The organism is [Clostridium] ultunense DSM 10521, assembly GCF_000511955.1.
Taxonomy (GTDB): Bacteria; Bacillota; Clostridia; order Tissierellales; family Tepidimicrobiaceae; genus Schnuerera; species Schnuerera ultunensis.
The window spans coordinates 433,267-490,937 of sequence record NZ_AZSU01000001.1 but is presented as its reverse complement, the minus strand read 5'-3'; the positions used below and the strand labels follow the sequence as shown (position 1 = coordinate 490,937).

Annotated in this window: 47 protein-coding genes, 1 other RNA gene, 1 pseudogene and 1 riboswitch (1 of these 50 running past the window's edge); of the genes and pseudogenes, 2 read left to right on the top strand and 47 right to left on the bottom strand. The window is 33.5% G+C overall.

Annotated elements, in window-relative coordinates; translation table 11 throughout:
* From ilvD to CUL_RS0102465, 10 genes are all read right to left on the bottom strand, one after another.
* Nucleotides 1–340: the start of a dihydroxy-acid dehydratase gene (gene ilvD / locus CUL_RS0102510; RefSeq protein WP_025640397.1), read on the bottom strand. It extends 1,319 nt beyond the left edge of the window; only the first 340 of its 1,659 coding nucleotides appear in the window; the start codon lies at nt 338–340; its stop codon lies off the left edge, out of view.
* 17 nt (nt 341–357) lie between these two features.
* Complete coding sequence (locus tag CUL_RS0102505; RefSeq protein WP_025640396.1) at nt 358–1,872, bottom strand: tripartite tricarboxylate transporter permease; 1,515 nt, start codon at nt 1,870–1,872, stop codon at nt 358–360.
* 13 nt (nt 1,873–1,885) lie between these two features.
* The gene (locus tag CUL_RS17865; protein ID WP_025640395.1) at nt 1,886–2,365 is read right to left on the bottom strand and encodes a tripartite tricarboxylate transporter TctB family protein; all 480 of its coding nucleotides are present in this window, start codon (nt 2,363–2,365) and stop codon (nt 1,886–1,888) included.
* Nucleotides 2,366–2,408: 43 nt separating this feature from the next.
* The gene (locus CUL_RS0102495; protein ID WP_005587716.1) at nt 2,409–3,407 is read right to left on the bottom strand and encodes a tripartite tricarboxylate transporter substrate binding protein; all 999 of its coding nucleotides are present in this window, start codon (nt 3,405–3,407) and stop codon (nt 2,409–2,411) included.
* Nucleotides 3,408–3,639: 232 nt separating this feature from the next.
* Nucleotides 3,640–5,535: a sigma 54-interacting transcriptional regulator gene (locus CUL_RS0102490; protein WP_025640394.1), complete on the bottom strand. Its 1,896-nt coding sequence runs from the start codon at nt 5,533–5,535 to the stop codon at nt 3,640–3,642.
* 128 nt (nt 5,536–5,663) lie between these two features.
* A complete protein-coding gene (locus tag CUL_RS0102485) occupies nt 5,664–6,809 on the bottom strand; it encodes a pyridoxal-phosphate-dependent aminotransferase family protein (RefSeq protein ID WP_005587718.1) in 1,146 nt (381 codons plus the stop codon).
* Nucleotides 6,810–7,027: 218 nt separating this feature from the next.
* A complete protein-coding gene (locus CUL_RS0102480; RefSeq protein ID WP_097677619.1) occupies nt 7,028–8,392 on the bottom strand; it encodes an NCS1 family transporter in 1,365 nt (454 codons plus the stop codon).
* Nucleotides 8,393–8,412: 20 nt separating this feature from the next.
* On the bottom strand, nt 8,413–9,774 hold the full coding sequence (gene allB / locus CUL_RS0102475; RefSeq protein ID WP_025640392.1) for an allantoinase AllB: 1,362 nt from the start codon (nt 9,772–9,774) through the stop codon (nt 8,413–8,415).
* Nucleotides 9,775–9,812: 38 nt separating this feature from the next.
* Nucleotides 9,813–11,057, bottom strand: coding sequence for an allantoate deiminase (allC, locus tag CUL_RS0102470; RefSeq protein WP_005587720.1), 1,245 nt, complete (start codon nt 11,055–11,057; stop codon nt 9,813–9,815).
* Nucleotides 11,058–11,101: 44 nt separating this feature from the next.
* The gene (locus CUL_RS0102465) at nt 11,102–11,449 is read right to left on the bottom strand and encodes a cupin domain-containing protein (RefSeq protein ID WP_005587722.1); all 348 of its coding nucleotides are present in this window, start codon (nt 11,447–11,449) and stop codon (nt 11,102–11,104) included.
* Nucleotides 11,450–11,643: 194 nt separating this feature from the next.
* Here CUL_RS0102465 and allE point away from each other — a divergent pair, with 194 nt between their 5' ends.
* A complete protein-coding gene (gene allE, locus CUL_RS0102460; RefSeq protein ID WP_005587723.1) occupies nt 11,644–12,408 on the top strand; it encodes a (S)-ureidoglycine aminohydrolase in 765 nt (254 codons plus the stop codon).
* 44 nt (nt 12,409–12,452) lie between these two features.
* Here the strand turns inward: allE and CUL_RS0102455 are convergent, their stop codons facing one another.
* The 37 genes from CUL_RS0102455 to CUL_RS0102255 all read right to left on the bottom strand — a co-directional run bounded on the left by CUL_RS0102455 (nt 12,453) and on the right by CUL_RS0102255 (nt 57,085).
* Nucleotides 12,453–14,108 carry a PucR family transcriptional regulator gene (locus CUL_RS0102455; protein ID WP_025640391.1) on the bottom strand — a complete coding sequence of 552 codons (1,656 nt, stop codon included), beginning with the start codon at nt 14,106–14,108 and terminating at the stop codon, nt 12,453–12,455.
* 389 nt (nt 14,109–14,497) lie between these two features.
* The gene (locus CUL_RS0102450) at nt 14,498–15,862 is read right to left on the bottom strand and encodes a GntP family permease (RefSeq protein WP_025640390.1); all 1,365 of its coding nucleotides are present in this window, start codon (nt 15,860–15,862) and stop codon (nt 14,498–14,500) included.
* Nucleotides 15,863–16,415: 553 nt separating this feature from the next.
* Complete coding sequence (locus tag CUL_RS0102445; protein WP_005585150.1) at nt 16,416–16,763, bottom strand: cupin domain-containing protein; 348 nt, start codon at nt 16,761–16,763, stop codon at nt 16,416–16,418.
* A gap of 167 nt (nt 16,764–16,930) precedes the next feature.
* Nucleotides 16,931–17,992, bottom strand: coding sequence for a pyridoxal-phosphate-dependent aminotransferase family protein (locus CUL_RS0102440; RefSeq protein ID WP_025640389.1), 1,062 nt, complete (start codon nt 17,990–17,992; stop codon nt 16,931–16,933).
* A gap of 275 nt (nt 17,993–18,267) precedes the next feature.
* Nucleotides 18,268–19,053, bottom strand: a complete 786-nt coding sequence (locus CUL_RS0102435; protein ID WP_025640388.1) for an IclR family transcriptional regulator — start codon at nt 19,051–19,053, stop codon at nt 18,268–18,270.
* A 272-nt stretch (nt 19,054–19,325) separates the two neighbouring features.
* Nucleotides 19,326–19,829, bottom strand: coding sequence for a gamma carbonic anhydrase family protein (locus tag CUL_RS0102430; protein WP_005585153.1), 504 nt, complete (start codon nt 19,827–19,829; stop codon nt 19,326–19,328).
* A 178-nt stretch (nt 19,830–20,007) separates the two neighbouring features.
* Nucleotides 20,008–20,904 carry a DMT family transporter gene (locus tag CUL_RS0102425; RefSeq protein ID WP_025640387.1) on the bottom strand — a complete coding sequence of 299 codons (897 nt, stop codon included), beginning with the start codon at nt 20,902–20,904 and terminating at the stop codon, nt 20,008–20,010.
* Between the two features lie 140 nt (nt 20,905–21,044).
* Nucleotides 21,045–21,551 (bottom strand): nitroreductase family protein, encoded by a 507-nt coding sequence (locus CUL_RS0102420; protein WP_005585155.1) that lies wholly within the window; start codon nt 21,549–21,551, stop codon nt 21,045–21,047.
* 933 nt (nt 21,552–22,484) lie between these two features.
* Nucleotides 22,485–22,813, bottom strand: a transfer-messenger RNA (tmRNA) gene (gene ssrA / locus CUL_RS18235).
* Nucleotides 22,814–23,091: 278 nt separating this feature from the next.
* A complete protein-coding gene (gene smpB, locus CUL_RS0102410; RefSeq protein ID WP_005585160.1) occupies nt 23,092–23,556 on the bottom strand; it encodes an SsrA-binding protein SmpB in 465 nt (154 codons plus the stop codon).
* 126 nt (nt 23,557–23,682) lie between these two features.
* The gene (rnr, locus tag CUL_RS0102405) at nt 23,683–25,794 is read right to left on the bottom strand and encodes a ribonuclease R (RefSeq protein WP_025640386.1); all 2,112 of its coding nucleotides are present in this window, start codon (nt 25,792–25,794) and stop codon (nt 23,683–23,685) included.
* A 44-nt stretch (nt 25,795–25,838) separates the two neighbouring features.
* Nucleotides 25,839–27,023 carry a D-alanine--D-alanine ligase family protein gene (locus CUL_RS0102400; protein ID WP_005585163.1) on the bottom strand — a complete coding sequence of 395 codons (1,185 nt, stop codon included), beginning with the start codon at nt 27,021–27,023 and terminating at the stop codon, nt 25,839–25,841.
* Between the two features lie 18 nt (nt 27,024–27,041).
* A complete protein-coding gene (locus CUL_RS0102395) occupies nt 27,042–28,700 on the bottom strand; it encodes a UDP-N-acetylmuramoyl-tripeptide--D-alanyl-D-alanine ligase (protein WP_236616417.1) in 1,659 nt (552 codons plus the stop codon).
* Nucleotides 28,701–28,750: 50 nt separating this feature from the next.
* A complete protein-coding gene (locus CUL_RS0102390) occupies nt 28,751–29,512 on the bottom strand; it encodes an alpha/beta fold hydrolase (RefSeq protein WP_025640384.1) in 762 nt (253 codons plus the stop codon).
* Nucleotides 29,513–29,765: 253 nt separating this feature from the next.
* Nucleotides 29,766–31,778 carry a sodium-translocating pyrophosphatase gene (locus tag CUL_RS0102385; protein WP_005585166.1) on the bottom strand — a complete coding sequence of 671 codons (2,013 nt, stop codon included), beginning with the start codon at nt 31,776–31,778 and terminating at the stop codon, nt 29,766–29,768.
* A gap of 22 nt (nt 31,779–31,800) precedes the next feature.
* On the bottom strand, nt 31,801–32,028 hold the full coding sequence (gene secG, locus CUL_RS0102380) for a preprotein translocase subunit SecG (RefSeq protein ID WP_005585167.1): 228 nt from the start codon (nt 32,026–32,028) through the stop codon (nt 31,801–31,803).
* A 245-nt stretch (nt 32,029–32,273) separates the two neighbouring features.
* On the bottom strand, nt 32,274–33,566 hold the full coding sequence (gene eno, locus CUL_RS0102375) for a phosphopyruvate hydratase (protein ID WP_025640383.1): 1,293 nt from the start codon (nt 33,564–33,566) through the stop codon (nt 32,274–32,276).
* Between the two features lie 44 nt (nt 33,567–33,610).
* Nucleotides 33,611–35,146, bottom strand: coding sequence for a 2,3-bisphosphoglycerate-independent phosphoglycerate mutase (gene gpmI / locus CUL_RS0102370; RefSeq protein ID WP_025640382.1), 1,536 nt, complete (start codon nt 35,144–35,146; stop codon nt 33,611–33,613).
* Between the two features lie 15 nt (nt 35,147–35,161).
* The gene (gene tpiA / locus CUL_RS0102365; protein ID WP_025640381.1) at nt 35,162–35,908 is read right to left on the bottom strand and encodes a triose-phosphate isomerase; all 747 of its coding nucleotides are present in this window, start codon (nt 35,906–35,908) and stop codon (nt 35,162–35,164) included.
* A gap of 12 nt (nt 35,909–35,920) precedes the next feature.
* Nucleotides 35,921–37,114 carry a phosphoglycerate kinase gene (locus CUL_RS0102360; protein WP_025640380.1) on the bottom strand — a complete coding sequence of 398 codons (1,194 nt, stop codon included), beginning with the start codon at nt 37,112–37,114 and terminating at the stop codon, nt 35,921–35,923.
* A 127-nt stretch (nt 37,115–37,241) separates the two neighbouring features.
* The gene (gene gap, locus CUL_RS0102355) at nt 37,242–38,246 is read right to left on the bottom strand and encodes a type I glyceraldehyde-3-phosphate dehydrogenase (RefSeq protein ID WP_005585173.1); all 1,005 of its coding nucleotides are present in this window, start codon (nt 38,244–38,246) and stop codon (nt 37,242–37,244) included.
* Between the two features lie 37 nt (nt 38,247–38,283).
* Nucleotides 38,284–39,318, bottom strand: a complete 1,035-nt coding sequence (locus CUL_RS0102350; protein WP_025640379.1) for a sugar-binding transcriptional regulator — start codon at nt 39,316–39,318, stop codon at nt 38,284–38,286.
* A 278-nt stretch (nt 39,319–39,596) separates the two neighbouring features.
* Nucleotides 39,597–40,976, bottom strand: a complete 1,380-nt coding sequence (gene rpoN, locus CUL_RS0102345) for an RNA polymerase factor sigma-54 (RefSeq protein ID WP_005585175.1) — start codon at nt 40,974–40,976, stop codon at nt 39,597–39,599.
* A gap of 147 nt (nt 40,977–41,123) precedes the next feature.
* A complete protein-coding gene (locus tag CUL_RS0102335; protein WP_051403487.1) occupies nt 41,124–42,044 on the bottom strand; it encodes an ABC transporter permease in 921 nt (306 codons plus the stop codon).
* 28 nt (nt 42,045–42,072) lie between these two features.
* Nucleotides 42,073–43,185 (bottom strand): ABC transporter permease, encoded by a 1,113-nt coding sequence (locus tag CUL_RS0102330; protein WP_005585177.1) that lies wholly within the window; start codon nt 43,183–43,185, stop codon nt 42,073–42,075.
* Nucleotides 43,172–44,680: an ABC transporter ATP-binding protein gene (locus tag CUL_RS0102325; RefSeq protein ID WP_035142736.1), complete on the bottom strand. Its 1,509-nt coding sequence runs from the start codon at nt 44,678–44,680 to the stop codon at nt 43,172–43,174. The genes CUL_RS0102330 and CUL_RS0102325 overlap by 14 nt, the downstream gene beginning before the upstream one ends.
* 102 nt (nt 44,681–44,782) lie before the next feature.
* Entirely contained in the window at nt 44,783–45,880 is a 1,098-nt protein-coding gene (locus tag CUL_RS0102320; RefSeq protein ID WP_025640378.1) for a BMP family lipoprotein, read from the bottom strand.
* Between the two features lie 227 nt (nt 45,881–46,107).
* A complete protein-coding gene (grdD, locus tag CUL_RS0102315; protein WP_005585180.1) occupies nt 46,108–47,292 on the bottom strand; it encodes a glycine/sarcosine/betaine reductase complex component C subunit alpha in 1,185 nt (394 codons plus the stop codon).
* Between the two features lie 10 nt (nt 47,293–47,302).
* A complete protein-coding gene (grdC, locus tag CUL_RS0102310) occupies nt 47,303–48,847 on the bottom strand; it encodes a glycine/sarcosine/betaine reductase complex component C subunit beta (protein ID WP_005585181.1) in 1,545 nt (514 codons plus the stop codon).
* An 82-nt stretch (nt 48,848–48,929) separates the two neighbouring features.
* Nucleotides 48,930–50,240, bottom strand: coding sequence for a glycine reductase complex selenoprotein B (grdB, locus tag CUL_RS0102300; RefSeq protein WP_081722729.1), 1,311 nt, complete (start codon nt 50,238–50,240; stop codon nt 48,930–48,932).
* Between the two features lie 33 nt (nt 50,241–50,273).
* Nucleotides 50,274–50,753, bottom strand: a complete 480-nt coding sequence (gene grdA, locus CUL_RS0102295) for a glycine/sarcosine/betaine reductase complex selenoprotein A (protein WP_081722728.1) — start codon at nt 50,751–50,753, stop codon at nt 50,274–50,276.
* A 58-nt stretch (nt 50,754–50,811) separates the two neighbouring features.
* Nucleotides 50,812–52,098 carry a glycine/sarcosine/betaine reductase component B subunit gene (locus CUL_RS0102285; RefSeq protein WP_005585185.1) on the bottom strand — a complete coding sequence of 429 codons (1,287 nt, stop codon included), beginning with the start codon at nt 52,096–52,098 and terminating at the stop codon, nt 50,812–50,814.
* 68 nt (nt 52,099–52,166) lie between these two features.
* Nucleotides 52,167–52,484, bottom strand: coding sequence for a thioredoxin TrxA (trxA, locus tag CUL_RS0102280; RefSeq protein ID WP_005585188.1), 318 nt, complete (start codon nt 52,482–52,484; stop codon nt 52,167–52,169).
* Nucleotides 52,485–52,508: 24 nt separating this feature from the next.
* Nucleotides 52,509–53,447, bottom strand: coding sequence for a thioredoxin-disulfide reductase (trxB, locus tag CUL_RS0102275; protein WP_005585189.1), 939 nt, complete (start codon nt 53,445–53,447; stop codon nt 52,509–52,511).
* A gap of 399 nt (nt 53,448–53,846) precedes the next feature.
* A riboswitch (glycine riboswitch) is annotated at nt 53,847–53,961 on the bottom strand.
* A 103-nt stretch (nt 53,962–54,064) separates the two neighbouring features.
* Entirely contained in the window at nt 54,065–55,675 is a 1,611-nt protein-coding gene (locus CUL_RS0102265; RefSeq protein ID WP_025640374.1) for a Na/Pi cotransporter family protein, read from the bottom strand.
* 100 nt (nt 55,676–55,775) lie between these two features.
* On the bottom strand, nt 55,776–56,243 hold the full coding sequence (gene trmL, locus CUL_RS0102260; RefSeq protein WP_005585191.1) for a tRNA (uridine(34)/cytosine(34)/5-carboxymethylaminomethyluridine(34)-2'-O)-methyltransferase TrmL: 468 nt from the start codon (nt 56,241–56,243) through the stop codon (nt 55,776–55,778).
* A gap of 14 nt (nt 56,244–56,257) precedes the next feature.
* Nucleotides 56,258–57,085, bottom strand: a complete 828-nt coding sequence (locus CUL_RS0102255) for a Cof-type HAD-IIB family hydrolase (protein ID WP_005585192.1) — start codon at nt 57,083–57,085, stop codon at nt 56,258–56,260.
* Between the two features lie 151 nt (nt 57,086–57,236).
* Between CUL_RS0102255 and CUL_RS0102250 the strand changes: the two are divergent.
* Nucleotides 57,237–57,671, top strand: a pseudogene (locus tag CUL_RS0102250) (helix-turn-helix domain-containing protein); the annotation flags it as partial.

Here is a 57,671-nt window from a genome sequence, read left to right as displayed (position 1 = left end):
CATCAAATTGATTAGCTTCTACCATCAATTCTACAGATGCACATATTATATCTCTACTAGGTAAGATATAATGCATACCTTTACCTTGAGCTATTCCATCGCACGGTGCAATCGTATTAAACTCTACAGGCATACCTCCATTAGACCAAATTCCTTTTTTAACATGCTCACTTAACTGCCTAAGGTGTACATGGCCAGGGTTAGCTTCTGTCCATGAGTTTACTATGCCTATTAATGGCTTTTTGAAATCTTTATCATCATAACCCATGGCTTTATATATACTACGGGGATAAGCCCCCGAAAGACCATCTAGCATATTTAAACTTCTTTGTTCTACCATTTTTACCTCCCAAAAATTTAATTCACAGCTTCCTTTTTATTAGATTTTATTTTTTTCTTTATAAAAGAAAATAAAGGTGTTGATTGTAATACTGAAATTAAAGCAATTGCCAATAATACTGCTGAAATAGGATTTTTTATAAATACCATCCAGCTTCCTTGTCCTATTAACAATGATTGATGTAAGCTTGTATCTAACATTTGTCCAAGAATCATTCCCACTACCATAGGTGCTGTAGGCATATTAATTTTATTCATAAAATATCCCAGTATTCCAAAGGCAAACATTAAATATACATCAAATATACTGTTATTTATGGCAAAGGACCCTATTACACATAGAATAATTATTACAGGTGCTAGTATTTTATTGCTTATTTTTGTTACATTGATTGCTAGTCTAGTAAATATGAGCCCTAACCCAAACATAGCAATACTGCTAAATAGCAAAGCCCATATTAAAGTATAGGTAATACCTGCATGCTCAGTCATAAGTGTAGGACCGGGCATAATTCCATGTACCATAAGCCCACCCATAATTATTGCAGTAGCAGAACTGCCTGGAATTCCTAAAGTAAGAGTAGGTATTAAAGCTCCACCAACTACAGCATTGTTTGCTGATTCTGCAGCGGATAATCCTTCAATACTTCCTTTGCCAAATTTATCTTTATTCTTTGAAAACCTTTTTGCTTCATTATATGCAAACCAACAAGCCGTATCTCCACCAGTACCGGGTATTATACCTGTAACAATACCAATAATAGAGGATCTAATAGTGTTTGGAATTATCAATTTTAACTCATCTAATGTAGGTAACATTTTATCTGTGAAACTATTTATTGCCTTTTTAACCTTTTCATCTCTCTCGATTAATCTAATAGCTTGTGGTATAGAGAAAAGACCAATTAAAGCTACAGTATAAGGAATCCCTGAAAACAGATAAATAGAGCCAAAAGTAAATCTTGGAGTTCCAGTAATCGGGTCCATTCCTACCAATGCCAATAGCAAACCTATTGCTCCTGATAAAAGTCCTAATAAAGTAGAACCCTGAGATAATGAACCAATTATTGTAATTCCTAATACAGCAACTGCAAATAGTTCAACAGGTCCGAATTGTAACGCCAAATTCCCTAATAAAGGTGCTATAGTCATTAATGCAATACTAGACAAAACTCCACCTATTAAAGAAGCAAATAATGAAATTCCAAATGCCTTTCCAGCTTTTCCTTGTTCATTTAGCGGATAGCCATCCATTACTGTTGCTGCTGCTGCTGGAGTACCTGGAGTTTTTATCAATATAGCGGCTATTGAACCTCCATACATAGCTCCCATATATAATGAAGCTAACATACTAATTCCAGTAGCAGGATCCATACCAAAAGTAATTGGCAATAAAAGAGCAATGGCCATTGTTGCAGATAATCCAGGCATAGCTCCAACAAATAATCCTAATGAGGTTCCAATAACAATTGCTATTAAACTAGCAAGGGACACTGCATTATTTAATCCAATTAATATATTTTCAAGTATCATCTTATTCCCTCCTTTATTGCAATATTCCCATTGGAATAGGTAGTTTCAAAAATACAACAAATACAAAATAAACAAAAGCAGTAAAAGCTACCGAAATGATTATCATATTTTTTACCTTTGTAGCCTTCAAAAAAAGATAAGTTGAAATAATATATACCGGAGTTACAATAAAATATCCTACTGGTTCAAGAAGAAATATATAAGTTGCGATCATGATGGTAAATATAATAGCCCGTTTATAGTTTATTGGTCCAAGTTTATTTTCTTCATCTTCTTCATTATTTTCATCTGCTGCTTTCGTTGTTTTAGTATCTCTTCTTTCTCTTAAGTAACCTTCTATCATAATCCCTATGGATAATAAGATAATTAATCCAACTAATATTCTTGGTAATTTAACCGCCTCTTTAGGCAATTGAAATGAATTAAAGAAAAACACTAATGAAAAAGCAATAGCTAATATACCTGCAATAAATAATTTAATATGATTTCTCATTTACCCACCTCCTGGAAATTAGGAAAGAGGTCTTGCCTCTATCCTAATTTTTATATTGATCCTTTACTTCATTCCATATTTCAGTAAATGCTTCTTCCTGTTCTTTTAAATATTTTGCATATTCATCTCCGACTTTAATATCTACTGGTAAAGCTCTATCATTTGCAGCTTTTACAAAATCAGGATTTTCCGCCATCTCTTCAAAAGCTTGACATAATATTTCTTTGATTTCATCTGGTATCCCTTTAGGTGCGCTATATCCTCTGGATGAACCAGCTACTACGTTATAGCCTAATTCCTTAAAAGTTGGAGTGTCGGGAACCATATCGTTTCTTTCTTCAGAAAATATAGCTAATATTCTTAAGTTTCCTGCTTCTATTTGTGGATATGTAATTCCTAAATTGTTAAAGCTAACATCAATTTTATTACCTGCGGCTGCTTGCCAAGAAGGACCATCTCCATCAAAAGGAACCATTTTGAATTTTAAGCCAGTTTCCCTTTCAACCATTAATGTTGTAAAAAAGTCATCTCCACCTACTCCAGAATTCCCCACTGTAATTTGTCCAGGATTTGCCTTTACATCATCTAAAAAATCCTGTACAGTTTCATATTTACTATCCTTACCTACAACAATAACTCCAGGGTCAGTAACAACGTTTGCAATAGGATCTAATTCATCAATACTGTATGTTATTTCATCATTCATAATATAGTTAGTCATTAACATGGGGGTATTAGTAATGCTGAGTGTATACCCATCATTTTTAGACTTTTTACAAAGTTCAGTCCATGCAATTGCACCAGTTGCACCTGGCATGTATTGGTTTACAAAAGTTTGTCCTAAGATTTTTTCTAAATAAGGTTGAGTAAGTTGAGCTAAAGTATCACTTCCTCCCCCAGGTTTAAAGCCCTGCAAAACATTTATAGGTTTTTCTGGATACTTTACCTCTTTGGCTGTTTCTTTGCTTCCACAGCCTGCCAACAAAACTGACAAAATCATAATAACACTTAATAGTACAAAAAAACGATTTCTTTTAAACATCTTCATTCCTCCTTATTTAATGTTTGTTAATAAACAAACTTTAATATAGATTTGTATATCACTATAAATATAATGCAATTAGTATGCCAATGTTTAATAATAGCATTAATACAAGGTTTGGGCCGATTTTATATATAAATAATGTTGCTTTTTGCAATATATAAATATAAACCTATTATTATCAATAGGTTTATATGTTGCATTTTGCAACTATTTTTATGTTTCTGCAGCACTATTCTATATTAAATCTTTTTATCATTCTCCAAAGAGTTGTTCTATCTATGCCAAGTGTTTTAGCAGCCAAAGTTTTATTGTTTTTTGATATTCTAAGGGCTGTTTCCACAGTTTTTTTTGTTATTTCATCAATATTTAGAGTGCTCATATCTCTTGCCATCCCGTCTTCCATAACATTATTTAAATCATCTATTGTAATTACACCGTCACTACTCTCTACAACTAACCGTTCAATAATGTTTTCTAGTTGACGGATATTCCCGGGCCAAGAATAAGTCGAAAGTCTTAAAATTACCTCATCATCTATACTAGTTATTATTTTTTTATATTCCTTAGATTTTACATCAATAAAATGATTTACAAAATTTGGGATATCTTCTACCCTGTCCCTAAGATTTGGCAGTTCTATATTTAAAACGTTTATTCTATAATATAAATCTTCTCTAAATTTGTTTGATTTCATTAAGTCAACAAGATTCTTGTTAGTTGCACATATGATTCTAGTATCTACGGTGATAATTCTGTCATCACCAATTCTTTGTACTTGTCCTTCTTGTAATACTCTTAAAAGTCTAGCTTGTACTTTTAGAGGTATTTCGCCAATTTCATCTAAAAATATGGTCCCACCGTGAGCTTGTTCAAACAATCCCATTTTCCCTTCATCTCTAGCTCCCGTAAAGGCACCTTTTACATAGCCAAAAAGTTCTGACTCTAAGAGGGAATAAGGAAGAGCAGCACAGTTTACTGCGACAAAAGGACCATTTCGTCTTAAACTATGATTATGTATACTTTGTGCAAAAACTTCTTTTCCTGTTCCTGTTTCTCCATAAATTAATATAGCTGAATCTACTAGACTATATTTTTTTGCTTTATCTTTTATATCCTTAATAATTCTGCTTTTTCCCAATATGGAATCGAATGTATACTTAGCAATATGTCCTTTTTGGCTTAATTTTTTTCTAGCTTTCTTTTCAATAAATTGTATCTGTTCTAAAGTTTGAAAAGTAGCTACTGCCCCCAATGCAACCTCACCCACTAAAATAGGGGCTTTATAAAGAACTATATGTTTTCTACCAATATCAGTAATTTCGTCAAATATATTCAATTTTGTTGTCAAAGTATTGGTTAGATTAATTTCTGGAATTATTTCATCAACTGGGTTATTAGTTGCATCTTCTGGTTTAATATTCAATATTCTACTTGCCTCTGCGTTGAATAAAGTTATAATACCTTCCCTATCTATTGCTATTATGCCATTATGGGTAAGTTCAGTTATTAACCTTAGTTCCTCAGCTTTAGCTAGTTGCCGTTTTTTCATATTTGCAATTTCTATAGCTTTATAAAAGGATTTAATTATACATTCGTATGTATCTGTCGCGATAAGTTGCCCATTAATGCCAAATCTAGCTGCAGTCTCTACTGCAATTCTATCTCCAACAATTACATCTACACCTAATTGGGAGGCTTTTTTTACTGCTTCAGTACTTTCCTGAATACTATTAATCTGAATTTCAACTATATCCACATTTAAAAAATCAGATAAAGAGGATATGTTGCAAATTATATTTGGAAATCCTATAACACCAATTCTTCTACCATGCTTTTTAGCCTTTTCAACGGCTTTCAATATATCAAGTATAGTAACCTCTATTTCTATTACAGGAATATTAAATTCTTCCTTCATTTTTAAGGCTGTACCGCCTCTAGTAATTATTACATCTATAATATTATCTTGATTTTTCTGTCGTACAGCTTGCACACTATCAGATAAATTTAATCCCTGTATTATTTCTACTTCTATACCTAACTCTTTAACTACTAATTCAGCTTGTTCTGCCATCTTTTTATATGTAGCAATAAAAATGATATTATGCTGGCTTTCATTTATAGACATTTTTATCTACCTCCTAGGAATATATGGCAAGTCTTCTCCTTTAATTTAAGTAAAGCTCTCTCATTATAACATATATAGAGATAAAATAAGATAGCCTCCTTTCGGAGACTATCTTATGCAATAAACCATTATTTCATCAACTCTTTTGTTAGAGTACCAACGCCTTTTCCTAATACATCTTTTATTCCTAATCTATAAAGGGTTCTTTCAATAGCTGACATAGTTGATACTAAATCATGGGTGTCTATATTACCCATATGACCTAATCTAAACATTTTTCCTGCATAGGCCCCTAGCCCCCCTGCTACTACTGCTCCTTCTTCTGCTAATATCTTTCTAAACTCACCATCATCTATACCATCCATATATAGTACATTTGAAAGGGTAACTGCCCTATGCTCTTTTTCTGCTAATATTGTAAATCCTAGTTCCTCTAGTGCTGCTTGCATAGCTTTTGCTACTTTTATATGTCTTTCATATCTATTTTCAATACCTTCTTCTTTCATAATCCTTAAGGATTCTTGTAATGCCCATATCATATTAACTGGTGGAGTACCAAAATATTTTGCTGGTTCATTCATAATTGGAATCCATTTTTCAAAATCTAAATAATAATCTCTAATAGTTCCTAAGGATTCTCTTCTTTTCAATGCTTTAGGTCCCGCAAGTACTATTGCAAGACCTGGAGCAACTCCAAAAGCCTTTTGTGACCCAGTTATAAGTACATCTATACCCATTTCATCTAAATACTCCGGCTCTGCAGCGGTAGCACACACCCCATCAACTACTAGTACAGTGTCTTCAAACTTTTTCACTATTTGACCTATTTCAGCTACTGGAGCACATACCCCCGTTGAAGTATCTACATGGGTAACAGTTACAGCTTTATAATTCTTTTCCTTTAGTTTCTTTTCAATATCTTCAACAGGTACTATAGTTCCCCATTCTGAAGATATAACATCAACATTTAAGCCTTTTCTTTCACAAAGTTCAACATAACGATCTCCAAAAAAACCAGTGGATACTACTAATACATTATCTCCTTCTTTTGTAACATTAGCTATTCCCATTTCCATGGCTAATGTACCTGTTCCGGCTACAACAAAGGCTTCTCCTTCTGTTTTAAATATAGTTTTCAAATCTTCAATAACTTCTTTAAAATCCTTGATAAAATCTGGGTCTCCAAAAGCAACGGTTTCCCTTCCCATTTGATCTTGTATGGATCTAACAACAGGAGTAGGTCCTGGTATCATTACAAGTTTTCTGTTTTTCATTTTTCAACCTCCTAATAATTATCTATAATTTATATCTTTTAACTTATTAAATAAATCTTTTCACATATAATTTTAATATTGGTAAATCTATTTGCATCTTGTTAAAATCATTATATTATTTCCAGCAACAAAAGTCAATATTTAAACTATAATTTTACTTTTAAAAATACAGTAAACAACTTCACTTTTGAAAAAGTGAAGTTGTTTACTGTAAGAAATTATCCCATATTCGATCCTTTAAGAAAAGATTTACTTGTTTTCCCCGATTTCATCAACAAATAATAAGTTAATCCTGCAGGAATTAAACTTGAGTACCAAGATAATTGCACCTCTATTAAAGCAACAACTGCCCCTACGCATATAGCAATCATGCCTGCCCAATTAATATCCTTATATGGTCCATCTTCATTGTAAAGCAACTCCAAATCTAATTTTTGTTTTCTAACAAAATAGTAATCCGTTACCATTACTGCAAATATTGGACCTAAAAATGCTGAATAAAACTGTACGAACAACATAAATGCTCCCTGTGTAGTAATTTTCCAAGGAAAAGTTAAAAAGGATAACAAACCTACGATTATTACAGATTTTCTATATGGTAATTTAAATATATCCATTAAAACATAAGACGGAGGAAGAGCATTGTTTAAAACATTTGTAGTAATTTGAGATATAGCAATAAACATTAAAGCTAATACTAATACAAATTTGTTTGGAATTAATTCTGTAAACAGAATTATTGGGTCCCATTCTCCAGTTATTCCTGAAGCCATTAAACCGATTAAGCCCATAAATAATGTTGCTGGAACAATTGCTAACCAATGGATTATAGTTGCAATAGAAGGTTTGGCTTCCTTATTAAATTCCCTCATGTAATCACTAACATTCAACATCATTGTTGTATAAATACCTAAAAAGGCAGTTGTACCCCCCCAAAATTCCAAACCCCAACTACCAGGAATATTAATGAGTTTTTCAGATATTACAGTTTGAAAATTGGTATTTATATAGTAGAACATATATATTAAGGAACATAAGATAAATACTGAACCAATATTCTCAATCCACTTAATTCCTTTAAATCCTAATGCTGACATAATAATCTGAATAACTTGAAATATTATGAAAAAAAGCACTAAATTATCATAATTAAATAGTATTATGGATATATTATTTATTGCAAGAGCACCTACCCAACTTTGAACACCAAACCAAATAACCGCAGGAACTGCCCTAATAAATCCTGGAACTATACTTCCCTTTATACCAAAAGAACTTCTTGATTGAACAATAAAGGGTATCCCATACTGATGCCCTGCACGGCCATTAATTGTAAGTCCTATTGCTATTACAGTATTACCAATAATCATAGCAAGGAGCGCTTGTAATAAATTCAAACTTCCTGCAGGTGGAACAAGACTTGCTCCCATCATAAAAGTTCCTATTGATACACATCCCCCAAGCCATGTTAACAAATAGGAAGTATTATTCATTATCCTATGCTCCTGAGGCAACAAACTTTCTTCTCCAATCCCCTTGTCAGTAATAACTTCATTGTGCACTGTAGAGTTTTCCATAGCCATCATTATTCCTCCCCTTTTAATCAATCTCTAATGTCCTTGAATAGCTTACCATAACCCGGTTCTACTTCTATCTTACCTTCTTTGTAAACTATTTTACCTCGTACAATTGTTATAATAGGTAATCCTTTTCCTTTCTGCCCTACAAAAGCAGATATTTGATTCTTATAGAATAGGGATTCAGGCGTAATCTCCCATTCTTTTTCTGGATCTACTATCACTAAATCACCATCACTGCCTGGTTCCAATAACCCTTTTAATGGATATAGACCAAAAGCCTTAGCCGGTCCATAGGATAGTGTTTTTGTTAGCAGAGTAGGACATAAATTTCTCTTATGTACTATTTCATTAAACATAATCTGAAAAGTACTTTGGATCCCGCTAATACCACCCCATGCTCCAAATACATTATGCCTTTCTTCTGATTTTTCTTCCAAAGCACAAGGAGAATGATCTGAAGCAATACAACTAATAGTACCATCTATGACATAATTCCATAACTCCTCCATTTCATCCTTTTTCCTTAAAGGAGGTGCACATTTATAAATTGTACCTTTCTCTATTACATCATCTTCTGTGAATAATAAATAGTGGGAGCAGGTTTCTCCTGTAATATTTATTCCTTCCCTTTGTGCCTTTTTAATTTCTTCTGCTACTGCTGGATGACTCACATGACATATATGAACTCTTGCTCCCGTTTCTCTTGCAAGGTCTATAATATTCCTTGTTGCTAATTGCTCTGCTATAACTGGTCTTGAGTTTAAAAAATCTTTTCTTGTAAGTCTTCCATTTTCTAATGCTATCTTCTCATTAGTTTTGATAATTGAATAATCCTCACAATGAAATCCTAATAATAGATCTAACGGAGCTGCTATTTTCATAGCTTCTCTTACAATTCCCATGTGGACAGAAGAATAATCAGGAGACACAGGTCCTATAAATGCTTTCAAAGCCACAGCCCCTGCTTCATATAATCCCTTTAAATCCTCTAAGTTATTATCTACTAGGCCTCCCCAAAAAGCATAATCTACTACTGATTTGTTTTTTAAATATTCTTCTTTAGTCTCAAAAATCTCTTTGTTGGTAAGAGCTGGCTCATTTTGAAGTGGCATATCTATAATAGTAGTTATACCACCTGCAGACGCAGCTTTTGAGCCATGTACAAAATCTTCCCTCCAGTTATATCCTGGATCATTTAAGTGAGCATGGCAATCTATACCACCAGGAAAGATAAACTTGCCAGTAGCATCTATAGTTTCTTTGCTATCAATATCCAGATTTTCTACTGTAATGGCAGAAATCTTTCCATCTTTAATATAGATACTACCTTTGAAAATTTTGTTTAACCCAACAATATTTCCATTTTGAATAACTAAATCAAACATTTTTGAACCTCCTTTTTATTGAAATTCTTATTAAGTAGTTATTTATAAGCTAAACAATATAAAGCTTGTATTAATGCCTTTACACCTTCTACTAAATCCTCTGGTTCTGTATATTCATGCGGACTATGGCTTATGCCTTTATGGCTAGGTACAAAGATCATTACAGTTGGCATCACCTTGGCAAAAATTTGAGAATCATGGCCTGCACCGCTGTGCATTACTTTATAGTCCAAACCTTTTTGTGAACATTTATTTTTTATAATATCTACCAATTCTTTATCCATAGCTATTGGGTCACAATCCATCCATTTTTCAATCTTTACTTCCAGATCCATCTTTAATGCAATCTTTTTAATTATTGACATAGTTTCGTCAGTAAACTCTTTTAAAATATTCCTGCATATATGCCTTATATCCAATGAGAATATCACCTGTCCCGGAACAACATTAACAGTATTAGGTTCTACTTCAAGGCTTCCCACTGTTGCAACTAGTGGTTCACCATATTCTATAGCCTTATCCATAATAGCTTGAATCATCTTACTGGTGCCGTATAGAGCATCTCTCCTATAACACATAGGGGTAGTTCCGGCATGGTTTGATTGCCCTTTAACTTCTATAGTAAATCTCCTTTGCCCAACTATATGTTCAACAATCCCTATTGGCTTTTTTTCTATTTCAAGGACTCCTCCCTGCTCTACATGAAGCTCTATGAAAGCCTTTATATCATCCCTACCTTCATAACTTTCATCTTTGAAGCCAAAACCTGCCCTATACATTTCCTCCACAAATCCTAAACCATTAAGATCTTTAAGATCTTCCACCATTTCCTTTTTGACTGCACCAATTATATTTTTTGAACCCCAAAAGGCAAAGGGAAAACGACTTCCTTCTTCCTCTGCTATTGATACCACTTCAATATTTCTAACAGGTGGTCCATAGGTATCCCTTAAATATTCCATAGCAATTATTCCGCCAATTATTCCAAACTGTCCATCATATTTTCCTCCATTTATTACGGTATCTATATGAGAGCCTGTTAATATTGTTTCATTGGTATAAGTGCTCCCATTTAATCGTGCAAATAGATTTCCTACTTCATCGTAGTATGCATGAAAACCTTTTTCTTCAATTAAATCCTTTAATCCATCTTGAGTCTTTTTCCATTCATCTGTATATAATAATCTTGTAATTCCACCATTCTCATTTTTTCCAAAACTACTTAACCATTCAATGAAATCTACAATCTCTTTTTCCAAGTTTATTTCTTTGGTTGAAATCATTTTCCACACACCCTTCTACTAATAAATCTAAGATGTTTAGTTTATTAACTATAAAGTATTAGCATTATATACTCTAAATCTTCTTCTCCAATGGACTCAATGGAATGGGATTCTCCATCTCTACATATAGCCAAATCTCCAGGTTCTAATATTACTTCTTTGCCATTATCATTATATAAGGCTTTGCCTTTTAAAATGAAATAAGCTTCTTGGTCTCCTTCATGAGTATGGTATCCTATAGAATTACCAGGTTTTATAATTGACTTCCCATATAACCTTCCTTTACCAAGAAAATCTTCCATTTCAAAAAAGTTAATAACTGTTACATATCCTTTTCCACCTTTTAAGCTTTCAACTTTTTCTATCTTATAATCCTTTCTCCTTCTAATCAATTTATCACCTCTTTTTATACTTTTGATTGAGTTTGTTATTTATTTAACTTAATCATATAATATTTCAGCATTAATTCATGGATAAAATTAAATTATATTTTTATCCATATTGGATAAAGTGTTTATCCCTTTTAAATTGATATAATATAGTCAAACTTATTTTATAGGATTTAATAAGAAAGGAGAATTATATAATGAGTTATCCTAAAGATCTATTAAGTACTAGAGCCATTATACAGCATGGTAGGTATGCTCTTATTCCACCAGAGGGTCTTGTCAATAATCAATTGCCTTATTTTGAGAAGTGTACTACAAGTATAATTGCTTCACCCAAGCTAGGTGCAAGCTTCGTTCAATATCTTATAGAAATGGAGCCAGAGGGTAAAACTACTAAAGCTTTTGGTGGAGATGGCATCGAAACCTTTGTATTTGTTAGAGAAGGGGCTTTAGATGTAGTAGTTGATGGCACTAAGTATGAATTGAATCAAGGAGGCTACGTATACTGCCCACCTCATTTAAACATGTTGCTAGAAAATAATTCAAATTCAAGTACAAAACTTATTCTCTATAAACAAAGATATATTCCAGTTGAAGGGATTCCAGAACCATGGGTTGTGTGTGACAATATAAATAATTTGGAAGCAAATATTTACGAGGGTATGGAGGATGTAACTTTAATAGATTTGCTTCCAACAGATATGGCTTTCGATATGAATATGCATATACTAACGTTCCAGCCTGGCGGTTGTCATCCATTTATTGAAACCCATGTTCAAGAACATGGAGCCTATTTATTGTCTGGAGAAGGAATCTATAACTTGGACAATAATTGGATTCCTGTTAAAAAAGGAGATTTTATATGGATGGGACCCTTTATTCAACAAGCAACTTATGCAGTAGGTCAAGAACCACTTTCCTATATTTATTCTAAAGACTGTAATAGAGACCCAGAAATATAATAGATATAACATTTAAATAAATTAAGGTAAGGGAAACCCTTACCTTAGTTTATTATTCTCATAATCTTTAATCCTACTTCTATTTCTAGCATTTTTTGCCTGTCTTCCATATCTAAATTCGTTATCTCTTTAATTCTATTTAACCTATATAATACTGTTTTATAATGAACAAACAATTCTTCGGCAGTTTTAACAGCATTTAAATTACAATTTAAATACATTTCTAGAGTGCTTATTAATTCATTGTTTTTATCTTCATCATATTCATAAAGTTTTAGTAAACTTGGATGGACAAATTCTTTTAACTTATCCCTATCATCATAGCTACAAAGTAGTTTATATATGCCCAATTCATCAAAAGTAATGATAGAGCCTTCACCAAATATTCTTTGACCATGATTTACTGCATCTACAGCTTCCGAATAACTTCCTTGTAGTTCCGTTGGATCTTCTGCAAATCCACCAATTCCTATAGTAATAGATATATTGCCTATTTCATCAGTAACAATACTTTTAATTTCTTCTCCAAATCTCTTAATCCTCTTATACGTTAGGTTCAGCTCTTCCCTTTTATCTACAGGCCATAACAAAATAATATTATCTCCCCTATTATGCAATATATGATCAGTAGTATAATAATAGGAAATCCTATCAATTATCTTTTTAATTCTCTCTCTTAGCTGATGTAAACCTTCAGTAATATCTTTCTGATTGCTAATGTATCCATTATATTGACTAATGTATAGCAAAATCACAACAAATTGTCTTTCCAAATTCCATCCTAATATATTGCTTCTATTGTAAATATTCTCAATGGAATCAAATCTGCCATTTAATAGATCGTCCATCAAGTCTCCTTTATATTTCAATTCTACCTCTGTAATAGCTACATCCTTTAACATCTCAAATCTTAAAGCAGTGGCAGCGCTCTCTAAAGCAATAAAACACATATCTTCAATTTTATTATTTAATTCGATAATACCTATATAGGCCTTAATCTGGTCTAAAACCTCTATGGGCTCAGTAATCATAAGATAATTAGATTTGCTATTATTAGGTAGTTTTATCTCTAAATTGTAAATAGGATAGTTATCTTTTACTAGTTGTTTTAAATTTTCTGCTTGAATATTTATATCTTTATATTTTTCATCATTCCAAGCTATTGGATTAAATTCATTATCAAATATTATGACTGGATTTTTAACTAGTTCTTCTAAAGTCTGGGCAATACTAGGCGTTCCTTTCATCCTTAAGGTTATATCGGTAAACTTCTCATGACAATCTTTATAATAATTTAGTCGATTTACTTGATCATTGAAAATCTCAGCCATTACTGGATACATAATATCTATGTATTTAACATCTCCAGGTATCTCTATAATTGGAAAATCTAATTGATTTCCTAATTCAACTATTTCTTTTGGTATTTCAGATAAAAATCTAGATGTCTTTATTATTAAAGCAGCTGCATTTTTTTCACTTAATTTCTTTACCATACTTTTTTGTATATCTAATTCCTTGTCTATGGAATAAAAACTAGTTAATAACAATTCGCCACCTTTAATCCAATTAGCTATATCTGGAGCCTCAATTATTGTAATGCCTTCTACATAAATATCCCTATTTTTAATCGTTCCGGCTACTAATTTCGAACTGTGAAAACAAGACATATTCATCAAATCGTCAAGTAAAACACCCATAATTTCACATCCCTTTTATACCTACTTTAATCATTGACTAAGTATAGGTTAACATATCAATAATCATTTCCGCAATATTTTTATAAATTGACTACTCTATTTGATATATAAATCAAACAATTTTTTCTATATTTAATACCTACATCTGTTATTATAAAAAACTTCTATCGAAGCATTATAAATAAACCTTTTTTGAAACTCATGTAGGTCAAGTTCTTTTTAGTTAATTTAGTTAATATATACGTAAGTGAAAACTTTCCCATTCGTTATAAAAAGCTTCCTTGTTGTAAATAGGAAGCTTTTTATAGTTTGTGAACTATTAGATGTATAAGGCAGGGGATATTTTATCTAATAGCAAGATTATAAACAATTTTAATTTAGTAATACAATTAAACGTGGATGAACAAAGACATAATAAAGACTACCACCATTGCAGCAAGACTGCCAATCGCAGTTCCTACAGAAACTAGTTCATAACCTTCGCTCATTGGCAGGTCATCGTTAGCTTTTAGAACAACCCAAAAATGACTAGCATTTGCATGGTAGAAGAAAGATGAACCTGCTGCAATTGTCAGTGTTGCAATAACTGGCGATAACCCTAAGGAAGGCATTAAAGGAAGAATGATTGCAGAGCCAGTTATCAATGATACAGTTGCAGAACCATTTGAAACTGACAATAGCAGAGAAACAAGGTAGGGTACAAATATTGCTGAAAGCCCAGTCTGTGCAATCAAGTTTCCAAGATAAGTACCAACTCCAGATGCCTTTAGGACTGCACCAAAAGCACCTGCTGCGCCAGTAGCCAAAATAATAAACCCAGATCTGTCTACAGAATCATCAAACCATTTATAGCATTGATCTAAGGTTAAACGATCTCCACCCATCATCAAAGCAATTATTACACCCATAAATAGTGCAAAAATTGGGTGACCTATAAAACCTAAATAAGGTAGAATAGGAGATCCTGGGTCCATAAGTAAAGAACCAAAAGAATTAACACAGATTAAAATTACTGGTACCAAAATACTGCTAAATGCTAAAAAAGCACTAGGTAATGGCTGTCCGTCTGGGCTAGTTAAGGTGAACTCATCATCTAAAGCTGCTTCTACTCCTGCCACCTTTGCAGGTTCAGGATATTTATTAGTCATATATTTGCTGCCACACCACATAGTAGCTGCTGCTGTATAGGCGGCTGAAGTTACGAGTCCCAATATTATTAATAGACCAAGATCAGCTCCTAATGTGCCCGCTGCAGCAAGAGGACCAGGAGTAGGAGGTACCATAGTGTGAGTTGCCATAATACCTGCGTTTAACGCACCTAGTAGGGCCACTAATGGTACACCACTGCGAGCCGATAATGCACGAGCTACTGGAGACATGATAACGATTGCAGAATCGCTAAATACGGGAATGGAGACTAAATAACCTGACAAGCCCATAGCTAATTTAGAATTCTTCTTTCCAACAAACTTTAATATAGTATTAGCAAGTACCAATGCACCACCCGTATCCTCTAGTATTACACCTATTGCGGTACCTAGTATAATTACAATACCAATATTGCCAATAGTACTGCCAAAACCACCAGTTACAACGGAAAACACTTCCTCTATCGGGAATCCAAAACCGAGAGCTCCTACTACAGCTACGATAATTAAAGTGAAGACAGGATGAATCTTAAATTTCATGATCATAATTATTAAGGCAATGAGACAAGCAACCATAATAATCAAAGAACTAAAACCAGCTTCCATAATAGCAACCTCCTTTTAATATGGTTTTTACACTTTTATATCAGGTTTAATACAAAACCTGATGCCACCAATAAAATTATACTTATCCCTCCTTTCAGAAACTTCTAGTAACAAATATTAATAAGGAAACTATAAAACTAAATTATAGTTCCTTTTAGCACTTAATAAATACTATGCAAACTTAGTATCCCTTAGTTCTTTTTTATATTCCACATACAAGTAATATTCTTTTTATCCATTAACTATGGACTCTTTCTAAGGTTTATTGCAAATTTACTGAAAGGTATATAAATGAATCTAAAAAGTCTAAACCATATCAAAAGTGTTTTAAATATTGCATTTATGTATTTGTTCAAAATTGTAATCAATTAGTTGATCTAATCTAGGGATTTTCTAAGAATTGTAGTTTTACTATTGGTAAGATTGATTTATTATCATTAAATATATTATAAGTGAGAACTTTCCTATTCGTTATAAAAATAAGGAGCTCAATGGTCATACCATTACGCTCCATATTTCCGTATCTATAACATTAATTAATATTTAAAACTCCTTAGTTATAAAGTATAAGCATAATATATTCTAAGTTTTCTTCACCGATAGCTTCAATGGAATGTGACTCACCATCTCTACATATAGCTAAGTCTCCAGGCTCTAAAACTATTTCTTTGCCATTATCATTATATAATGCTTTTCCTTTTAATATAAAATAAGCCTCTTGATCTCCTACATGAACATGGTATCCTATAGAATTGCCAGGTTCGATAATAGTTTTCCCAAATAATCTCCCTTTGCCTAAAAAATCTTCCATCTCAAAATAATTAACGATGGTTACATAACCCTTGCCATTTTTTAGCCTCTCTACTTTTTCTACTTTATACTCGCCAGATTTTCTTATCACATTATCATTCCTTTCTTATTAGAATTAATATCTTACTTTCCCATTATATAATATTCAACACTTCGGGCAAAACAAAAATGTGATATAAAATAAATCTAACTTTTTAGCACAAAATGATTCCTTTCATATTTTGAAAGGAATCATTTACATTCATTCCATTTTACTATTTAACCTAATTTTGATAATGCTTCAAGAAATCCATCTACATCTTCTTCGTATACATAGCCCATGGTTCCAACTCTAAATACATCATCAGCAATTGGAGCTAATCCACCATTTACTATCACTCCTTGTTCTGCTAGACCTTTAACTATTTCTTTAGCTTTGCCTGGAGCATAGACTGCTGTTAAAGTTCTAGAGGCATATTTATCATCTTTAGGAAATATATCGTATCCAAGTTTTCTAACACCATCTATTATTCGACCTGTATTTTCTATATGTCTCTTATATACATTGTCTAGACCTTCTTCAAAGATCATTTTAAGGGCTTCATCTACAGCAAAAACATTATAAACCGCAGGAGTATTGGGCGTTTGATTAATTTCTTGGAACTTTCTTGCTTTATTTAAATCAAAATAGAACTTTGACAAATTTGATTTTTCTGTAGCCTTCCATGCCTTATCACTTAAGGATATAAAAGATAACCCTGCTGGTACCATAAGTGCTTTTTGTGAACCTGACAATACTATATCAATTTTCCATTCGTCCATTCTCATTTCCAGACCGCCAGCGCCACTTACAGAATCAGTTATTAATAGAGCACCACTTCCTTCTAACGCCTCGCCAAATGCTTTCAAATCATTTGTTACTCCTGTGGAGCTCTCATTGTGTATTACGAATACTCCCTTTGTTTCTGGAGTTACATATTCCATAACTTTATTTACATCTGCCGCCTCTCCTAAATCGAACTCAACCCTAGTAACTTTTAATTGATGTGCCTCAGCCATTGCTGCAAATTGTTCGCTAAAAGTTCCTATTACCGGTACTACAACCTGTTCACCAGAAGAAAAGCAATTTTGAATTGCTGCCTCCATAGCCCCTGTTCCTGATGAGGTTAATATCAAAACTTCATTTTCTGTTCCAAATAACTTTTTCAATCCGTCTCTTATCCTTCGATGTATTTCACAATATTCCTCCGAACGATGAGATATGGATTTTCTATTCATTGCTTTTAAAACCCTTTCAGGTACAGCCGTTGGACCTACCATCATTACTATTTCTTTTTTCATTTTTACCCCTCCATTTTTACCATTGTTAAATATGATTTAATATTGTTAAATATATCATATACCCATCTGATCATATTGTCAAGTATATTTTCCTAAATATAAAAAAGCTCCATTGAAACATTATAAGAAAATCTTTTTAAAACTCATATAGGTCGAATTCCACTTAATTAATAATATTAAGTAAGAATTTTTCTATTCATTATAAAATAATAAAAAAATTTAGGCTGTGTCAAAATAACTTTTGAGTCCTTTTGAGACAGCCTAAATTCTTATATTTAATTTATGGTTTTTAAATAATTAGTAGCTTCTTCTAACACTTGCATTACAATATCTATCCATTTCTTTTTATTTTCTTCAGTAAATCTTGCTGTTGGTCCAGATATGGTAATACAAGCTATTGCATCGTTATTCAAATCAAATACTGGTCCGCCTATACAACTAACTCCTAATTCTCTTTCTTCGTTATCAAAGGCATATCCATTTTTTCTAGTTTCCTCCAATTCCTTAATAAGTTCCTCTTTATTTACTATGGTATTTTCCGTATATTTAGTTAACTCTATTTTATCTAATATAGAATTTCTAATATCCTCTGGCTTATATGCTAATAGTACTTTGCCTCCAGCAGTACAATGTAAAGGAGCTGTTGCTCCTGTAGTAGTAAACATCTTAACCAGCTTATTGCTCTCTTCCTGAGCGATATATACTATTTGGTTGTCATCCATAATAGTTAAATTGGCTGTTTCACCTGTCAGATCTTTCAACTTTTTTAAATAAGGTTTTAATGTAACGGAAATATGATTTTGGCCATATGCTAACATTCCTATTTGCCATAGTTTCAATCCTAAACTATATTTTTTTGTCCTATCATTTTGAACGATTATATTACATTCTTTAAGAGTGTTCAATAGATGGTAGGTAGCACTTACACCATAATTTAATCCATTACTTATTTCAGTCACCCCGACTTCCTTTTCTGAGTAGGCAATATACTCTATTACTTCTATAGCTTTAATAACAGAAGCTATAGTTTTTTTCTCCTTAGTCTTTTTATTATAGTCCATTATCATACCCTCCAAAACATTATTATTTCAATTGCAAAGTAAATATTGATATTTAAAGCTAGGTAGGGATTATGCTTATTTACTAATTAAACACTTTTACTATTAGTAATTAAAATTTAGCCTCGTTAAACAATTTTATCCCTTTTAGTTAGAAAAGTCAATCAAATATTGGGTTAAACTATCCATTACAGGCCATTATAATCATTTATAGTATTGCAGGTAATTTAAAAGCCTTGATTAGAATCGCTATCTAATCAAGGCTTTTAATATTCCTATTCTTTATGTTTTTTATATAGTCTATTGTATCTTAAAGCATTTTTCCTAATCGCCTCAATTTCCTCATCGGTGACTTGTCTCACAACCCTGCCTGGAACACCCATTACCAAGGTATTAGGTGGTATATTTTTCCCTTCTGTTACTACAGTTCCAGCACCGATTACACAATTCTCTCCTATAACTGCTCTATTCATAATAATAGCACCCATTCCTATTAAACAATTATCTCCTACAGTACAGCCATGAACTATCGCATTATGCCCTACTACAGTATAATCTCCTACCTTAGTAGGTATATCTGTTTCCGTATGAACAGTTACATTGTCCTGAATATTTGAAAACTTACCTATAGTAATGTTTTCAATATCCCCTCTTAGAACAGCACCATACCAAATACTAGTACCTTCCCCAATGTTTACATCTCCTATAACCAAAGCAGTATCTGCTATAAAGGTATCCTTATGAATATTTGGTTCTATGCCTTTAAGTTTTTTAATCATACGCTATTCTCCTTTTCATATGTTATTGCTTTTCTTAATATTTGATATTATAGCAATATTATAGCAAAATTCTATCTTTTGGCAAATGAATTGGTATCTTTATATTTTTATATATTAAATAATACCCATTGGGAGGAAAATTATTGGAAAATTTTCTGCTAATATATGAACTTTTCTTCTAAATAAATAGTATCCCCACACCTATTACCGAAATTATCGCTCCCAATATCTCTTTTGGCTTTACTTTTTCTTTAAAAATTAAAATGGAAAAAGGTATTATTGTTACAGGCATTATTGAAGTTATAGTAGATGAAATACCTGCACTAGTATATTTTAATGATACAAGGGATAGAGTTACCCCTATAAAGGGGCCAAAAAAGGACCCTATGGCTATAACTCCCATCGCTTTTTTGTTTTTAAATGCAATTTTCAGGTCTCCAAATTTTTTTGCTATAATAAATAAAATAGTGAAACTGATAAACCCTGAAATTATGCGTATTTGAGTAGCAGCCAAAGGATTATAATCTCCCATCCCTTTCTTGCTACATATAAGTCCTAAAGCTTGTCCAAAAGCTCCTAAAAAAGCATATATTAACCCTTTTTCTGAATAAGTTATCTTCACTTTACTTTCACCTGTTTCTTTATTTAAAATTACTATAGCTATTCCAATAATTGTAATAATCATACCTAATAAACTAATTAATTCTAGTCTTTCACCTAAAAAAACAAACCCAAGAAAAGCTGAAATTGGTGGACTGGATGCCATTATCAGTAATGATATTCTAGAACCTACTTCTACGTAAGATTGAAATAAGAATAAATCCCCTAAAAAGAAACCAATGAACCCGGAAACCATTAACCAGGCCCAATTATTCTTAGTAGCATCTAAGGGCAACAACATGCCTCTAGAAAAAAAAGAGTATGTACTAATAAAAATGAATCCTAAAATTAATCTTATATAATTAACGGATAAAGACCCTACTTTTTTCCCCGCACTCTCAAAAGTAATTCCTGATATAGTCCAACACAAAGCTGTTCCTAAGGCAGCTAATTCTCCTAAGTTTTGTTGAATCATTCTTTTCCACCACTTTCTAATTATATTCATTAAAATATACTATACTACTTTATCTTTTTGTTGTAAATATACAAAAATAAAACAATAGAAACCTTAAGAATTTCATTAAGGTCTATTGTTTTATCATTCCCTTTTATACCTTAGTATTTATCATAACTTATTATTTCATCAAGTTGTTTTCTAGGTCTTGGGGCAGGTGATTCATTAGGATATCCTAAAGGTGTTATTGCTACTACCCTTATTCCTTCTGGAATACCTAGTACTTCCTTTACTTTATTCTCATCATAACTACCTAACCAACAAGTACCCAACCCTTGTTCGTAAGCTTCTAATATCATATAAGCCGTTGCAATAGACAAGTCTACTGTATATCTTGGTTGTCCACCCCTCATAATACTTTCTACTTCTGTACCACAGCAAACTAAAATAATTGGAGCTTCTCCAACGAAAGGCTGGCCTATGGCTTCAGTAAGTTTCATTCTAGTTTCCGATTTTTTTACAACTATAAATCTCCACTCCTGTCTATTCTTTGCAGAAGGTGAAAGTCTAGCTGCCTCTAAAACCTTTAACAACTTTTCCTCTTCAACAGGTTTGTTGCTATACTTTCTTATACTTCTTCTACCTTTTATAGCTGATAAAACGTCCATTATATATACCCCCTATAATAATATTATACTTGTCTATATTGTATCAAAAAATTAAGGAAATTCATAAATGGGTATATTAATATCTATTGTACAAAGATATTAACAACTTTATTCTAGTTTCGATAAAAAGTAAAGGATACTCTTAAAGTGCCTTTAAATTGAAATAATCCAATGCTTCATTACATTTTGTTAATATTATATTATATAGGATAGTCGAAGGGATGATAAGTATGGATGCAAATTTAACAGAAATTATTTTTCTTATGGATAGAAGTGGACCCATGGCTGGCCTTGAAGATGATACCATTGGTGGATTTAATGCTTTTATTGATAAGCAAAAACGATAGTAGATGTAAATCGTAGATTAGCAAAAACAAATGAAGATGAAAAACCAGACCAACTGGAAAAGAAGCTAATAATATTGGAATTGACAAGAATAATGCCTATAGCTTTGAAGCTTCAGAAACTGGTGTTGAATACATGTATGATATTGTGCATAATAGTGTATCGGAAATAAACCCTCAGTATCATTCCCTATAAAAACTCTAGCGTGCAATCGCTAGAGTTTTTACTATCTAATAAAATTTCTCCAAGAGATTAAATTTTTTCAGTTCATCCGTAATTTACACCTCTGTTATTGTCCTCCCTAAATATGTATGGTGGAGGCGGTGGGACATGTTATCCAATAGTTTCCTAATGGCACTGACTATATCTTGGACTTTTCATAAAGTCCTCTGGCGTATTATGGAAGTATATTATTGTTCTTACCTTCCATCCTAGTACTGCATATCATTTAGACTTAGCAGCCTATGAGTCGATACAGGGCTGTTGGATTTCTCCACATACCCCTCGGTATTAGCATAGGTAACTCCCTTAGCCTTCACCGATTAAGCCAGATTTTCACCTATGGATCACTCCATAGGGCGACTCCTTTGAATCGAACCCACGTCCGAAAATATTTCCACAAGAGTTTCTCCGAGTGCAGCCAGTAATTTGAGATTCCCTCCACTAGACTCCTACTGACAGGATTCTAGCTTCAGTAGCTTCATAGATTCCGTTCCCTACTCAAAGCTTTGTAAGGCTCGGTTCCCCACTGAGTTGGCGCCCTATCCCAAGGCGTGGGATTCTCGGGTAGGACGTGCTGCTTTAATTAAGCAGCAAATGCGTAATCTTCGTTTGCGTTTAATTTAAGTTGCCACTTTTAACGTTGTTTGGCGACAACGACTCGCTACTCCTGCTTCCACATCCCCGTCGAAACCTTTTCGCCCCCATGCTTTAAAGCAAGACCCTTTATATAGATTCAAGATGACATTTTTATGCCTTATTTTGGTGCACTACTAATTATAGCAAAATATTGATATTATGTCAATGTGTCAAATTTTCAAACGTTGTAAAGGTAGTAAATCATCCTTTGGAACCCTTTAACCTATCCTTCTACCCTATAATTCTGTATTATGAAACGTGAATTTAAGCAGGGTACCAAAATCATGTTTTTTGATTTTTGTACATCGCTTAGTTTCTTTGTCTAGTAAAATTGCCCTTACCTATATTTCTCTGAAGCATGCTGTTGCATCCTTCTTTCTGCATCTCTTCTTGCTATATCCTCTCTCTTATCATACAATTTTTTACCTTTTGCTATTGCCAATTCCACTTTAACTAGTCCATCCCTAATATATACAGTTAGAGGTACCAAAGTATAGCCTTTTTGCATGACCGCTGCAGATAATCTTCTAATCTCTCTTTTATGGAGTAATAATTTTCTTTTCCTAATTGGATCCACATTATAAATATTTCCTTGCTCATAGGGGCTTATATGCATATTGTATATGAATACTTCTCCATTTTCTACAACGGCATAGCTTTCCTTTACATTAATTCTTCCTAGCCTAATAGATTTTACCTCTGTTCCTTTTAAGGCTATTCCTGCTTCTATAGTATCCTCAATAAAATATTCATGTCTTGCCTTTCTATTGGTTGCAACAATTTTTACATTTTCTTTTTTCATATAAATCACCACACTTTTTTGGTCTAGACAATAGTTTATCAACCATTTCTAAGGATGTCAACATTATTTAATACTTGGCATAGATAATAAGATTAGGCAGACAGATAGGTCTGCCCCTACAATTGTTCAGGATAATAGCATAAAATCTACTGTCCGTTTTACTAAGTCAGCTTTTATTACCTTAATCCTTACAGTATCACCTAATTTATATTTCTTTCTGGTAAATTCACCAATAATATAATAGTTATCTTCATCGAATTCATAATAATCATCTAGCATATTACTAAAATGGACTAGTCCCTCTACTGTATTTTCTAATTGGACATACATACCGAAATGGGTTAGGGATGATACAATTCCTTCATAAATATTCCCAATTCTCTTGGACATATACTCTGCCACTTTCAAATCATCTACTGCTCTTTCTGCCTCTTCTGCTGTTCTCTCAGTTATAGATGTGTGTTCTGCTACTTTTGGCAATATGGCTTCCAGTTTAGCTTGTTCTTGAGGATTTAGTTTCCCCTTATAAAAAGATTTTAGTATCCTATGGATTTGCAAATCTGGGTATCTTCTAATAGGGGCAGTATAATGGGAATAATATTTAGCTGCTAAGCCAAAATGTATATCTGGTTCACTACTATATCGAGCTTTCTTTAAGGATCTAAGGAGTAAGGTATTTATCAAAGTTTCTTCTTTCTTTCCTTTTACCTCTTTCGTTAGTCTTTGTAATTCTTTTGGATGGACTTCTTGTGTGCCTTTGATCATATATCCAAAATTGTGGACAAATTTGTTAAAACTATTGATTTTTTCCATATCTGGTTCCTCATGGACCCTATATAAGAAGGGTACCTCTGACCAATACATATATTCAGCAATGGTTTCGTTACACACTAACATAAACTCTTCTATCATCCTATTAGCTATCCTTCTGTCTTCTTTAACAATATCAACAGGCACACCCTCTTCATCCAATATTATCCTAGCTTCTGGAAAATCAAAATCTATACTTCCCCTTCCTTCTCTTCTTTCATATAATATATGGCTCAGTTCCTCCATTAATTTTAAATCTTCTACAATCTTATCTAATTTATCAAAGGCCTTATAGTTATCATTCTCCAATAAATCAGAAACATCATCATAAACAAGTCTTGCTTTACTCCTTATTACTCCTTCTACTATCTCATGGTCTACTACATTACCATTTCTATCTATTTCCATGAATACGGATAGAGTCAATCTATCTACATTTGGATTTAAACTACATATTCCATTTGATAATTCTTTAGGAAGCATAGGAATTACACGGTCGACTAGATATACGCTATTCCCTCTTTTATAAGCCTCTTTATCTAAAGGAGATCTTTCTGGAACATAATGGGAAACATCTGCTATATGGACACCCAAACGATAATTTTCTCCCACCTTTTCAATGGAAACTGCATCATCTAGATCCTTTGCATCTGCACCATCTATGGTAAAGGTGTTTAAATCTTTTAAATCAACTCTATTTTTTATGTCCTCTTCCTTTACCGTCTGTTCTATTCTTTTGGCTTGTTCTTCTACTTTTTCAGGAAATTCTTCAGGTAATTTATACTGTTTTATTATTGAGAGTATATCTACCCCCTTTTCACCTACATAGCCTAATATGTCGATTATTTTCCCCTCAGGATTTCTTCTCTTCTCTGGCCATCTAGTAATTTCCACTACTACCTTTTGATTGGTTTTAGCCCCATTGGCATGGTCCTTTGGTATGAACACATCATAGGCAATCCTTGAATCATCTGGAATTACAAAACCAAAATTTTTACTACTTTCATAGGTTCCCACTAGGGTTTCATTTGCCCTTTCTAATATTCTAATGACTTCTCCTTCATCTTTTCTATCTACTGTCCCTTTGCTAATTATTCGTACTACAACTCTATCCCCATGAATAGCTCCATTCATTTCTTCTGCAGGAATAAATATATCCTCTTTTTCCTTGTCATCGGGCACTAAAAATCCAAACCCTTTTTCATTCCCTTCTAGCCTTCCTACTACCAAATTCATTCTATGGATAAGGCCATAACGGTCATTTCTTGTCTTTATTATAACGCCTTCCTTTTCCATTTCTTCTAATACCTTATAGAAGGCATTTATCTCTTTTCCTTCTAACCCAAATTGAGTAGCTAGTTCTTCTTTAAGCATTGGTTTGTATAGTCTTTCTTCCATAAAGTTAATTATATTGCGTTTTATCCCCATCTCTATCCTCCAGTCTTTTGTACTCTTTCCTTTTTTAAATAAGTTTAAATCCCCTTCACACTACTAGCTTTAGTACCGCCTAAATGAACCTTTTTAAATAAATCTGCTTCATATATATACATATTTTCATTTTTATCTTCATGTACTTTTATTGCTATATTTATCATCTTGTCTATCAATTTATTGAAGGGATAACCTTTCTTTTCCCAGAGATAAAATGCTATTGACCCTGGTAAAGTGTTGATTTCATTTATAAATATTTTACCATTTTCATCTAATAAGAAATCTATTCTAGAATTACCACTACAATCAATGGCCATAAAGGATTCTTTAGCAAGTTCTTCTATTTTTTCTCTTATATCCTCTTCAATATCAGCAGGAATTATTCTTCTACTGCCTTCTTTTCCTGTTCCTTTGGTATTACTCTTTATATATTTGTCCTCAAAGGTCAATATTTCTTCCCATCCTAAGGGTTCTTCGCATAAGGAAACTATAACATCATCATTGTATCCCATTACAGCACAATTGATTTCCCTCGGATTTTCAACAGCTTTTTCAATAATGATCTTTCTATCGTATCTTATAGCTATTTCAACAGCATTAATCAAACTTTCCCTATCTTTTGCTTTTGAAATACCAATGCTAGAACCTAAATTTGCTGGCTTAACAAACAGAGGATATTTTAACTTTTCTTCAACATAGTTAATTGTTTTTTCTTGATTCTCCATCCATTTGGTTCTATAAAACCAGCAATAATCAACGGTAGGCAGGCCACAGGCTTTAAATACTTCTTTCATAAGTATTTTATCCATACCTACAGAGGATGCCAAAACTCCACCACCTACATAGGGTATGTTCATTAATTCAAATAATCCTTGTATAGTTCCATCTTCTCCATTAGTACCATGGATAGTTGGAAATACAATATCTATTTTATCTAATATTTTTCTTCTAAACAATCCAATACTATTTGGATGAAGATATAGGTTGTGGTCATTAGTATTTAATGTTAATACTACCTCTTGTAAATCCTTTAGATTATCATTTTTGAAATTTCCAAAATCCAATAAGCTATTTCCTGTAAACCATTTGCCTTCTTTATCAATATAGATAGGAATTATATCATATTTATCCTTATCTATATTTTCTATTACCTGTAATCCAGTAATTACAGAAACCTCATGTTCTACACTACGTCCACCAAAAATAATAGCAACTTTCTTTTTCACTAAAACTCCCTCCTAAAACTATTCATTATAATTATCGGGCAGATCATTTTCGAACAATATAACATCCTTTGGTCTTGCAATTCTCTGTATTATTTTTGTAGCCTCTTCTAAATTCTTTACAACATATATATTATCTTCATTATATCCCGTTTCCATTAAACCTTCATATATAGGAATAGTTCTTTTTTCTCCTATTAGAATAGTAAAATCACATACCTTACCAATATTAACACCTAGCTCTCTATTAGCTTCTTCCTCCCTTGTACCTAATTCTACCATACCTGGAGTTACTATTATCTTCCTACCTTCTTTAAACTGGGATAGTACATCTAAAGCAGCCTTGGCTCCAATGGGGTTAGAATTAAAGGCATCATCAATTATTATAACTCCTGTTCCAGGATTTATTATATTTAATCTATGGGGAACAGGTTGGATCTTCTTAATCCCCTTCTTAATCTCCTGTAAGTTTAAACCCATAGCTAGGGCGACAGACACTCCTGCTAAAATATTATATATATTATGTTTACCCAATAACTTAGTGGTACATCTTATACTATTACCTTTTTTATCCCTAATGGTAAAAGTAGAACCTATCTCCGATACTTCTACCTCTTCAGCATATACATCTAACTCATCTGGATTGTCTATTCCATAGAGAATCTTTTCTTTGAAGGTTTTATCTGCTAATTTTTTAATATGCTCATCATCGTAATTAAATATGGCTACTCCATCGGTAGGTAATTCCTCTATTAATTCATATTTGGTCTTCATTATATTATCCAAATTTTTAAAGGTTTCCAAATGGGTAGGCCCAATTGATGTAATCACTCCAATTCTAGGTCTAGTCAGTTTTGCTAATTCTTTAATATCACCAATATATCTAGCACCCATTTCTGCAATAAATACCTGATGTTCCTCATTTAATTGATTATTTATGACCATACTTAATCCCATAGGGGTATTATAGCTTTCTGGAGTATTTAATACCCTATATTTTTCATTTAATATGGTTCCAGTTATAAATTTGGTACTAGTTTTCCCAAAGCTTCCTGTTATTCCAACTACATGGAGATCTTCCATAGATCTAATTTTTTCTTGAGCTTGCTGAAAATACCGCATATTTATGTTATTTTCTACAGGTTTAATTATTACATTTGATAAAAATATGGTTTCAGATTGAAAATAGTAAAGAAGGGTGACAATTAACAACATAGTAGGAAAATAAAATAGATTATCGTTTGTTATTTTTGTATAAAATATATAAGCAATTAATACAAGGACAACATTTAATACTAAATTAGTAGCATAAAGCCGTTTTGCCCTGCTTGTAAACACTAAAGGTTTCTTTACTTCTTCATCTTTAGAATTCGAAGTTGGTACGATACAAATTATCCAAAGTATATTATAAAGAATCCAAATAGGTAATCTTATACTCCCATTTCCGTTAAAAAACACAGCTACAATCATAAATAAAATAGTAATTATTAGAATATATATGACATTCTTTTTTAATCTTTCGGTATATGCGTTATTACTTTTTTGTAACCATTTTCTATATTGTTCTTCTTTATAGCCTTCTAATTGCATCATATGTAAAAAAAATTTTGACCTTTTAACAATTAAGTATATCCATATTAATGCTAAAAATAAAATTGTCAATTTAGACAATCTTTCCACCCCCATAATTCCATGACTTTTAGATCCCTTTATTCAATTAGACTATAAGTTTAGTTTAATAAAAAAGCTTTTAAAATTATTGCAAATCGATTAAAATCATCTAAATAGGAATAATGGCCAGTGCCTTCTAGTACAACCAATCCACTATCTGGTATTTCCTTTTCCATTGTTTTGCCCATATATAATGGTGTAGCCATATCCCTATCTCCCCATATCAACAATGTAGGAGATTGTATATCTTTAAGTATTGGCTTTAGGTTCTCATTTACAACTCTAACAAGAATTTTCCTCATTATCCCATCTGCCTCTTTATAATCTGTAGAACCAAATTTTTTATAAAATTTTTCCATCTTCTCATCATCACTTATCCAAAAGAAAAAAGATTTATATATAAATCTTAATATTTTAAAAGTATAAACCTTTAAATAGTATTTAAAACCTCTTTTGGGTATTAATCCAGCACTATTAATTAATACTATTTTGTCCACTATTTCAGGATATTCACTTCCTAATATTATGGATAATTTCCCCCCAAAAGAGTGGCCTATTAATATGGTTTTTTTTATTTCCATAATATCTAAGAATTTTTTTACAATCCTAGCATAATCCTCTGAACCAAATACTTCCTTTGGGATTTCGCTTTCCCCAAATCCTGGTAAGTCTATTGCATAAACCTTGAAATAGGGCTTTAATAAATTGACTATGGATAGGACTGTATTTATATTTGCGCCCCAACCATGGAGCACTAATACATCTTCTCCTTCTCCTTCACATATGTAATTTATTTCTATGTTTTCAACATTTACTTTCATATTAAACCTACCTTTACCGGTTTTTCTGATAATGGGCAGAAGTATATTCTGCTTAACTGGCAGACACATAGATCTTCCCCTACTATAAATAGTATTAACTGTAGCTAGGTGAATATAACATATAAAATAAATATTTTACTGCTAATATTAGATTATATCATAAAAATAGAATAATATAGACAACAATTGCCATAAATAATTTGACGGTTCTTATGGTCTGTCGAGACAAACAATAAGAACCGTCTTAGTCACCTTATTTAAATAGGTTGAATAATATTCCACCGTAGTTTAAGAAAAGTTGTGCAAATACTAAGGATACTATGGTCATAAGCTTAATCAATATATTTAATGAAGGTCCTGAAGTATCTTTGAATGGGTCTCCTACTGTATCTCCCACTACTGCTGCTTTATGAGCTTCACTTCCCTTTCCTCCATGGTTACCTTCTTCAATATATTTCTTAGCGTTATCCCAAGCTCCTCCTGCATTAGCCATGAAAATAGCCATCAATACTCCAGTAACTAATGCTCCTGCCAGTAATCCGCCTAAGGCTTCAGCCCCTAATAATAATCCTACTAATACAGGGACTACTACTGCCATAACCCCTGGAATTACCATTTCCTTCAATGCTGCTTTTGTACTTATATCAACACAGGTACTGTACTCAGGAGTTGCTTTCCCTTCCATTATTCCTGGAATTTCCTTAAACTGTCTCCTTACTTCCTCTATCATACTAAATGCAGCTTTCCCAACTGCTTCCATTGTCATAGCTGAAAATAGGAATGGTAACATTCCACCGATGAACATTCCTGCAATTACCGCTGGTTCAGTTAAATCTATACCACTTAACTCTACTGCTTGGGTATAGGATGCAAATAATGCTAAAGCGGTTAATGCTGCCGAACCTATAGCAAACCCTTTTCCAACTGCAGCTGTTGTATTCCCAACGGAATCTAGTTTGTCTGTAATTTCTCTTACCTCTTCAGGAAGATCGCACATCTCTGCAATTCCACCAGCATTATCTGCTATTGGTCCATAAGCATCTACAGCTATAGTCATGCCTGCTGTAGATAACATTCCAACTGCTGCCAATGCAATACCGTATAGACCTGTAGCAACATCGTTTAATCCACCAGAAACATAGAATGCAATCAAAATACCTATAGCTATAACGATTATTGGTCCACCTGTGGACATCATCCCCACGGATAAACCACCAATAATATTTGTACTAGATCCTGTTTCTGATTCGCTTGCTATTCTCTTTACAGGGTTATAATCCGCTGATGTATAGTATTCAGTAATTCTCGCAATTATTAAACCTACTGCTAAACCTGCTAAAATAGCTACAAAAGGTTGATATGAATCTAATATATTTTTGCTTAATATAAACGCAATAACTACTGTAATTAAAGAGCTTACTAAAGTTCCATTATTTAATGCCTTTTGGGGGTCCTTATCTCCTCTTACAAAATAGACACCGATTATAGATGCTATTATTCCTACTGCCGATAGAGCTAATGCAAATTTAACTCCACCATCACCATAAGCTACTAATCCTAATGTAATTGCAGATATAATAGCGCCTACATAGGATTCAAACAAATCTGCCCCCATACCTGCCACGTCCCCAACATTGTCTCCAACGTTATCTGCTATTACTGCAGGGTTTCGTGGGTCGTCCTCTGGTATTCCTGCTTCTACTTTACCTACTAAATCAGCCCCTACGTCAGCTGCTTTAGTATAAATACCTCCACCTACACGAGCAAATAATGCTATTGATGAGGCCCCTAAACCAAATCCAGTAATTATTGATGGATCGGAGAATAGTATGTATAACACACCTACTCCTAATATTCCTAATCCAACAACGCTCATTCCCATTACTGCTCCACCAGAAAAAGCTACATTTAAAGCTTTATTCATACCTTCTTCCATTGCTGAGTTAGCTGTCCTTACGTTAGCTTTTGTAGCTACCTTCATACCAAAATATCCTGCTAGTACTGAAAAAATTGCCCCCAATAAGAAAGACACTGCTGTTTTCCAATTAATAGCCAATGCTAGTATGATGAAAAGGGCAATTACAAAAATTGATAGTGCATTGTATTCTCTCTTTAAAAAAGCCATAGCTCCTTCCTCTATATAAGAAGCTATTTCTTTCATCCTTTCATTACCAGGACTTACCTTTTCAATAGAATTAGCCTTATAAAGAGCAAATAGTAAAGCTACTATGCCAACTATTGGTGCAGCTATTACTGCAAAGTCCATTTAAACATACCTCCTTATATTATTAAATTGCAGCTAGAACTAATGCTGATATCATAAACACAATTGCTGAAACTGTGGTTATTCTACTAAGCATGGCTTCAAAAGTTCTAAGTCTTGATTTCCCAAAAAGATTTTGACCTCCGCCACCACCAATGGCTCCCAATCCTTCTGATTTGCTTTCTTGTAATAACACGGATACGATTAAAGAAATACTAGATATAAGAAATATTATTGAGAAAAAGATTGTCATATTTGCACCTCCTACATTGAAATTAGAAAAATATACTTTATCATAGCCAGTAAACAAGAATATTTTAACATAGAGCCCTTATAAAATCAATAGTATTAATTATTTCACATAATAAAAGAAAAGCCCCTATGGTAACATTATATAGTAGCTTTTCTTAAAACCCATATAGTTCAATTTCATATGGACTAATAGTTTTAGGGGAGAACTTTCCTATTAGTTATAAAGAAATAGTAAGGCTAGCCTTACTATTTCTTTATATTATAGAATGCTTTCTTTCCTTTGTATTCACTAGCTAATCCAAGAAAATCTTCTATTCTTAACAATTGATTATACTTGGCTACCCTATCAGTCCTTGAAGGGGCACCAGTTTTGATTTGTCCTGCATTAGTTGCAACTACTAAATCTGCTATGGTAGTATCTTCAGTTTCACCTGATCTATGGGATACTACAGCAGTATATCCGTGAACCTTAGCCATTTCAATGGTATTTAGTGTTTCAGTCAAGGTTCCTATTTGATTTAATTTAATTAATACTGAATTGGATACTCCCATATCTATTCCTTTTTCTAAACGTTTAGTGTTGGTTACAAATAAGTCGTCTCCAACTAATTGAATTTTATCCCCTAATCGTTCTGTTAGTTTCTTCCAACCATCCCAATCGTCTTCTGCTAATCCATCTTCTATGGATATAACTGGATACTTTTCTACTAAATCTGCATAATAGTCTATCATCTCGTCTACAGTTAATTCTCTACCTTCACCTTCAAGCTTATAGACTTTTCTCCCTTCATCATACATTTCTGTTGCAGCTACGTCTAAAGCTAAATATACATCTTCTCCTGGCTTATATCCAGCCTTTTCAATAGCTTCTACTATAGTCTTTAAAGCTTCTTCATTACTGGATAGGTTTGGAGCAAAACCACCTTCATCGCCTACAGCTGTATTTAATCCCTTTACCTTTAATACAGAACGTAAATTATGGAATATCTCTGCTCCCATTCTTAATGCTTCTCTAAAGTTTGCTGCTCCAACTGGCATAACCATAAATTCTTGAATATCTACGTTATTATCAGCATGTTCTCCTCCATTTAATATATTCATCATTGGTACAGGAAGAACTTTCGCATTTACTCCACCAATATATTGGTAAAGTGGCATTCCTAACTCATCTGCTGCCGCTCTTGCTACAGCTAAGGAAACACCTAATATAGCATTAGCTCCTAATTTCTCTTTGTTTTCTGTTCCATCTAATTCTATCAATAGATTATCTACCCCTAATTGATCAAATACATCCATACCAATAATCTCATCTGCAATAATATTATTGACATTATCTACTGCGTTCATAACGCCTTTACCTAAATATCTTTTCTTATCTCCATCTCTTAACTCTACAGCTTCAAAAGCTCCTGTACTTGCCCCTGATGGAACTAAGGCTCTGCCATAGGCATCTGATTCAGTCCAAACCTCTACTTCAACTGTAGGATTGCCTCTAGAATCCAGTACTTCTCTTGCATATACATCTGTAATTAAACTCATTATATTCATCTCCCTTATATTCAATATACAATTGATAGTTATTTTTAATTGTTAATTATTAATGATTTCCCCGTCATTTCTTTTGGTTTTTCTAAGCCCATCATTTCTAATAGAGTAGGTGCTAAATCTGCTAGTATTCCCTCTCTTAGTTTAATATCCTTATCACCTACTAGTATTAATGGAACCTTATTAGTAGTATGAGCAGTAATTGGGCTATTATCTTTTTTATCTATTAACAATTCTGCATTGCCATGGTCAGCTGTAATTAAAGCTTTACCACCTTTTTCTACTAATAAATCTACTATTTCCCCAAGACAGCTATCAACAATCTCTACTGCCTTAACTGCTGCCTTTACTACCCCAGTATGTCCAACCATATCAGGATTAGCAAAGTTTAATATAATCAGGTCATATTTATCCATATTCAATCTCTTTAATACTTCATCCTTTAACTCCAGGGCACTCATTTCTGGTTTCAAATCGTAAGTTGCTACCTTTGGTGAAGGGATTAAAACTCGGTCTTCATTTTCATATGGTTCTTCCCTACCACCGTTGAAGAAAAAGGTCACATGTGCGTATTTCTCTGTTTCAGCAATCCTTAATTGATTAAGGCCAAGATTACTCACATATTCACCTAAAGTATTTTCTGGTTTTTCGGTTCTATAAGCAACATTTACATTTCTTATAGTTTTATCATATTCAGTCATAGTTACAAAGAAAGTATCAATTTTCTTATCTCTCTGGAATCCATCAAAGTCTTCATCAACAATAGCTCTAGTTATCTGTCTTGCTCTATCTGGTCTAAAGTTGAAAAAGATAATAGAGTCTCCATTGTCAATGGTAGCTATAGGTTCCTCTTTATCAGTAATTACAGTAGGTACTACAAATTCATCATTTATACCTTCATTATAGGATTTTTCCACTGCTTCTATAGGACAAATATCCTTTTTCCCTTCTCCTAACACCAGGGAATCGTAGGCTAATTTAGTCCTTTCCCATCTTCTATCCCTATCCATAGCATAATATCTTCCAGATACTGTTGCAATTCTTCCTACGCCTATTTTTTCTATCTCTTCTTGTAGCTCTATTAAATGTTGCTTCCCAATAGTAGGGGGTACATCCCTACCGTCAAGGAAAGCATGAATATAGACATCACGAAAATCTTCTTTAGCACATAATTTTAATAGAGCATATAGATGAGAATTATGGCTATGAACTCCTCCATCAGATACTAAACCCATAATATGAAGTTTTGAATGGTTTTTCTTTGCATTTTCTATAGCTTTTAAAAATTCTTCTTTTTTATAAAAATCTCCATCTTCAATGGACTTGGTTATTTTAGTCAACTCCTGATAGATTATCCTTCCAGAACCAATATTTAAATGGCCTACTTCAGAATTTCCCATCTGACCTTCCGGCAATCCTACTGCTAACCCACTAGCTTCTAAACTTGCGTTGGGGTACTTTATTAGTAGTCTATCATAATTTGGCGTATTAGCTAAATATACTGCATTCCCTTCATATTCTTCCCCAATACCCCAGCCATCTAATACTATTAACATTACTGGCTTTTTAGTCATATCTATATCCTCCATTTAATAGTTTACCAATTTCACAAAATCTCCTGCTACTAAACTAGCACCACCAACTAATGCTCCATCTATTTCTTCTTTAGACATTAGTTCTTTTATCGTACTTGGCTTAACACTTCCTCCATATTGAATTCTTACGCTTTCTTTAGTATTTTCATCATATTTATCACCGATGGTTTTTCTTATAAATCCACACATATGGTTAGCATCATCAGAGGAAGCTGTTTTACCTGTTCCTATAGCCCAAATAGGCTCATAAGCGATGACAATATTCTTAATATCTTCTTTGTCAACACCTTCTAATGCTTTTAATACTTGCTCTTTAACAACAATTTCTTCCTTGCCACTTTCCCTTTCTTCTAATGTTTCGCCTACGCAAACTATAGGCTTAATGCCATGCTTTAAAGCTGACTTAATTTTTTTATTAACTGATTCATCTATTTCATTGAAATATTGTCTTCTCTCCGAGTGGCCGATTATACAGTAATCTGTTCCGATCTCCTTTAGCATCAATGGAGAAACTTCCCCAGTATATGCACCACTATCTTCCCAGTGCATGTTTTGTGCAGCTAATTTAATATCTGTTCCTTCCAAAGCCTTTTTGACTTCACTTAAACTGGTAAAAGGAACTGCCACTACCTTTTCTACTTCCTCATCTAATTTATTACTTTTTATACCATCAACTAATGCAAGGGATTCTGAAATAGTATTATTCATCTTCCAGTTTCCCGCAATTATTGGTATCCGCATTGTTTTACCTCCTTACTTATTGTCAATAGCCCCTATTCCTGGCAATGTTTTTCCTTCTAAAAATTCCAAAGAGGCTCCGCCACCTGTTGAAATATGGGTCATATTAGGGGCATATCCAGCTTTCTCAACAGCTGAGGCACTGTCTCCACCACCTACTATTGTAATACCATTTGACTCTGCCATTACCTTTGCTAGGGCCTCAGTTCCTGTTTTGAAATTTTCCATTTCAAATACGCCCATGGGACCATTCCAAATTATTGTCTTAGCTTCCTTAATTTCTTCTGAGAATAGTTTTATGGTTTTTTCTCCTATATCCATTCCCATCATATTTTCTGGAATATTATCTATATTTACAGTTTTAAATTCTGTATCATTACTGAATTCATTTGCTACTACTACATCTATAGGCAATAATATTTTTACATTTTTTTCTTCTGCTTTTTTAAGTAAATCCTTAGCCAAATCTATCTTATCTTCCTCTAATATAGAGTTTCCTATTTCATAACCTTGGGCTTTTAAAAAGGTATAGGCCATGCCTCCACCTATTAATATAGAATCTACCTTATTGAGTAGATTTTCTATTACTCCAATTTTATCCGATACTTTGGCTCCACCTAAAATAGCTACAAAAGGTCTTTCTGGATTTTCCAACGCTTTGCCCATTACGGATATTTCTTTCCCAACTAGATATCCTACTGCTGATGGTAGTTGGTTTGAAAGTCCTACATTTGAAGTGTGGGCTCTATGAGAAGTGCCAAAAGCATCATTTACATAAAGATCTCCAAGGGAAGCCAATTCTTTAGCAAAGCTTTCTTCGTTCTTTTCCTCCTCTTTTCTAAACCTTGTGTTCTCTAGAAGGACTACATCTCCATCCTGCATATTGGAAACTATTTCTTTCACATTTTCGCTTACTACTTTATCGTCTTTTGCAAACATCACTTCTTTATTCAATAGCTCTGTTAATCTTTTGGCAACTGGTTCCAAACTAAATTTAGGATTGGGTTCCCCTTTTGGTCTACCTAAATGGGACATCAATATAACCTTAGCCTTATTATCCATTAAGTATTTAATTGTAGGCAAAGAGCTGGCTATTCTTCTATCATCTGTTATGTTTTTATTATCGTCCATAGGAACGTTAAAATCACATCTAACTAATACCCTTTTTCCTTCTACTTGCAAGTCTTCCAAAGTCTTTTTCGCTAACATAGTATCACCTCTTGGAAAAGTTGTTATATTTATAAACTTCTAATAAATTATATTAAAAAACAAGATTCTTCGCTGCGCTTAGAATAACAATATGACTTTACTCTATACGCTAGCGAAGATTCCTTCATTATTTATTTGCCACTAATTTAACAAGGTCTACAACCCTTGCTGAATATCCCCACTCATTATCATACCATGCAACTACTTTAACCATATTATCTATTACCATAGTTGAAAGTGCGTCAATTGTTGATGAATGTGAATCTCCTTGATAATCTCTGGATACTAATGGCTCTTCTGAATATCCAAGTATTCCTTTCATTTCTCCTTCAGCTGCTTTCTTTAATGCAGCATTTACTTCTTCGACAGTTGTAGCTTTTTCTACTTCAAATGTTACATCTACTATTGAAACTGTAGGCACAGGTACTCTTATTGCAAATCCATTTAATTTACCCTTTAATTCTGGCAATACTAAAGCTACCGCTTTTGCTGCTCCTGTTGTTGTCGGAATCATAGATTCTGCTGCAGCTCTTGCTCTCCTTAAATCCTTATGTCTTTTATCCAATATTTGTTGATCATTAGTATAAGCATGAATTGTTGTCATTAGACCTTTATTGATTCCAAAGTTATCTAGTATAACTTTTGCAGCAGGTGCAAGGCAGTTAGTTGTACAGGATGCATTTGAAATAATATGGTGGTTATCTGGGTCATAGTCTTTTTCATTAACTCCCATTACTATTGTAATATCTTCATTTTTAGCTGGTGCAGTAATAATTACCTTCTTAGCTCCAGCATCTATATGCTTTTGTAACCCTTCCCTATCTCTGAAAGCCCCTGTGGAATCTACTACTAAATCTACCCCTAGTTCTTTCCATGGAATTTCCGCAGGATCTCTATGGGCTACAACTTTTATCTTTTTACCATTGATTATAAATCCATCTTCAACTACTTCTATTGTTCCATTAAACTTTCCATAAAGGGAATCGTATTTAAATAGATGTGCTAAAGTGTTTAAATCACCTGAAGCATTCAGTGCTACTATTTCAAAATCATTTACATTTTCTTCTGCATAGATTCTTAATACATCTCTTCCTATTCTACCAAATCCACTTAGTCCAACTTTCATTGTCATAAGTATTCCTCCTTAAAATTAAATTTTATATTTTAAGCTACATAGTAGCTTTATCAGCTATTTCAATTATTCTTTTAGCTGCTCCCTCATCGGTTATTAAAGTCATATTCTCCCTTAAAGAAGCAACTGATATAATGGCCTCTGCTTTATCTTCTCCACCAGCCACGCCTATTACCTTATCAATTTTCTGGAACCCTTCCAAGGATAAGCCTACGGTTAAGGACTCCCATACATCGTTGCCTTCAATATCAAAATAGTGACCAAAAGCTTCTCCTACAGCTCCATGTTCAATTAATTTTTCAATTTGAGTCATAGGTAGTTGTCTTCTTCTGGCCATAACGTCTGCCCTTCCTATTCCAAAAATTAGTATATTCATATTATCTATTAATTCTATAACTTCCTTTACTTCTGGAATTTTTAACACTGCCTCCAAAGTTATTTTATCTATATTATCAGGTATATGGAGAAGTCTATAACTAGCTTCTAGTTTTTTTGCCAATTTTGCTGCAATACTATTAGATTGAGTTTCTACATCTTTTCCTAATCCACCCCTTGCAGGAGTTACTAAGATATTGTCTGCTACCTTTCCTATAGGCATTTCTTCTGCAATCTGTGCCATAGTTGTACCACCAGTAACCCCTATAATGGAATTCTTTGTAATTAGCTTTTTCAAATATATAGAGCTAGTTTTTCCCATATCTTTTAATACTAAACTATTACCATCAGAATTTCCTGGTACTATAATGATATTTTCTACCTTCAACACCTGTTGCAACCTTTTCTCCAAATTAGAAATTCCTTTTAACTCTCTCATTACATACTTTAAGCTTTCGATTGTGCTTTTTCCCTCTTCTGTTACATACATACCCATACTTTCAATATTCAATAACCCTTGTTCTTTAAGAATATTTACCTCTGTCCTAATAGTTCTTTCTCCCATATTTAGTTTTTGCGAAAGTCCTCTTCTACCAATAGGTTGATTGTAATAAATATTTCGTAAAATATTATATCTTATCTCCAAGATATCAAATATTTCAGGGACTATTTTTTTTTGCAATTTGATTAAATCCATGCGAACACCTCTTATAAGCTTAATCATTCATTAGTATATGATAAATAGCTAATAATAAACAATAGGGACATTTGCTGTCCCTCATATGTAATTTTTGTCCCACCTCTCTAAAAAAAATATAGCAATTGCCCTATACAATAGTATTATAATCTAAATTTCCTTAGTTTTCAAGAAATAATAAAAAAAACCCTAAATTTTAGCCCCGTTCAGAATGACAATTTGCCTTTAAACATATGAGCAAACTGCCACCCTGAGCGAAAAGCTAAGGGTCCTATTTTTTAATATCTCTTTCTTATTGATGACGAAGGAATTTCTAATTCATCTCTATATTTAGCTACAGTCCTTCTTGATATGCTTATACCTTTTCCCTTTAAAATATCGGATATTTTTTGGTCGCTATAGGGTTTTTTTTGGTTTTCTCCCTCTATAATATCTTTAATAATTGCTTTAATGCTGGTAGAAGATACATCTCCTTTGCTAGTAGAGAGACCACTGGTGAAAAAATATTTAAGTTCATATAATCCTCTTGGAGTTTGTACATATTTGCCATTGGTAGCTCTGCTAACAGTGGATTCATGCATATCAATATCCTCAGCTACCTCTTTTAAAGTTAAAGGTTTTAGCCCCTTTTCCCCTTTTTCAAAAAACTCTCTTTGGAATTTTAATATAGACTCTACTACATTGTAAATTGTAGCCCTTCTCTGCTCGATACTTCTAATGATCCACATAGCAGAATTCAATTTTTCAGATAAAAATTCTGTAGCCTTTGGGTCATTTCCCTTTCTAATCATCTCCCTGTAGAAACTATTAATATTCAATCTAGGTCCTGTTACATCGTTTAAAATTATTATATATTCTCCATCAATATACTCAATAGTTACATCTGGCGTAATATACTTTACTTGATCTGAATTTGGGCTAAAACATCTACCTGGTTTTGGTTCAAGTGTTCTTATATAATCACATATCTTTTTAACTTCATTTAAATCGATATCTAGTTCTTTTGATATCTTCATCAATCTGTTGTGAGCTATATCTTCTAGATAGTTTTTTATTATTAGTTCTACATAGGGGTTTTCCAATCTATCTCCTCTTACCTGTATCAATAGACATTCCTTTAAGTTTCTTGCGCCTACACCTAATGGGTCAAAAGTTTGTACAGTAAATAAAACGTTTTCAATCCTGCTAACTTTGATTCCCATATCCATAGCAATTTGATTAATATCTGTAATTAAGTAACCATTTTCATCAATGTTTTCTATTAAAACCTCCCCGATTTTTTTATCACTATCCCTTAACTCAGATACGTTTAATTGGAATAATAAATTTTCTTTTAGCGATGGTGAATAGCTAACAAAGTTTTCATAACTGAATTCCTTAATGTTTTTATCCCTTTGGGGCCTATAGCTAACATCATCATACTTTCCAATATACTCCTTCCAATCGATTTCCTCTCTTTCGTTACTATAATCATCAATATTTTCATATTCTTCCACCGTATTTACTGGATCCAATAAAGGATTTTCTTCAATTTGCTGCTCTAAATACTCATTCAATTCTTGGCTATTAAACTGGAGTAACTGTATGGCTTGTCTAAGTTCTGGCGTCATAATTAATTTTTGGACTTGTTCAAGAGCTAGATTATAACCCAATTTCATTAAGCTCACTCCCACCATTATTAATAATATTAATAAATACTTATTACTCTATTAATATTATTATACCAAAATCTTTGATGAAGTACAAAAACTTTTAATATTCTACAAAAACTTTTAGCCTCCAAAGAGGCTAAAAGTTCAATACATCTAATTCTTTTCATATGGTACTCCATTAGCTGCTGGTCCTCTAGCTTCCCCTACAAAGCCCATCAGAATGACTAAAGTTATTATGTAAGGTAACATAGCCAACAATTGTGAAGATATTTCCAAGTCGGTGCCACCTAAATGAACCACAAGACCTTGGGCTGCTCCAAACAATAGACAACCCCACATAGCTCCTTGAGGTCTCCATTTACCAAAGATCATGGCTGCCAAAGCTATAAATCCTTGACCCGAGATTAGAGCAGCTCTATAATTAGATATTACCGCTATACTCATAGCTGCCCCTCCAAAACCTGCTAATACGCCCGATAAAATTACTGCCAAATATTTTATTTTATATACATTCACACCGAGGGTTTCTGCCGCTCTCGGATGTTCCCCTACTGAGCGAATCCTTAATCCAATTTTAGTTTTATATAATAAAAACCAAACTGCTAACACCAATAAAAAGGCAATATATACGGTAGCATATTGATTAAATATGGAGTTCAAGAAATTAAAGATTTTTTTCAATATAGGATTAGAGATCGAAATAGATGAAAAAAATCTATTTAATGGTCTAGGTATTTTATGGTTTAAGTCCAAAGGCAAGGTCATAGCAGCTCCATCAAAAAATATTTTTGTTAAAAATATTGAAAGACCAGGTCCTATAAAATTTATTGCTATGCCTGATACTACATGATCCGCTGTAAAAGTTACACAAGCAATAGCATGAAGAAGAGCTAAAAATCCACCAGCTAATCCAGCTGCTAAAAAACCTAACCAAGGATTTTGAGTAAAGTAGGCTACAGTTGCTCCAGCAAAGGCACCAATGGTCATCATGCCTTCTAAGCCAATGTTTACAACTCCTGCGTTTTCAGATAAAACTCCACCTAAAGAGGTGTACATTAAAGGTGCTGAATACATTAAAGTTATTCCAATAATTACTCCTAAATCACTTAGAATCTTCAATCTTTACACCTCTCTTTCTCCCTTTCATAGAAATTATTAATTCAATAAGCTTTGGCATTGCTACAAATAATATTATAACACCAATGGTTATATTAATAACCTCTATCGGTGCTCCTATAGTTGGTTGTAGTTTACTACCTCCATATTTTAATCCTCCGAATAGCAAGGCAGCTGGAATACACCCTAATGGATTACTAGCTGCTATTAAAGAGACTGCGATACCATCAAATCCATAACCTTCCATAGTTGCTAATATGGCTGTTTCTTTTGATACTCCTAAAACTTGAGTCGCTCCTGCTAGACCAGATATAGCTCCTGCTATCGCCATGGAGAGGATTATATTTCTATTTATATTTATACCACCATATTCTGCCGCATCCCTATTGTAGCCTACTGCTCTTAACTGATAACCCAAAGTTGTATTTTTTAATATATGCCAGATTAAAATAGCAACTAATATGGCAATTATGAACCCAAAATTAACAGGAGGATTTAAAAGATCTCTAAGGAAACTATTGCTTTTAAGAAAAGCCTTACCTGCTTCAGAAGTTTTCCATTGACCAAGAATTTGAATGCTGGCCGTATCTAGTATCCTTTCCGAAGCATCCCTATTTAGTCTTTTAAAAGGTTCCCAGAACACTACGAAATTACTGAAATATAAGGCTGTCCAATTTAGCATTATAGTAGTAATGACTTCATTAATTCCAAATTTAGATTTTAAAAGTCCTGCTATTCCACCCCATATAGCGCCTGCAAAACAACCTGCTAATATTGCTACTATTGGATGGATAATTGGAGGCAGATGAAAAAAATATCCTACTAAGGTAGCCACTAAGCTACCAATTATAAATTGTCCTTCAGCTCCAATATTAAAAAGACCGGTTTTAAATGCAAAAGCAACAGATATCCCTGTCAATATAAGAGGTGTAGATCTTATAATAGTCCAGGAAATATATTTAGGATTACTAAATACTCCTCTAAGCATTACTCCATAGGCTACTCTCGGATTATATCCTGCAATTGAAAGAACTATTGCCCCTACTATCAATCCTAATATTATCGATATGACAGTTATTACAAATCTATTTTGCTTCATCTCTAGCACCTCCTCCAGCCATTAAATATCCTATAGTTCTTTCGTCTGCATTTTTCCCATCCACTATATCTACAATTTTACCATCATAGATGACCGCTATCCTATCTGAAAGATTCATTATCTCTTCTAATTCAAAGGATACTAAAAGGACTGCTTTACCTCTATCCCTTTGATCTACTAAATATCTGTGAACATATTCTATAGCCCCTACGTCTAATCCCCTAGTTGGTTGAACTGCCAACAAAACTTCCGGATCGTTGGTAATCTCCCTTGCTAATATTACCTTTTGCTGGTTCCCGCCTGATAAAGCTCCTGCCATTTGCTTATCATTTCTGGGTCTCACGTCAAATTTGTCTATTAGTTCTACAGCAAATTTGCTGATATTTTTATGATTCAACCTGCCTTTTTTAGAAAAAGGCCCTTTGTGGTAATTTTCTAATATCATGTTTTCTGCCACGGTAAAATCCAAAACAAGACCTCGTCTCTGTCTATCTTCAGGAATATGACTCATGCCACTTTCCATAATCTCCTTCGGTGATAAATTAGTAATATCTCTACCTTCCAATAGAACTTTTCCATTTTCAATATTCCTTAATCCAGTTAGCCCTTCCACTAGTTCTGATTGGCCATTACCATCTACTCCTGCTATTCCTAGTATTTCCCCTTTATGTAGCTTTAATGAAAGTCCCTTTACAGTATTTAACCCCCTATTATCTTTTAGCATTAAATTATCTATTTCTAATATAACTTCACCAATTTCTGGATCTTTTTTGTCTACTTTAAAGCTTATTTCTCTTCCCACCATCATAGATGCCAATTCTTCTTCTGTCACATTATCCACCCTAACTGTATCGATTTTCTTTCCCCTTCTAATGATAGTACAATAATCTGCAGATTGCTTTATTTCTTTCAATTTATGGGTAATTATTATTATAGTTTTACCTTGTTCTGTTAAGTTCTTCATAATTTGGATTATTTCTTCTATCTCTTGAGGTGTTAATACCGCAGTAGGTTCATCTAATATGAGTATATCTGCACCTCTATAAAGGGCCTTAAGAATCTCTACCCTTTGCTGCATTCCTACAGATATATCTTCGATCTTAGCGTTGGGGTCTACATAAAGCCCATACTTTTTTGACAATTCCTCTACTTCTTTTGTAGCCTTATTTATATCTATAATTCCAAATTTATTAGTTGTTTCCATGCCCAATATAATATTTTCCACTACAGTAAAATTGTCCACCAACATAAAATGTTGATGAACCATTCCTATGCCATTTTTAATAGCCACATTTGGATTTGTCACTTCTACTTTTTTGCCATTGATGAATATTTCCCCCGATGTTGGTTCATATAATCCATATAATACATTCATCAATGTAGTTTTCCCAGCCCCATTTTCTCCTAATAGTGCATGGATTTCGCCCTTATGGACTATTAGATCTATATTATCATTTGCAACAAAATCTCCAAACTTTTTTGTAATATTTCTCATTTCTATAACTTTGATATCAAAGTCAATATTGTTCAACAGGGCCCCTCCTATCTTTTCTAGTTTTAAGCAGCTCAGACTATTGCCTGAGCTGCTTAATTTCCCTTATTCTAATGCTTTAATATATTCAATATAAGTTTCTTCATTAAATGGTACATCGATTTCCCCATCTATAATCATTTGTTTTAATTCTTCTACTTCATCAAGTATTTCCTTTGGTACATGCTTGTCTGATGTTGGTGCTATGTCTACTGCTCCACCATCTGCAAGACCATAAACGATGGTTTCTCCACCTGGGAATTTACCTTCTGTTAAATCTTTTACTATATTATAAATACCTACATCTACACGCTTCATAGCTGATGTTAATACATTATCTGGTGCAAGGTAGTTTTGATCTCTATCTACGCCTATTGCCCATTTATCTTGTTCCTTAGCAGCTTCTATAACACCTGTACCTACATCACCAGCTGCATGGAATACTATATCTGCGCCCTGTTGATACATTTGAGTTGCAATAGCTTTACCTTTAGCTACGTCGGAGAAGGATTCAGCATATTGGTTTAGAACTTTGATTTCTTTACCTAATTCCTTAGCTGCATATTGAACCCCAGCTTGGAATCCATAGTCAAATCCCCATATAACGTCTCCCGCAATACCGCCAATAAATCCAATAGTATTGGTTTCAGTCATTTTACCTGCAATATAACCTACTAAGAAAGACGGTTGTTCCGCTTTAAATACAACTCCTACTACATTATCCGGAGTTTCATCTCCGTAGGAGAAGTCAATTATTGCATATTTTTGATCTGGATTAGCTTCTGCTGCATCTCTTACAGCGTCAGATAATTTAAATCCTATACCCCAAATAAGGTCATTTCCTGCATCTAATAGTGTTTCAAAGTTTGGTGCAAAGTCAGCGTCTTGTTGAGATTCTACATAATCTACTTTTACACCTAAATCTTCTTCAGCTTGTTGCAAACCTTCCCATGCTGATTGGTTAAAGGATTGGTCATGTACTCCACCTTCATCAGTTACCATTGCAATCTTTAAGGGTTCTTCTGCTGGTGTATCTTCAGCTTCACCTGAATCATCTACCTCAGTTGGCTCATCTGTATCAGCTGGTGTTTCAGATTTTGAACAGCCAACAACGGTAAAAACTAAAATACCTATTAGCAGCAATGCTAATAATCTTTTTTTCAATTTAAACTCCCCTTTCTTGTTTTGTAATAGCTATTAATTTAAATACCCATATATATATAAGTTATTCTATATAGCTTATATATATTAGGTTTTGGATAAAAATTTGATAGTTTTATATATGTATCAACATAAATATTATATAATACAATAGGGCTTTTATCAATGTATAAAGTATACAATTGAGTAAGATAAAAACACTCCAAGATCTCTTGGAGTCTTGGAGTGTTTTAGCAAGGATCTGAACCTCCTGCTACGTATCCCGCCTCAGATAATATTTCTATGGATTTTGCCAACCTTTCTTCATTTACCATAACTATAGGTCCAGTACATCCCATTCCAGATTCTGCATAAATACCTTCTTTCCATAGGACTTTTACCGCATCCTCTAAGTCCATAATATCTATACCAGAAATAGTACCAGTTACCGTTTCAGATGGTGGTGCCACCACTTCTTCATCGTCATCTTCTGCTTTTTTAGTGTCCTTTGTTAATCCCTTTAATATATCCTTAAGTCCTGCTTTATTGGCCTTTTCAAATTCAGCTTTAGCTATTTTGCTTACATTGCCTTTAATTAGGCTTGCACCATAACTTATGGCATTTGCAACAACTGGAATTCCAGAAGCTCTTGAAAGTATCAATATAACTCTATCATAATCTTCACCTATACCAGGCCCATAGCCATAGCCTAAGGATTCATAACTTCCACCAGTTGTATAAGAGGAAAATACTTTCATTAGTATATTTCCTGTCAATGTATCGGTAACCATTACATCTGGTACTCCAGCAAGTAAATCGTTTCCTCTCATAACGCTACCGCCATCTGCTCTCATAGATTCAGTAAGGTTAATGCTATATCCATTACTATTTAATTCATTTAAGGCTCTTTCTACTTGCCTTGCCCCATCCACATTTAATATCCCTACCGTTGGATTTTCAATTCCTAAGGCTTTTGCAGTTATTATTCCATTAATTCCATTTTTAACCATAGCCTCAACTCTATGGGGGGATGAAGTGCCTGTTGTAGTTGCTATAATCATTTCCCTGCCTTTGCCAGGAGTTACAACTCTTCCCACTGTTGAAACCCCTATAGGAAAGCTATAATGCATTGTAACACAAGCACCTATTTCACCATTATCCAACATTTCTTCCATCTTTTTATAGCCTTCATCTTCTGAATCTACTACAACTTGAGTTAATTTAGAATCGACCTTTGGTCCAATCAATACTACCTCTATGGAAGGATCCTTTTCTTGGGCCATTTCTGCACCCTTTACCAAATTTTCCACACCGTGTTCACTGCCCAAAGTCGTTAAACCAACTCTTACTTTTTCTCCAAATTGACCAGTTTCAACTGCATCAGCTATATCTGAAAAAACTTTCCCAATCATATTTTTAATATTTTTTTCTGCCATTTTATCACCTCTAATCCTGAAGTAGATGAGAAGCAAAATCTCTCATAGCTTCAGCTACAAGTTTTCTAACTTCTTCTTCAGATACACCTTTTTCCTCATCTGCTTTTCCTGGATTCTTTTCTACTACAATGGATACTCCGTCAAATAGGTTAGTCATTCTTCCTAAGAACAGACTACCTTTCCCAACGATCATAGCTCTTTGAATCTTATCTTCTAACATATCTTCCCTTGCAAATCCTAAATAAGGTACACCTGATGGAATATGGCCTTGGGTTGGTGCCCAACCTTCCATACCATGCTTTCCAATAAAATCATTGATTTCAGCTCTTTCAAGATCCTTTCTCATTACCCCTAATGCACCAATCATCTTATAGTTCGCCGTTGGTACATCTCCTGCTCCAGCTGGTTTTGTTACATCTGGATTTTGCATTTCTACTGAATATTTATCAATATCTGTTATTTTTAGATTACCTTTATCTAATGGTGCTGTTACCAATGCGCTCATTACCGCTTGTGGTGATGAACCTGTCCCTACTGTATGTCTTCCTATTAAATCAGTTCTTAAAATTGGATTTACACCATCATTTTCCGATACTAGAACTGCAAATCCGCCAATAACATCTTCAAGGATTGGCATATCCTTTTCTACGTGGTTTTTCCCATTCATACCTAGTTTAGCCGTTGAACCACCTGCTAAAACTACTACATTCTTAAATGCTCCAGATTGAACTAGAGAAGCTGCCACAATTAAAGCATGGGTGGGTGCTGCACAAAATCCTCTAGTATCGGAACCAGTAGCATTCTTAAGTCCAACCATTTCAGCAATAGCTTTAGCAAAATTGCCTCCACCTCTTTGGTTCATATCTCCACAAGCTTCTTCTGAACATTCTATAACATATTCTACATCGTCAGGGTTAATATCGTTTTTAGCAATAAGGTTTAATCCTGCTAAAACTCCTGAAGCTTTGGATACAAGATTTTCAAATAGTACATGAGCACTTAAGTTTTCATCAACATCATGAGCTCTTTTTACACATCCTACAGTATTACCACCTGTAATAAGAGGTTCTGCTCCTTGTTCATCTATTAGTTTTTCAATATCTGATAACTCATCTCCGGTTTTAAGTCTAGATATTAGATCTTCCCTTCCTTTAATTAAGGGATGGACTTCTAATTTTGCTTTCACTTCTTCGGTAAATTCTTTAGTTAGCTTAACTAAATCGAATACATCTACTATCTTGATAAGTCCAATAAATTCATCTTCTGGCATCATTTCACCAAATTTACCAAATCTGTCTGCATCTTTTAATGGATTTTGATACCAAGGTTGTTGCTGGTTTTTCAAATCTTCTGGTTTGTAATTTCCAATATAAACTTGGTTTGGTAAATAATTTACCGCCTCATCAAAGCTACGTAAATGGTTTGGTAACTTTTTTAGGTATTCTGAATCAGGATTTATTACTCTCTCCGTAGATTGGGTTGTTCCATTGTGAATAACCATATCTTCGGCATGGACTAAAATGTAACTAGCCCCTTTTACTACAGGATAATTCATATTTACACCTCCGTTGATTATATCAAATTTATATTTAGACTTAAAATGGGTGATATATATCACCCATTTTAAGTTTTATATATTATTCTTCAAAAACAGTTTGATCTTCAACTTCTGTTGTCAAAGCTTTTAATGCTTTCTCAACTAAATTTCTTCTTAAAGCCTTTTCATCTTTAGGATCTAAGTTTGGATTTCCTAGTGGGTGAGGTATAGCAATAGTTGGAACGATTCTATTTGCCCCTACAGTTAATGAAATTGGTACTACTGTACACATATGAATTACAGGTAGACCTGCACGTTCAATTTCTTTTACCATTGTTGCACCGCAACGTGTACAGGTGCCTCAGGTAGAAGTTAATATAACTGCATCTACCCCATCAGCCACTAATTCTTTGCCTATTTCTTCAGCAAATTTCTTAGCACTTGCTACTGCTGTTCCATTACCTACAGTAGTATAAAAATATCTATGAAGTTTGCCGATTTTGCCTTCTTTTTCCATTTCCCTTAGTACATCTACTGGTAAAACTCTATCTGGGTCTTCATTAGCATATACTGGGTCATATCCTCCATGAGCAGTTTCATGGTCAGCACTTGTTAAGTTTTCAAACCCTTCAATATCATACTTACCATATTTAGAAGCTGATGAAGATTCAATATGATCTGGATTTCCTTTTGGAACAATACCCCCAGAAGTTACTAAAGCAATTGTGGCTTTTGAAAGATCTTTAACTGCTGGTTGTGGGTCAACCCTATCGAAATCCGGCATTGGGAATTCAGTCTCGAATTCTTCACCTTTAAGCTTCTTAAGTAGCATATCCACTGCTCTTTCTGAGCCTCTCTTTTCAGTAAAGAAGTTCTTTCTAACTCCTCTAGGTATATAATGCTCTTCCTCTGGGGAACCTATTTCTTCACCTTTTGCAATTTTTAAAGCTAATGGTACCATCTTCTTAACTGCATCTCTCATTCCAGCAGCACTATTTTTAGTAGATACTATATAGACGCTCTTCTTAAACATATCTGCTCCTGGGTTTTCTACATACATTCCAGTTAAGGATGGAATTCCTAATTCATTTTGTACTGCATCAGTAATTGTACCGCAGGCAACTCCGTATCTACCTGCATTAAATGCAGGTCCTGCTATAAATAGGTCTGGGTCGTATTTTTTAACCATTTCCAATATTTCAGCTTTTGCCTCTTCAATATTTTCTCCAAAATAGCTGTCACCGCAGATAATAGTAGCAACTATTTCAGCTTCGCCTTTAAATCCTGCATTTATAGCCATACCTGGTCCTATGATTTCTTCTCTAACTTCTGGCTTAATATGCGCTTTTTCTTCTCCACCTATACCAGCGAAGAATTGATTTATATAATGGACAACTTTAATTTTCCCCATTAGTTTCCCCCCTCTCCTTTTTTTTGTTGGGAATTAATCGTTGAATTTACCGTATTCTTCTCTTATGCCTTTTACTTCTTCAACTATTTCATCAACATCTAAAACCATTTCCATCATGCCTATTTGTTCATCGTAAACATCTGGGTTTACAGATTCTTTAAATTCTGGTTCTACTGCATGATAAACTCTAAGTCCTAACTGGACTCCTGCTAATGGACCTGCAAAAGTTGGGTCTCCTGCTGTAACTGTTTCAGCTGCTAATCCAGCTGCTTCAGCTTCTGCTCCACCTATTAATACGATCATGTTTTCTGCACCGTATTTTTCAGTTAAATCTTTAACCCTCTTTTGATTTTCCAAGTCCATTGCTCCTGCAGCCGTTCAGACAAAACACTCAGTAGATGAAAATACTACTTCAGCATCTGTAGTTTTAACGCATTCTTCTATGGCTGGTCCTGGTATGCCATCTCTATCGCCAATTATGATAACTTTTTTGTCAGCATCAAATAACGACATCATCACACATCCTTTCTTGATATTAATATATTTTTGATTTTCTAATACTCTTATATAACTAGAATCCTTTAGCAGACATCTTGTTAAATCCTAGTTCATTTGTTGCACCTGTTATAGCCTGGAGTTCTACTACTATGGAGCCATCTTTCTTAAGGCTACCATCAAAACCGCCAGCTATAATATCGATAAATTCAGTATGACCTATTACCTTATCCATTGGAGGTAATTCTATAATCTCATTAGCATTTCCACCAGTTACTACTGCATCAGCTAGTGGATCTGCGTCAGCTAATGACTGACTAGCACCATCCCTACCAGCATATTCGTCAGTTATTATAACTGTTTTGATGCCTTTTTGCTCTATTTTTTTACAGTTCATGATTAAGTCTGTATCTGGGTTTCCAAAGCCTTCTTGAGATATTACAACTCCATCTAATCCAAGATATTCTGCTAATTTAGCAGTCCAGTTCGATGATCTTTCTTTATCTGCTAGATATACATTCTCGTTAGTTATTATTACTCCAAGGAAATTTAGCTCCTTGCCATGTTTAGCATATAGATCCTTTACAACTGGGTTATTTAGATGATGATAAGTTGTATTCTTATCACAAGCAGATACGCAGTTTCCACTTATAATAGCTCCATCCATTATCTCTGTTGGATACATCAAAGTGGGAACTATTTGCTTAGCATCTACTCCATATACATAGGTATCGTGGAGTAACCCTTGAGATTGAAGCATTTGTACATATGCCACTTTTGGTAAGTCTGGATATTTTTCAATGTTTTCAAGTAGCGGCAATGTTTCATATACTTCAACTTTATCAGGATTTAGTTCTTTAGCTGCTTCTGCTAAATATTTGGCAGCCTTAAAACCTGCAAATCTTACTGCTCTTTCATGGTCATGTTGTTTTAGATCATCTGCAGGTTCACAGATTAATACGATATTGTTTAATTTTGAAAACGGAGTATAATCTGCTCCTGGACCTGTCATATCGATAATCCCTTCTTGGAATCCAACGATTTTTCCTGTGGTAACTACTGCACAGCCTTTTAATGCATTAGTCTTTCCACTACCTACAACATCAACCTTGGATAATACTCCTGGGAATATTCCTCCCGGTCCCTCTACTTTAACTCTTGGTTCAATTACGTCCTTTACAGGTGTAATTCTTACGCTTTCGCCAGGTTTTGCAATTTCTACGTCTACTTCTTTTAGGTGCTCATCCTCTTTAATTAAAGCTATTAACTCTTCTTTGTTTACGTAAAGCACCCCGCCATCAATTTTGGTTTCTTCACCAAATTGAACGTCATTAATAAGCACATGGCCTAATTCAAGACGCATATAGTTCACCTCCCCTTATTTTAAAACATATATATCTTAACTCCGGGAAAACCCAGAATTAAAATCTACTAAGCATACTTTTTAACTAATTCTTCTACAGCTGAAGCTGTTGCTTCAGATTCCGCCAATCTTTCTACTTCTTCGCCATCTTTATAGATGATAATTGCAGGTAATCCCATTACCTTTTGTTTTATTGCCAACCTTCTAGCTTTAGTAATGTCTAGTGAACAGAATTTTACCTTGTCACCATATTTTTCTGCTAATTCATGAACATGAGGCATCAATGCCTTACATGGTTCACAGGTTGGTCCCCAGTAATCAACTAATACAGGGCCCTCTGCCTTTAATACTTCCTCCTCAAAATTATCTCTAGTTAATTCTAACATTAAGTATCCCTCCTATAATTAATTTTAAACATCAAATACTTCGTTAATATATTTTTCAGCTTGGACTGCTGCTATAGCACCATCAGCAGTAGCTGTTACCACTTGTCTCAAAGATTTTACTCTAACATCTCCGGCTGCAAACACTCCTGGAATATTAGTTTTCATATCTTCATCAGTTACTATATATTCATCTTTTAATTCCACTTTACCTATAAACAATTCTGTTGCAGGGATGAATCCAATAAATGGAAATATCCCAAAAGTTCCATCATCTTCATCAGCAAATACTTCCGTTAGTTCTCCAGTCTTAACATTCTTAACTACCATAGATTCAACTATTCCATCGCCTTTTATTTCTTCTACTACTGAATCCCACATAAAATGCATTTTGTCATTGCTAAATGCTTTTTCTTGAATAGATTTAGCAGCCCTTAATTCATCTCTTCTATGGATTATGGTAACCTTTCTAGCAAACTTAGTTAAGTACATACCCTCTTCTACTGCAGTATCTCCTCCACCTACTACATAAACTTCCATATCTTCAAAAAAAGCTGCATCACATGTAGCACAGTAGGATACGCCTCTACCAGTTAACTCCTTTTCACCAGGACAACCTATTGGTCTTGGATTTGCACCAGTAGCAATTATTACAGTTTTAGCTTGATATTCACCTTTTTCTCCTTTAAGCACTTTAATTTTACCTTCTAATTCTACCTCTTTTATTGTGTCAAGAACTCTTTCTGCTCCAAACTCTTCAGCTTGTTCTACCATTCTAGCTACTAAAGTAGGCCCTGTGGCATCTTCAATAGAACCTGGATAATTTGCTACTTCAGCTGTTGATACGATTTGTCCTCCAGCTTTTTCTTTTTCTAATATAAGGGTTTTTAGTCTAGCTCTTGAAGCGTATAATCCTGCTGCCAGCCCTGCAGGACCTGCCCCTATAATGACGACATCATAGATCATAGTTTTTCCTCCTTTGAAAAGATTATTGTGTTGCACCCATTACTTTAATTTGCCAAAGATGGTTCAATAATATTCCTGTAAATAACGAAAGTAACGTACAAACACAGTTTAATGAAAAGTTAGATTCCCACATTCTTATGTAATGCTTTCCTCTATTCCGTTGACAAGTCACGATGTAATGAAAATTACTATACTACATTTATAATAATAGAAATCTGGTAATAAAACAAGTTTTGTTATAAAAAACTCATACATAAATAGTTTACCCAAAAATTCTCCTATAAAAACAACAAAAACAGAATAGAAGGAAATATTACTTGCCCTCCACCCTGTTTCATAACCTGAGAGTTTCCCCATATAAATGGATTGCTCCTTCGGTGCTTACGCTTTTCAGAGTTCCGTCAAAGTACGGTTCTTTTGCCTGAGATCATCATCATAAAATGGCAAACTTTATGACTTATTCCTTCGGCGCCAAATTACATAAATTATATTTGGTCTCTCCCGCACTTATCATCCGAAAATATATAGTTGTTTGATATTTTTTTCACACTTTACTGACATTATAATATATAAATTTAATTAAAACAACCCTTTTATTAAATTTTTATTTTTATTTTTTAATCTTTTAGTTGGTCTAGTACATAAAGGGATATATTAGACGAATGATCAGAAACCCTTTCTAAATTACTTATCAGATCTAAAAAAACTGCCCCAGAACTTGGTTGACATAGTAATTTATTTAACCTTTCAATATGGCTTGCTCTATATTCCTCTTCCAAGGCGTCTATTTCTTCTTCAAGTTTAAGGACCTGTCTTGCTTTATCGAAGTCCACATCCTTCAAAGCCTCCAAAGTTTTTTTAAATACTTCTTGACTCTTTGCAAATATAGTGTCGAACTCTTCAATAGCATCATCACTAAAATGCAACCTATCATCTATTACTATTTGAGCTAATTCGGCAATATTATCTGCATGGTCTCCAACCCTTTCAATATCGTTTACCACATTGATTAAAATATTTACCTGAATATGTTGCTCATCTGATAAAGGGGCATTGGAAAGTTCTACCAGGTATTCAACAATATCCTTTTCCAATCTATTTATTACTTTTTCCTGAGAAAAAACCTCTTGAGTCATCTTCTCATCTTTATTCTTAAAGGCTTTTGCTGCTATAACTAAATTGTCCTCTACTATTTTGCCCATTCTAAGTACTTCTTTTGTTACTTGCCCTAAGGCTATAGAGGGAGTTTCTATAATTCGTAAATCTAAATATTTCAATCCAGCTTCAGTTGTTTCTTCCACATCCCCAGGAACCAGTTTCATTGCCGCTTTTACCAATAATCTGGCAAAGGGAAGTTGTATAGCAACATTTATTAAATTGAACAATGTATGAGCATTGGCAATTTGCCTTTGTATATCATTTGGCGATATTTTTAATACAATGTTTTCTATGGGTCTCCTAAGTAAGGTCATAAAAATAATAGTACCCATTAAGTTGAATAAAAAGTGAATAACTGCAGCTCTTTTTGCCGTTTTGTTGGTACCTACACTAGAAATTAAAGCCGTAGTAGTAGTACCAATATTGTCTCCAAATAAAATAGGAAATGCTATATCTAAACCAATAAGTCCTTGGGAAGCCAAAGCTTGCAATAAACCAATGGAAGCACTACTACTTTGTACTATAGTTGTCAATCCTAGTCCAACTAATATACCTAAAAAAGGATCCTCTAGACTAACCATAATATTTGAAAATATGGGATTCCCTGCTAAGGGCTTTAAGCCATTGCCCATCATATCCATTCCTATAAAAAGGATACCAAAACCAATCATTATTTCAGCTAAATTTTTTGCCCTCTTTCTAGATGAAGCAATCCAAACTCCTACACCAATAGCAACAGCCAATGGAGCAAGATCCGTTAATTTAAAAGCAATTAGTTGTGCCGTAATGGTAGTTCCTATATTAGCGCCCATTATAACACCTGTAGCTTGAGATAAAGTCATAAGGCCTGCATTAACAAATCCTATAACCATAACAGTTGTTGCACTACTACTTTGTATTACCATTGTAACTAAAGCCCCTACCAATACTCCCATAAGCCTATTATTTGTTAATATTTCTATTAATTTCTTTAACTTTTCTCCTGCAGCTTTTTGCAAACCCATTCCCATTAAGTTCATGCCATATAGGAAAAGTCCTAGCCCACCTAATACCGGTAATGCAATATCCATTCGTATCCTCCTGACTAATATTAAAATTTTGTCTATTAATCTTTTGCGTGAGACCAATTCTTTATTAATATAATTTTGGAGCTTAGAAATTCGTAAAGTATTATTCTAAATGTGGAAAACCTAACTGTCTTAGCGCTTCAAACAATATAATATTAACGGAGTTCGACAAATTCAAGGACCTCTTTATACCTTGTTTCATTGGAATTTTAATTGTTTTATCCCAATTTTTATCTAATATCTTATCTGGAAGACCTTTAGTTTCTTTCCCAAAAACAATATAGGAGTCATCCAAATAATTAATATCTGTATAATAATTCTTTCCTTTAGTAGTAGCATAGAAGAAGTCTTTATTGCCATGTTTTAATATCAGCTCGTCAAAGTTTTCATAATAATGAATCTCCACCAAATTCCAATAATCCAACCCAGCTCTTTTTAAATACTTATCTTCTACAGAAAAACCTAATGGTTTAATCAGATGAAGAACCGTATTGGTAAGAGAACAAGTTCTAACTATATTCCCAGTATTTTGAGGAATTTCTGGTTCCACTAGCACGATATTTATCCCCATTCACAACTCTCCTTTTACTTATTTAGTACATATTCTTCTATAGCCTTTGCTACTCCATCGTCATCATTAGTGTTAGTAATTACATGCACATGTTCTTCTATACTTTCTGTTCCATTTTTCATACCAACTGCCAACCCTGCCATACTAAACATAGAAATATCATTTTCATTATCCCCAATAGCTACTACTTCCGATTTATCAATATTTAACTTTTCTATCAAATGCTTCAATGCGCTACCCTTAGACACTCCTTCATTCATCACTTCAATATTGTTATACCAAGAACTAGAAATATTTATACCTTCTATATCCTCCAATTTTTTTCTAAATTTTAAAAGCTTATCTCTATCATCTTCAATAATAACAAATTTATAAATTATTGGGCTTTTCTTATTTAAAATTTCCATTGGATTTTGAAATAACTCTAAATTTATCTGCTGTTTTTTCAAACTATCTTTATAAGATTCGTAGTGCTTTAACATTCTACCGACAGTTTCTTTTGAATAAAATGTATTGGTATTATAAAAATGATAATAAAAATTACTTTCTTCTGTTAATTCAACCAGTTCTTTAATAGAAGCCATATCCATTGGGTTTTCATATAATATATCTTTCCCATTTTCACAAGTAATCAATGCGCCATTACAAGCAATTATTGGGCTATCCAATCCTATAGTTTTGCCATAGTAGAGAGCAGATTTTAATATCCTTCCAGTTGATAAAACAATATATATTCCTTCCTCAATAGCTTTAAATAAAACTTTTCTATTTCGGTCAGAGATTTTATTTTGACTATTTAACAGTGTTCCATCCATATCTATAGCTATTAATTTATATTTCATCTATTTTCCTCCTCTTTATTTGCCAAATTTAATATACCATAAAAATATAAATAGTCAATAAAAAACTCTTTTTTTGTATTATTATTCTATGATAATGTCATATTAAATTCATTCTGATAAAATGTCATATATGAGAGAGGAGATATTTAATATGACTCAAAAAGAAATAACTAGACTTAGAGTCATTAATCAAACAGTTGATAAAGTAATAACTATTCGAGAAGCTGCTGAGATTTTAAGCTTAAGTGAACGCCAAGTGTTAAGGTTAAAGAAAGGAGTTGTAGAAGAAGGACCTGCGTTCATTATCCATAAAAACAGAGGCCGTAAACCAAAGCATGCTATATCGGATGGAACTAGAGATTTGATTATTAAACTTAAACAGACAAAATATAAGGAGGCTAATTTTAATCATTTTCAGGAATTAATTGAAGAACATGAAAATATTCAGGTAAGCTATCCTACGGTGTATAGAATTCTAACTGAGGCAGGTATTAAAAGCCCTAAAAAGCATCGTAAACGTAAGACACATCATAGAAGAAAAAGAAAACCTCAAAAAGGCATGTAGTGCAAATTGATGCATCTCCCC

Bases quoted from the DNA above. Each gene is read 5' to 3' on its own strand.
- CUL_RS0102505 (WP_025640396.1), bottom strand. From the start codon at position 1,872: ATGATACTTGAAAATATATTAATTGGATTAAATAATGCAGTGTCCCTT.
- CUL_RS17865 (WP_025640395.1), bottom strand. From the start codon at position 2,365: ATGAGAAATCATATTAAATTATTTATTGCAGGTATATTAGCTATTGCT.
- CUL_RS0102495 (WP_005587716.1), bottom strand. From the start codon at position 3,407: ATGTTTAAAAGAAATCGTTTTTTTGTACTATTAAGTGTTATTATGATT.
- CUL_RS0102490 (WP_025640394.1), bottom strand. From the start codon at position 5,535: ATGTCTATAAATGAAAGCCAGCATAATATCATTTTTATTGCTACATAT.
- CUL_RS0102485 (WP_005587718.1), bottom strand. From the start codon at position 6,809: ATGAAAAACAGAAAACTTGTAATGATACCAGGACCTACTCCTGTTGTT.
- CUL_RS0102480 (WP_097677619.1), bottom strand. From the start codon at position 8,392: ATGGCTATGGAAAACTCTACAGTGCACAATGAAGTTATTACTGACAAG.
- allB (WP_025640392.1), bottom strand. From the start codon at position 9,774: ATGTTTGATTTAGTTATTCAAAATGGAAATATTGTTGGGTTAAACAAA.
- allC (WP_005587720.1), bottom strand. From the start codon at position 11,057: ATGATTTCAACCAAAGAAATAAACTTGGAAAAAGAGATTGTAGATTTC.
- allE (WP_005587723.1), top strand. From the start codon at position 11,644: ATGAGTTATCCTAAAGATCTATTAAGTACTAGAGCCATTATACAGCAT.
- CUL_RS0102455 (WP_025640391.1), bottom strand. From the start codon at position 14,108: ATGGGTGTTTTACTTGACGATTTGATGAATATGTCTTGTTTTCACAGT.
- CUL_RS0102450 (WP_025640390.1), bottom strand. From the start codon at position 15,862: ATGGAAGCTGGTTTTAGTTCTTTGATTATTATGGTTGCTTGTCTCATT.
- CUL_RS0102440 (WP_025640389.1), bottom strand. From the start codon at position 17,992: ATGAAAAAAGAAATAGTAATGATGGTAGGTCCAACGGCTGTACCTGAA.
- CUL_RS0102435 (WP_025640388.1), bottom strand. From the start codon at position 19,053: ATGGACTATAATAAAAAGACTAAGGAGAAAAAAACTATAGCTTCTGTT.
- CUL_RS0102430 (WP_005585153.1), bottom strand. From the start codon at position 19,829: ATGATTAAAAAACTTAAAGGCATAGAACCAAATATTCATAAGGATACC.
- CUL_RS0102425 (WP_025640387.1), bottom strand. From the start codon at position 20,904: ATGATTCAACAAAACTTAGGAGAATTAGCTGCCTTAGGAACAGCTTTG.
- CUL_RS0102420 (WP_005585155.1), bottom strand. From the start codon at position 21,551: ATGGACGTTTTATCAGCTATAAAAGGTAGAAGAAGTATAAGAAAGTAT.
- smpB (WP_005585160.1), bottom strand. From the start codon at position 23,556: ATGAAAAAAGAAAATGTAAAAATTGTTGCAACCAATAGAAAGGCAAGA.
- rnr (WP_025640386.1), bottom strand. From the start codon at position 25,794: ATGGGGATAAAACGCAATATAATTAACTTTATGGAAGAAAGACTATAC.
- CUL_RS0102390 (WP_025640384.1), bottom strand. From the start codon at position 29,512: ATGAAAGTAAATGTTGAAAACATAGAAATAAATTACATATGTGAAGGA.
- CUL_RS0102385 (WP_005585166.1), bottom strand. From the start codon at position 31,778: ATGGACTTTGCAGTAATAGCTGCACCAATAGTTGGCATAGTAGCTTTA.
- secG (WP_005585167.1), bottom strand. From the start codon at position 32,028: ATGACAATCTTTTTCTCAATAATATTTCTTATATCTAGTATTTCTTTA.
- eno (WP_025640383.1), bottom strand. From the start codon at position 33,566: ATGAGTTTAATTACAGATGTATATGCAAGAGAAGTACTGGATTCTAGA.
- gpmI (WP_025640382.1), bottom strand. From the start codon at position 35,146: ATGACTAAAAAGCCAGTAATGTTAATAGTATTAGATGGCTGGGGTATT.
- tpiA (WP_025640381.1), bottom strand. From the start codon at position 35,908: ATGCGGATACCAATAATTGCGGGAAACTGGAAGATGAATAATACTATT.
- CUL_RS0102360 (WP_025640380.1), bottom strand. From the start codon at position 37,114: ATGTTAGCGAAAAAGACTTTGGAAGACTTGCAAGTAGAAGGAAAAAGG.
- gap (WP_005585173.1), bottom strand. From the start codon at position 38,246: ATGACAATGAAAGTTGGACTAAGTGGATTTGGTAGAATAGGAAGAGAT.
- CUL_RS0102350 (WP_025640379.1), bottom strand. From the start codon at position 39,318: ATGGATTTAATCAAATTGCAAAAAAAAATAGTCCCTGAAATATTTGAT.
- rpoN (WP_005585175.1), bottom strand. From the start codon at position 40,976: ATGAAATTGGGTTATAATCTAGCTCTTGAACAAGTCCAAAAATTAATT.
- CUL_RS0102335 (WP_051403487.1), bottom strand. From the start codon at position 42,044: ATGTATTCAGCACCTTTAATGTACACCTCTTTAGGTGGAGTTTTATCT.
- CUL_RS0102330 (WP_005585177.1), bottom strand. From the start codon at position 43,185: ATGAAGCAAAATAGATTTGTAATAACTGTCATATCGATAATATTAGGA.
- CUL_RS0102325 (WP_035142736.1), bottom strand. From the start codon at position 44,680: ATGAGAAATATTACAAAAAAGTTTGGAGATTTTGTTGCAAATGATAAT.
- grdD (WP_005585180.1), bottom strand. From the start codon at position 47,292: ATGGCAGAAAAAAATATTAAAAATATGATTGGGAAAGTTTTTTCAGAT.
- grdC (WP_005585181.1), bottom strand. From the start codon at position 48,847: ATGAATTATCCTGTAGTAAAAGGGGCTAGTTACATTTTAGTCCATGCC.
- CUL_RS0102285 (WP_005585185.1), bottom strand. From the start codon at position 52,098: ATGCGTCTTGAATTAGGCCATGTGCTTATTAATGACGTTCAATTTGGT.
- trxA (WP_005585188.1), bottom strand. From the start codon at position 52,484: ATGTTAGAATTAACTAGAGATAATTTTGAGGAGGAAGTATTAAAGGCA.
- trxB (WP_005585189.1), bottom strand. From the start codon at position 53,447: ATGATCTATGATGTCGTCATTATAGGGGCAGGTCCTGCAGGGCTGGCA.
- CUL_RS0102265 (WP_025640374.1), bottom strand. From the start codon at position 55,675: ATGGATATTGCATTACCGGTATTAGGTGGGCTAGGACTTTTCCTATAT.
- trmL (WP_005585191.1), bottom strand. From the start codon at position 56,243: ATGGGGATAAATATCGTGCTAGTGGAACCAGAAATTCCTCAAAATACT.
- CUL_RS0102255 (WP_005585192.1), bottom strand. From the start codon at position 57,085: ATGAAATATAAATTAATAGCTATAGATATGGATGGAACACTGTTAAAT.